The following is a 57,671-nucleotide window of genomic DNA, read 5'->3' as shown; positions in this document are numbered from 1 at the left end:
CGAACGCCGGGTACTCGGCGTCGGGAATGCTGTCTCCGCCTATTTCCGCATTCTGGCTCCGGAACAGCTGCTGAATCAGTGCCGGCTCCAGCTCAGCGAGCATTGCCTTGCCGCCCGACGCCCTGTTCGCCGGCAGCACGGTGCCCTGCCGGTCGCCCACGCGAAGGGCGCTGGTGCCTTCCACCGTCTCCAGGAACCGGACCTTGGTGCCCACCCGGATCATCAGATTCACGGTCTCGTTGAGGCGGGAGCTCAGCAGTTCCATGTGGGGCCGCGCCAGATTCCGCAGCAGCCGGGTCCAAGTGACGCCGGCCGGGCCGGCGCCCATCGCCGGTCCGGGAACATAGCGCCGGGTTTCGTCCTGCACGGCGAAGCCCCGGTACACAAGCATGGCCAGGAGGCGGTGCGCCGTGGACGGAGCCACGCCCAGCTCACTCGCGGCATCCTTCAGCCGCAGGCTGCCCCCGTCGCGCAGCAGCTGCAGGAGCTGCAGCGCGTTGTCCACCGACTCGATCGAATACGTGGGCTTCTTCCGGAGGGGCAAGTTCTGCATAACAGAATTCTATTGGAGAGCCGCTCCTTCAGCCATGAGAGTTGGTGGCATGAATCACACACCTTCCGCTGCAGTGCCGGAGCGGTTCACGCCGGAAGCGGCCCTTCCCCCGGCGCCGGCGCCCCGGTTCTCCAAACAGTCCACCCTGGCCGTGCTTGTCTGCTGGCTGTTGGTGGTCTTCGATGGCTATGACCTCATTGTTTACGGGACTGTCCAGTCCTCCCTGATCTCCGAGACCGGCTGGGGGCTGAGCAAGGCCACCGCCGGAACCATAGGATCCATGGCCTTCGTCGGCATGATGATTGGGGCGATCTTTGCCGGCCGGATGGCCGACTCCTGGGGCCGCCGCCGCACCATCCTGGGCTGCGCCGTCATTTTCTCGATCTTCACCATCCTTTGCGCCTTCGCTCCCAACGCCGCCGTCTTCGGCGCCCTGCGGCTCCTCGCCGGCATCGGGCTCGGCGGCCTGGTGCCCTCAGCGAACGCCCTCGTTGCCGAGCTGGTGCCCGCCAAATGGCGGTCCACCGTTGCCACCCTGATGATGTCCGGTGTCCCGATCGGCGGATCCATCGCCGCGCTCGTCGGCATTCAGATGATCCCTGCCTTCGGGTGGGGGTCAATGTTCCTGGTGGCCGTGCTTGCCTTGGTGGTCGTGGTGCCGCTCGGACTGAAATACCTTCCGGAGACGCTGGCGCCGCTCAGCGCCCCTACCCGCACCCCGGGCAGCGCCGCCCGCAAGGCCTCCGGCAGCGGCCGCACAGTCAAGGAACCGTCCGGCTTCAACTCCCTGCTCCGGGCCCCCTACCCGGGGATCAGCGTGCTGTTCGCCGTAGCGACGATTGCCACCCTCTTCGCCTGGTACGGGCTGGGCACCTGGCTGCCCAACCTCATGCAGCTGGCCGGCTACAACCTGGGCTCCGCCCTGACCTTCGCCCTGGCCCTCAACCTCGGGGCAGTGGCCGGCTCGGTCATCACGGCCTGGGCAGGCACGCGCTTCGGTCCGATTCCGACGGCGATCGCCGCCGCCTCGGTCGCGGCAGGCGCGCTGGTGGTCCTCGTGATCGGGCCGCCCGTCGGCGTCGTGTACTTCATGCTGGTCCTCGCCGGCGTGGGCACGCACGGCACGCAGTGCCTCATCATCGCCGCCGTCGCGAGCCACTATCCCGGACACCTGCGGGGGACCGCGCTGGGCTGGGCGCTTGGCACCGGCCGGATTGGCGCCGTTGCCGCACCCCAAATAGGTGGCCTCCTGCTGGCCGCCGGGCTGGGCGTCAATTCCAATTTCCTGGCCTTCGCCGGAGCAGCGGCTATCGCCGCGGTGCTGCTGACCGCCGTCGGCCTCAAACTCAAGTCGAAACTCTCAATTTCACCTTCACCAACAGGAGCAATCAATGTCTGAGCACGCCCCGTCCACCGATGTACCGTCCACGGATGTCCTCGTCATCGGAGGGGGAATGGCCGGACTGGCCGGAGCCCTCGCGCTGCGTGAAAACGGCGCCAACGTCACCCTCGTGGAGAGGGCGCCTGAGTTCGGCGAGGTGGGCGCGGGGCTGCAGATGGCCCCCAACGCCTCCCGCGTCCTCCGGCGCTGGGGCCTGCTGGAAAAGGCACTGGAAATCGGTGTCCAACCCAAGCACCTGGTCTTCCGCGACGCCGTCACCGGCGAGGAGCTCACCCGCCAGACGCTCGGCGGGGAATTTGCCGAACGCTACGGTGCGCCGTACGTCGTGATCCACCGCAGCGACCTGCACCGCGTCCTGCTCGAAGGCTGTGAGGCCGCGGGCGTCAAGCTTGTCAACGACGTCATGGTCGAGAGCGTTGAAACCGTAAACGGCCGCGGTGTGGCGCACACCGCAGCCGGCGTGGACTACGAGGCAGACGTCGTGATCGGCGCCGACGGACTCAAGTCCACCCTGCGCCCGCTCGTGGCCAAAGACGAGCCGGTCTCGTCAGCCTACGTCGCCTACCGCGGGACCGTGCCGATCACCGAAAATACGCCGAAGACGGACCTTGAGGACGTCATCGTCTACCTCGGACCGGACTGCCACCTGGTGCAGTATCCGCTGCGCAAGGGCGAGCTGCTGAACACTGTGGCCGTCTTCAAGTCCCCTTCCTTCGCGCGCGGCGAAGAACAGTACGGGGGAGTGGACGAGCTCGAGGCCGCGTACAAGGACTGCGTCCCAGCCGTCAAGGACGCGCTGAAAAATCTGGGCACCGGCATGCGCTGGCCCATGTACGACCGCGACCCGATCGAAAACTGGGTCGCCGGCAGGATGGTGCTGATGGGCGACGCCGCGCATCCGATGCTCCAGTACCTTGCCCAGGGCGCATGCCAGGCGCTCGAGGATGCAGCCGTGCTGCAGGACGCCAGTTACGGCACCGTGTTCACCCCGGACGGCGTAAACCCGGGCGGCTGGGACGATGCCATCCGGGAATTCAACAACGTCCGCGCCGGCCGGACGGCCCGGATCCAGCGCACCGCCCGCGTCTGGGGCGAATCCTGGCACGTCTCCGGACTGGCCCGGACGCTGCGCAACCTGCTCTTCAAGAGCCGGAAGGACAACAACTTCCAGTACAACGACTGGCTGTACGGCCAGGATGGCGACGGCGTGCCTTCCGCAGCCGTTCAGGCCACTTCGGTGGGGGAGAAGGTTCCGGCGTAGCGAACGTGTAGGGGCGGGGCCTTGCAGTGTGAAGGCATTGCCCCGCCCGGCGGGCGTTCCGTAGCGTTGGGTCCAGCGCCGGTAGCAGGCGTGGGAGGAATGCCGTGGGAAATACCGCCCCTAATAGGGACACCGCGCAGAACGGAGACTCAGGGAGCAGAGTTACCCTGTACCTCGACGTCGACGGCGTCGTCTGCCCCTTTGGCCCCGTGGGCACCACGCCCTGGGGCTCGGCCTGGCAGTATGCCTACGCCGGGATGCTGGAGGTGGCTTACGCGGCGGAGCTGGTGGCGGCCCTGAACCGGCTGACGCTGTGGCCCGGCCTCCGTTTCGTCTGGCTCACCAGCTGGGAGGAACTGGCGCCTGCGGTGCTCTGCCCGGTCACCGGACTGGAGGGAAGCTCCTGGCCGGTGCTGACCGCCAACGGGGCAGGAAGCGGTGCCGAATGGTGGAAGCTGGAAGCCATCCAGGCGGATGTGGGCAGGAACACGCCGGAGCGGATCATCTGGGTGGACGACCAGCTCGCCTTCGAGGGCAGGGCGCAGGCGTGGGCGCGGATCCTTGGCCGCCGCGCCTTGCTCGTCTCGCCGGATCCCCGGACCGGCCTGTCGCCGGGCGGACTGGCAAGGATCCGCGCGTTCGCCCGGCCCCCGGACCGGCAGGTGTGACAGGCACAGGGCATTGCAGGTTTGACCTCGTCTGCAGGACGCGTACCATCGATAAGGTTTCAAGCCCGCTCTGCAGCTCCGCTACCCCCACCCTCAGACGTTTTCTCAAACATCGGGTGAACTATGCTGTGCAGTGCAGGCAGGGGAAGTGGAACTGCTGAACGTAGACTCTGCAGATTGGGCAACAGGTGGACATCACCGTCATGGTGGCGCTGGTCATTGCGCTGGCATTATTTTTCGACTTCACGAACGGTTTCCATGACACCGCAAACGCGATGGCCACCCCCATTGCCACAGGTGCCATCAAGCCGAAGACTGCGGTTGCCCTCGCGGCGGCCCTGAACTTGGTCGGGGCGTTCCTGTCCACGGAAGTTGCCAAGACGGTCTCGGGCGGCATCATCCGCGAGGGGTCCGGCGGGGTCCAGATCACCCCGGACATCATTTTCGCCGGACTCATGGGCGCCATCTTGTGGAACATGATCACCTGGCTCAAGGGACTGCCCTCCAGTTCATCCCATGCGCTCTTCGGCGGCCTCATCGGAGCCGCGATCGTCGGCATCGGTTTCCACTCCGTCAACCTTGAGACGCTGCTTCAGAAGGTCATCCTGCCCGCCATCTTTGCCCCGGTCATCGCCGGGCTTGTGGCTTACGTTTGCACCCGCATCGCCTACGCGCTCACGTCCCGGCACGATCCGGAGACGGGCAGCAAGCTCACACAGAAGCGCGGCGGCTTCCGGACCGGCCAGATCTTCACCTCCAGCCTGGTGGCGCTGGCCCATGGCACCAACGACGCCCAGAAAACCATGGGCATCATCACCCTGGTGCTCATCTCGGCGGGAACGCAGCAGCCCGGTTCGGGCCCGCAGCTGTGGGTCATCACCGCATGCGCCCTCGCCATCGCCATCGGAACGTACGCCGGCGGCTGGCGCATCATCAGGACCATGGGCGCCGGCCTCACCGAGGTGAAGCCCGCCCAGGGCTTCGCGGCCGAGTCGAGCACCGCCTCCGCCATCCTCGCCTCCTCGCACCTGGGCTTTGCTTTGTCCACCACGCAGGTGGCTTCCGGTTCAGTGATCGGCTCCGGCATGGGGCGCAGGGGCACCACGGTGCGCTGGGGAATGGTGGGGCGCATCGCCCTCGGCTGGCTCTTCACGCTGCCCGCTGCGGGCATCGTCGGTGCATTGACCGCGCTGCTGGTCAAGACCGGGGTCGCCGGTGTGGTGATTGCGGCCGTGGCCGGCATCGGCGCGGTGGTGTACATGTTCCTGGTATCCCGCAAATCCCAGGTGGGCCACCACAACGCCGTCGAGGTCGAAGAGGCCGGTCAGGCAGTCCGCTTCGCGAAGAAGAAGGCCCTCGCCAGGGCACGCGCCGCCGAGCGCGCCAAGAACAACAACCCGAAGGGCCCGCAGCGATGAAGTGGCTGGAACTCCTCACCGTAGCCGGCGCCACACTGATCGCCGCCGTGACCGTCGTGGTCCTCTATTCCCTTGGCGTCCGGCTTACCGCCATCGCCGGTGACCGCCAGGTGGCCGCGCCGGCGTGGGTCAAGTACCTCTCCTACGCCTGCTTCGGGCTCTGCGGAATCGCCGTGCTGTTCGGGCTTTACCTGATCATTCCGTACTTCAGCGGCTAGCCTGACGCCCGTCGACGGGCGGTCCGGCTGCCGGCTGCTCGGGGGACGGACCACCGCCGGGAACCGGCATTCTCTGGGAAGAGGGAACCGGAATGGCTAGGCTGGGCGCATGCCCAGTGTCCAGTATTACGTTGCGTCCTCCCTCGACGGCTTCATCGCCACCGCCGACGACGATCTTGCCTGGCTGCTGCAGTTCGACGGCTTCGAAGGCGGCAAGGAAAGCTACGAAACCTTCATGGCCGGCGTCGGCTGCATTGTCATGGGCGGGACCACCTACGAGTGGCTGATGGAGCACGAACCCGGCAACTGGCCCTACCCCGGCACGCCCTCCTGGATCTTCACCCACCACGAGTTCAGCGCCCCGCCCGGGGCAGACGTCACGTTCGTGCGCGGCGATGTCACCGAATTCATCGACGACCTCCGGCGTGACGCGGCCGGCAAAAACATCTGGCTGGTGGGCGGCGGCGAGCTCGCCGCCCAGTTCGCCGGTGCCGGCCTTCTGGACGAACTGATCGTCTCGGTCATCCCCGTGGTGCTTGGCGCCGGAAAGCGGCTTCTTCCCCTCGCCGAGGGCCCGACGGCGCCACTTGAGTTGCAGGAGGCGCGTCCCCAGGGGCGGGGGATCGTGGAGCTCCGGTACAGCTGGCCTGCGCGCTAGTTTGGCGGCGCGCCGGTTTTTCTGCCTACGGTTTTTCTGTCTGTCGACCTGTGTCCCGGATGAGGTTGGTGATGCGCGCCGTGGACAGCCTGCGCCCCTGCTCGTCGGTCATCACGATTTCGTGAGTGGTCAGCGTGCGGCCAAGGTGGATGGCCGTACAGGTTCCGGTCACCGTGCCGGCGGAAACCGCGCGGTGGTGCGTGGCGCCGACCTCGATGCCCAGGGCCTGGCGGCCGGGACCGGCATGCATCCCGGCGGCAAACGACCCCAGGGTCTCGGCCAGCACCACGTGGGCCCCGCCGTGCAGGATGCCTGCCACCTGGGTGTTCCCCTCCACCGGCATCGTGGCCACGCACCGTTCGGGGCTCATCTCCAGGAACCGGATCCCCATCTTCACCACCAGGGCACCGATGCCGTAGTCGGCAAGCCAGTCGTGAAGGTGTTCCGGGACGCCGGCGGCAAAGAGCTCTTCCCTGAACTGTGCTTCCGCCGTGGCTTCCACGGCGGCCGGCGCTTCAACCGCGGCAGGCGTTTCGACGGCGGCACGTGCTTCCGCCGCCGGTCTGGCCTCTGTGGGGCTGGCCTCACCGGCGGGCCCGGGCGTGAAATTGTCCATCATGGCAACTAGGCTGGCACCTGTGAGTGAAACAACCAAACCGGCCCCAATTCCGTCCACAACCCAGACCCTTCAGGACATTCCGGTGTCCTCGCCTGGCGCCGCGTCGGTGTCGGCCACCGAGGCTCCCGTGGTTCCCATGACGGAGCAGCCCCGGCTTCTGGTGCTGGACGGGCACTCCATGGCCTTCCGGGCCTTCTTTGCCCTCCCGGCTGACAAGTTCTCAACCGCCCGGGGCCAGCACACCAACGCGATCCACGGCTTCACATCCATGCTCATCAACCTGATCAAGGAGCAGAAGCCGACCCACGTCGCGGTCGCTTTCGACGTCTCGGATGACACCACTCACCGCAAGGCCGAGTACAGCGAGTACAAGGGCGGCCGCAACGAGACGCCCCGGGAAATGAGCGGCCAGATCGACCTCATCGACCAGGTCATGGGCGCGTGGGGCATCAAGACCATCAAGATGCCCGGCTATGAGGCGGACGACATCCTGGCGACGCTCGCCGCCATGGGTGAAAAGGCCGGCTACGAGGTCCTGCTCGTGTCCGGCGACCGCGACGCCTTCCAGCTCATCACCGACAACGTGTTCGTGCTGTACCCGAAGAAGGGTGTCAGCGACATCCCGCGCATGGACGCCGCCGCGGTTGAGGAAAAGTACTTCGTCAGCCCCTCCCGCTATTCGGACCTCGCGGCCCTGGTGGGCGAGACCGCGGACAACCTGCCGGGCGTCCCCGGCGTCGGGCCCAAGACAGCAGCCAAGTGGATCAACCTCTACGGCGGCCTCGAAGGCGTGCTGGAACACCTCGATGCCATCGGCGGGAAGGTGGGGGACTCGCTGCGCGCCAACGTGGACGCAGTCAAGCGCAACCGCAAGCTGAACCAGCTCCACACCGACCTTGACCTCCCGGTGACGCTGGACGAACTGGCTGATCCACGGCCGGACCAGCAGGCGCTCGAGGAGCTCTTCGACGAGCTCGAATTCAAGACCATCCGCACCCGGCTCTTTGATCTTTATGCCAGCGAGGCCCCGGCACCGGAGCGCGAGCCCCTGGAGAGCAGGGACTTCGCCACGCTGACTGAGGCTGGCGCACTACGGGCCTTCCTCGAGGCCGGGGCAGGTCAGCGCTCTGCCCTCGCTGTGGACGTGCTGCCCGGCCGGATCGGCGAGGACGCGGACGCCGTCGCGATCGTGCGGGACGATGCCGCGGCCTACGTGGACCTCACCACGCTGGACGCCGAGGCGGAAAACGTGCTGGCCCAGTGGCTCCGGGACGCGGGATCCCCGAAGGTGATGCACGGCTACAAGGCGGCGCTGAAGGCACTGGCCAACCGAGGGTTCGGCCTGGAGGGCGTGGTGGATGACACGTCCATCTCCGGCTACCTCATCCAGCCCGACCGCCGCACCTATGAACTGGCCGAACTGGCCCAGTTCCACCTGAACATCCACATCACGCCCGAGGCCGCCAAAGCGGGGCAGCTCGAGTTGGCATTCGACGACGACGCCGCTGCGGCGTCCGGTGCGCTGGTCCAAGTGGCCGCCGTCGTGCATAAGCTGAGCCAGTACTTCGAATCGGAACTGAAGGACCGCAAGGCCGAAGACCTGCTGGCCACGCTGGAACTGCCGGTGGCCCGTGTCCTGGCGGACATGGAGACGGCCGGCATCGCCGTCTCCATGGAGCTGATGGACGAACAGTTGGCGGATCTGGCCAGGGTGATCGACGACGCCCAGGAACGGGCGTTCGCTGCGATCGGCCACGAGGTGAACCTCGGTTCGCCGAAGCAGCTGCAGACCGTCCTCTTCGAGGAGCTGCAACTGCCCAAGACCAAGAAGATCAAGTCCGGCTACACCACGGACGCTGCGTCGCTGAAGAACCTGCTGGAGAAGACCGGGCACGAATTCCTGGTCCAGCTCATGGCTCACCGCGAATCGGCGAAGCTGCGGCAGATGGTGGAGACGCTGAAGAAGTCGGTGGCGGAGGACGGGCGCATCCACACCACCTACGCCCAGAACGTGGCCGCCACCGGGCGCATCTCGTCCAACAACCCCAACCTGCAGAACATCCCGATCCGCAGTGAGGAAGGCCGCCGCGTGCGTGGCATCTTCGTGGTCAGCGACGGCTACGAGTGCCTGCTGTCCGCGGACTACTCGCAGATCGAAATGCGCATCATGGCGCACCTGTCCGGGGACGCCGGGCTGATCGAGGCCTACCGCGAGGGGGAGGACCTGCACCGCTTCGTCGGCTCGTCCATCTTCCACGTGCCGCCGGCCGAGGTGACCAGCGCGATGCGCTCCAAGGTCAAGGCCATGTCCTACGGCCTGGCCTACGGGCTGACCTCGTTCGGGCTGTCCAAGCAGCTTGAGATCTCGGTGGACGAGGCCAGGAACCTCATGAAGGACTACTTCGACCGGTTCGGTGCCGTGCGGGATTACCTCCGCGGAGTGGTGGACCAGGCCCGGGTGGACGGCTACACCGCCACGATCGAAGGCCGGCGGCGCTACCTGCCGGACCTCACCAGCACGGACCGTCAGCTGCGCGAGAACGCCGAGCGCATCGCCCTGAACTCGCCCATCCAGGGCTCCGCCGCGGACATCATCAAGCGCGCCATGCTGGGTGTGCATTCGGAACTGGCCGCGCAGGGACTGAAGTCACGCATGCTGCTGCAGGTCCATGACGAGCTGGTGCTGGAAGTGGCCGGGGGCGAACGTGAGGCAGTCGAAAAGCTCGTCACGGAGCAGATGGCTGCCGCCGCTGAACTCAGCGTTCCGCTGGAAGTCCAGATCGGCGTCGGCACCAGCTGGTACGACGCCGGCCACTAGCCAAGTACACGGCGCGCAGGGCACTCTACGCGGGTGCCCCGCGCGCCACTGATTCGGGTTTACATCATTCATCGGTTCAAGGGGGAGCGGGCACGTGGCGGACAAGTACGAGATCAGGCGGTTCAGGGCGGCGGACAAGGGTGCGCCCGACTATGCCCGGGGAACTGATTGGCTCCAGGCGGTGGCCTTCGGCTTCCACGACAGCCGCCGCAGCGACGAGTTCGTGGACAAGATCATGGCCATGTACCGGCGCGACGACCGCGAGCTGACCGGCGTCTACCAGACCGGCGACGTGGCACCGCATTCCCTGGCGGCGGACATTCCCGTGGCCACGTTCGGCACGCTCCGCAAGGACCTGAACGTCGGCTACGGCCGCCAGCTCCGGACACACATGGTCACGGCCGTGACAGTGCGCGGGACGCACCGGCGCCAGGGCCTCCTGCGCCGCATGATGACCGAAGACCTCACCGCGGCGAAGGCGGAGGGGCTGGCGATGGCCGCGCTGACCGCATCGGAGGGGTCGATCTACGGCCGGTTCGGTTACGGCGTCGCAACATCCGAGCGCAGCATCAAGGTGGACACCGGTCCCCGCTTCGGCCTCCGCCACGTGCCGTCGGGGACTGTGGAGATCGCCGACCGCAAGGTGCTCCTGGAGCTTGCCCCCGAAGTGTTCGAACGCGTCCACCGGGACACTCCCGGGTCGATCGTCCGGCAGGAGGCCTACCGGCAGAACGTCTCAGGGACAGTCGGACGTGACGGCAACGAAGACGAAGCCATCAAATGCGCTCTGCACTATGACGCGGACGGAACCGTGGACGGCTACGTGTCCTACAAGTTCGCCGGCTGGGACACCAAACCGTACACCGTGGAGGTGGTGGACCTCGTGGCCGCCACCGACGCCGCGTACCTTGAACTGTGGCAGTTCCTCGGCAGCATAGACCTCATCCAGCGGGTCAGCTGGTCGGACGCTCCGGTGGACGATCCGCTGGTCTGGGCCCTGTCGGACCCCCGCTGCGTCGAAGCATCCGATCACAGGGACATGCTGTGGCTCCGGATCCTGGACAGCGCCGGCGCGCTCAGCGCCAGGCGCTATCCGGTGGACGGCACGCTGGTCCTGGGCATCGAGGACCCGCTGGGCTTCGCCGGCGGCACCTTCATCCTTGACGCCAGGGGCGGCGAGGCCACCGTTTCCGCGGCGGCCATGGACACGCAGCCGGACCTGTCGATGGACGTGGCGGACCTTGCCTCCATTTACCTCGGCGCGGTCTGTCCTGTCACGCTGAAGGCTGCGGGCCGGATCCTGGAGCACACACCAGGTGCCGCACTCCAAGGGCAGCTAATGTTCGCCGTCGAACGCGCGCCGCATTGCCTGACGCATTTCTAGCGCTTTGACCCCGCTTGGCGCTTGCCACTAGAATGAACGGGCGTGGACTACGTGCACGCTTTTTCTTCAATCCACAAAATCAGGATGACCAGGCACTTCGCTGCGAAGTGCCCGCACCTGCGCCTGCGTTCCATAACGCAGGCGCGGCGGTTTGCCTGACCGACTAACTATCCACAACGGAGCCCCTACTACATGACCATCACCTCCACCGAGAAGCCCGGTACCCCCGTAGTCGCGATCAACGACATCGGTACCGCTGAGGACTTCCTCGCAGCTGTCGACGCGACCATCAAGTACTTCAACGACGGAGACCTCGTCGAAGGTACCGTCGTCAAGGTCGACCGCGACGAAGTTCTGCTCGACATCGGTTACAAGACCGAAGGTGTCATTCCCTCCCGCGAGCTTTCCATCAAGCACGACGTTGACCCCGGAGACGTCGTCTCCGTTGGCGATCAGGTCGAAGCCCTGGTGCTCACCAAGGAAGACAAAGAAGGCCGCCTGATCCTCTCCAAGAAGCGCGCTCAGTACGAGCGTGCCTGGGGCGACATCGAGAAGGTCAAGGAAGAAGACGGTGTTGTCACCGGTACCGTCATCGAGGTTGTCAAGGGTGGTCTTATCCTCGACATCGGCCTGCGCGGCTTCCTGCCCGCATCCCTCGTCGAGATGCGCCGCGTGCGCGACCTGGCTCCGTACATCGGTCAGCAGATCGAAGCCAAGATCATCGAGCTGGACAAGAACCGTAACAACGTTGTGCTGTCCCGCCGTGCATGGCTCGAGCAGACCCAGTCCGAGGTCCGCTCCACGTTCCTCAACAAGCTGGAAAAGGGCCAGGTCCGTCCCGGCGTCGTTTCCTCCATCGTCAACTTCGGTGCCTTCGTGGACCTGGGCGGCGTAGACGGCCTGGTTCACGTTTCCGAGCTGTCCTGGAAGCACATCGACCACCCGTCCGAGGTTGTCGAGGTTGGCCAGGAAGTCACCGTCGAGGTCCTCGAGGTCGATCTGGACCGCGAGCGTGTTTCCCTGTCGCTCAAGGCTACGCAGGAAGATCCGTGGCAGACCTTCGCCCGCACCCACGCCCTCGGCCAGGTTGTTCCGGGTAAGGTCACCAAGCTGGTTCCGTTCGGTGCGTTCGTTCGCGTCGAAGACGGCATCGAAGGCCTCGTTCACATCTCCGAGCTGGCTGTCCGTCACGTTGAACTGGCTGAGCAGGTTGTCTCCGTTGGCGACGAGCTGTTCGTCAAGGTCATCGACATCGACCTCGAGCGCCGCCGCATCTCCCTCTCCCTCAAGCAGGCGAACGAGGGCGTTGACGCCGACAGCACCGAGTTCGATCCCGCTCTGTACGGCATGGCCGCTGAGTACGACGAAGAGGGCAACTACAAGTACCCGGAGGGCTTCGACCCGGAGTCCAACGAGTGGCTTGAAGGCTACGAGAACCAGCGCGCCGCCTGGGAGCAGCAGTACGCTGACGCCCAGACCCGCTGGGAAGCACACAAGAAGCAGGTTGCCCAGCACGCTGCCGACGACGCTGCAGCTGCAACGTCCGGCGACAGCGATTCCGGCACCACCAGCTACTCCTCCGAGCCGGCTGCAGCCGAAACCGGTGCAGGCACGCTTGCTTCGGACGAGGCTCTTGCCGCCCTGCGCGAGAAGCTGACCGGCAACTAATTGCCCGGCACTAGCTAAATTGCCACTGAAAAGGTGGCCGTCCCCGAAAGGGGGCGGCCACCTTTTTGTTTATCGTTCTGCCTGTGGAATGTCAGGCGGTCTGGCCGGCGTGCTCGCCTTCGGCGATCTCCTCCAGCACCTTGTTGTTGAATGCGGGAAGGTCGTCCGGCTTCCTGCTGGTCACGAAGCCCTGGTCCACCACGACTTCCTGGTCGCTCCAGTTGGCGCCCGCGTTCCGCAGGTCCGTGGCCAGCGTGTGGTACGAGGTAAGGTTCCTGCCCTTGACGACGCCCGCGTCGATGAGCAGCCACGGGCCATGGCAGATCGCCGCCACGGGCTTGTGCTGTTCAAAGAAACTGCGGGCAAACGCCTGCGCGTCCTTGTCCACCCTGAGGTGGTCGGCGTTCACCACGCCGCCCGGAATCACCAGGGCATGGAAGTCCGAGGCGTTGGCGTCCTTCAGGGTCAGGTCGACGTCAAAGGTATCGCCCTTCTCGACGCCCTCAAAACCCTGGAGTTTTCCGCTCTTTGGAGCTACTAGGACGGGCTCGCCGCCGGCGTTCTTGACCGCGTCCCACGGGCTCGTCAGTTCAACCTGCTCCACGCCGTCCGTCAGCAGGAACGCGACCCTCTTGCCGGTGATGTCGTGCTCTGACATACGTCCTCCTTTTCCGAGTGATGCCTTACAGGTCCACCCTAGGAAAGCAGAAACTCATAAGCAAGCTGATTATTCGTTCGGCCTACTGTGAGTGGGGGACGTCAATCCACTCCGTGCCCTCGTGCTGGAGGGCCGCGCTTCCGGCGGTCAAGGCCGCCAGCCGGTCGGCGGCCGCCGCCAGATCATCGGCCGCATCGGGCAGGGCGAGCCGCAGCACCGCGGACTGGGCTTCATAACCGGTCTCCGCCATCGCGTAGCCCGCGCTGCGCAGGTCGTTCTCGAGCCGCCCGGCCGCGGCGTGCGGTACCCGCACGGCACAAATGCGCAGCCGCCGGCGCTGCACCATCGGAGCCAGTTCGAGCGCCGTCGAGACTGAATCGGAGTAGGCGCGGACCAGCCCGCCGGCTCCCAGCAGTATCCCGCCGAAATAGCGCACGACGACGGCGCTCACGTCGCTGAGGTCTGTCACCCCTGGGGCGGTTTCCCGCCGGAGAAGGGCCTCCAGCATGGGGATTCCGGCCGTGCCGGAGGGCTCACCGTCATCGCTGGAGCGCTGGATGTCACGGTCCGGCCCAAGCACGAAGGCCGAGCAGTGGTGCCGAGCGTCATGGAACTCGCGGCGGAGTTCGGACACCAGGGCGCGGGCGTCTTCTTCGGTCGCCGCGCGGCGCAGCACGGTGATGAACCGGGAGCGCTTGATCTCGATCTCGTGGCGGAATCCGTCCCCGGCAGCCAGGGTGGTGAAGGACGACGTCCTGCTTTGTGTCGTCTCTGCCTGTGTTGGAACTGCCTCTTCTGCCACCGGTTCAGTTTAGTCTTGGGGAGTGCTGAAGATTGGGTTGACGGGCGGCATCGCCTCGGGGAAGTCGCTGGTGGCAACACGTTTGGCGGAGCTGGGGGCTGTACTCGTCGACGCCGACGCGATCGCCCGGGAAGTCGTGGAACCGGGCACTCCGGGCCTCGCGGCCGTCGTGGACGCGTTCGGCCCGGAGATCCTCGACGGCGAGGGGCGGCTCGACCGGCCGCGCCTCGGTGCCATCGTGTTTCAGCAGCCGGAACGGCGTGAGGAGCTCAACGGCATCGTCCATCCGCTGGTCCGGGAACGCGCCGCGGCGGTGATAGCGGAGGCGCCGGGGGACGCCGTGGTGGTGCAGGACATCCCGCTCCTGGTGGAAACCGGACAGCAGAGGAGCTTCCACCTCGTTCTGGTGGTGGATGCGCCCGAGGATGTCCGGCTGCAGCGCATGACCGAGCACCGTGGAATGGCTGAAGCGGATGCGCGTTCACGGATGGCCGCCCAGGCGTCCCGGCAGGACCGGCTCGCCGCAGCGGACGTGGTCCTCACCAACTCGGGCACGCGCGAGGAGCTGCTGACGGCGGTGGACCATCTGTGGGACGGGCGCCTGCTGCCTTTCGCGCGGAACATCAGCCAGGCCACAGTGGCCGCCCGCAGCGGCGCGCCCGTCCTGGCCGCGTCGAACTCGGACTGGCCGCGCCAGGCTGCCGGCCTGGCCGAACGGCTGAAGGCCGCGGCGCCGGACGACATTCTGGCTGTGGACCACATCGGGTCGACGTCGGTTTCCGGCCTCGAGGCGAAGGACGTCATCGACCTGCAGCTCGTGGTCTCTGACCTCGCGGCGGCAGACCGGATTGCGCCCCTGCTGGGTGCCGCGGGGTTCCCGCTCTGGCCGGGCATCCTGATGGACAGCCCCCACGGGCGCAACGATCCCGCTGCCTGGTCCAAGCGCCTGCACGGCAATGCCGATCCCGGCCGCCCGGTAAATCTCCATGTCCGGGTGGCGGGTTCACCAGGCTGGCGCTTCGCCCTCTGTTTCCGCGACTGGCTGCGCGCCGACCCGGCCGCGCGGGAGAAGTATGCAGCGGAGAAGCACCGGGTGGCAGAACTGCACGCCTCCGACGCCGACACCTCCGGCTATGCCGACGACAAGGAAGCCTGGTTCCGGGACGTGGGGGCTCCCGGAATGGAGCGGTGGGCCGGAAGCAGCGGCTGGCAGCCGCCGTCGTACGTTTCCACCTCCGCCGACGGGGCCCAGGGGTGACAGGTACAGCCCAAAGCTGAATCCGGGGGTTCCTGTCAGTGGCCGGCGGTAGATTAGATGCATGAGTCTTGCGCAGGAGATCAACCGCGTCGTTGCCCCCTTCGAGGTCATTAGCGAGTTCCAGCCGGCCGGTGACCAGCCGGCGGCCATCGCCGAACTCACCGAACGCATCAAGAACGGTGAAAAGGACGTGGTCCTGCTGGGCGCCACGGGCACCGGCAAGAGCGCCACGACGGCGTGGCTGGTGGAGCAGGTGCAGCGGCCCACCCTGGTGATGGTCCAGAACAAGACCCTTGCTGCACAGCTGGCCAACGAGTTCCGCGAGCTGCTGCCCAACAACGCGGTGGAATACTTCGTCTCCTACTACGACTACTACCAGCCCGAGGCCTATGTGGCGCAGACGGACACCTTCATCGAGAAGGACTCCTCCATCAATGAGGAAGTGGAACGGCTTCGCCACTCAGCCACCAACGCCCTGCTGACCCGCCGCGACGTCATCGTGGTGGCCACGGTGTCCTGCATCTATGGCCTCGGCACACCCGAAGAGTACATCGCCGGCATGGTCACTCTCCGCAAGGGTGATGAGATGAACCGCGACGACCTCCTGCGGAAATTCGTGTCCATGCAATACGTGCGCAATGACATGGACTTCCACCGCGGTACCTTCCGGGTCCGCGGCGACACCGTGGAAATTATCCCGATGTACGAGGAACTGGCCATCCGGATCGAGTTTTTCGGCGACGAGATTGAGAACATCCACACGCTGCATCCGCTGACCGGTGAAGTGATCCGGGACGAGGAGGAAATGTACGTCTTCCCGGCCTCGCACTACGTCGCCGGACCCGAGCGCATGGCCAGGGCAATCAAGCGGATCGAAGACGAACTTGCCGACCGGCTGCAGGTCCTGGAAAGCCAGAACAAACTTGTCGAAGCCCAGCGGCTGCGGATGCGCACCACGTACGACCTCGAGATGATGCAGCAGATGGGCTTCTGTAACGGCATCGAGAACTACTCCGTACACATCGATGGCCGTGCCCCCGGTACGGCTCCGCACTGCCTCCTTGATTATTTCCCTGACGACTTCCTGCTGGTGATCGATGAATCCCACGTCACCGTCCCGCAGATCGGCGCCATGTACGAGGGCGACATGTCCCGCAAGCGGAACCTGGTGGACTTTGGGTTCCGCCTGCCCTCCGCCATGGACAACCGTCCACTCAAGTGGGACGAATTCCTCCAGCGCGTCGGCCAGACCGTCTATCTGTCCGCCACTCCCGGAAAGTATGAACTCGGCAAGGCTGACGGCTTTGTCCAGCAGATCATCCGGCCCACCGGCCTGATCGACCCTGAAGTGGTCGTCAAGCCGACCAAGGGTCAGATCGATGACCTGCTCGGTGAAATCAAGACGCGGACAGAGAAGAATGAACGTGTCCTGGTCACCACGCTCACCAAGCGGATGGCGGAGGACCTGACCGACTACCTGCTGGGCCACGGCGTGAAGGTGGAGTATCTGCATTCGGACGTGGACACCCTGCGGCGCGTGGAGCTGCTTCGCGAACTCCGGATGGGCACGTTCGACGTCCTGGTGGGCATCAACCTGCTCCGGGAAGGCCTGGACCTGCCCGAGGTCTCACTAGTGAGCATTCTGGACGCAGACAAGGAAGGCTTCCTGCGGTCGTCCACCTCGCTGATCCAGACCATCGGCCGTGCCGCCAGGAACGTCTCCGGGCAGGTGCACATGTACGCCGATCGCATCACGGATTCCATGGCGCACGCTATCGAGGAAACCAACCGCCGCCGCGCTATTCAGGTGGCGTACAACACGGAAAGAGGCATCGATCCGCAACCGCTGCGGAAGAAGATCGCCGACATCACCGACCAGTTGGCCAAGGAAGACGCCGATACCCAGGAGTTGCTCAACAACAACCGCCTCGCCAAGGGCGCCAAGCGCGGCAAGTCCGCCGCCAAGGGCGCGGCCACCGTCCGTGCCGACGGGCTGGCAGCGGCACCTGCAGAGGACCTGGTGGGCCTGATCGAGCAGCTGACCGAGCAGATGCACGGCGCGGCAGCCGAGCTGCAGTTCGAAGTGGCTGCCCGGATCCGCGACGAGGTTTCCGAACTCAAGAAGGAACTGCGCCAGATGCAGTCGGCCGGGCACGCCTAAGCTGACAGGGGTGCCCGGCCGGGCAGCCATGGAACACGACGTCACCGGGCTAAGACGTCACCGGGCCACGCCGTCAACTGGCGTGCCGGTGTCGTCTGGCGCGGCGTCATTTGGCGCGGCGGGCGCCGCCTCTAAGGTAAAGTGGAGGTCACGTAGGGGAGTATCCCAAGCGCTACGAACGTCAACACGCAGGGCACAGACGCCTTGCCGGGCGTAGCGGGCAGCCACATCAGCACCAAGTGCACAGGTTCGCCGGAGAGACTTACACCGGTTTTCTGTACCCTGCGAAAGGCATTTTTGTGGAACTTCCCGTCTGGTTTGAGGTCGGCTCGTTCGTCGTCCTCGGCATCATCCTGCTTATGGACCTGCTTCTGGTAGTGCGCCGTCCGCACGAACCCTCCATGAAGGAAGCCGGCCTTTGGGTGGCCTTCTATGTGGCATTGGCTCTCGTGTTCGCCGGTGCCATGTTCATGTTTACGGGACCCGAGTACGGCGGCCAGTTCGTGGCCGGCTGGGTGACTGAGTACAGCCTCAGCATCGACAACCTGTTTGTCTTCATCATCATCATGGCCCGCTTCTCCGTGCCGCGTAAGTACCAGCAGGAAGTGTTGATGGTGGGCATCATCATCGCGCTGATCCTGCGCGGCATCTTCATCATGCTCGGCGCCATCGTGATCGAGCAGTTCAGCTGGGTCTTCTACATCTTCGGCGCCTTCCTGCTGTGGACCGCCTGGAAGCAGGCGCAGGACGAGGGCGAGGACGAAGAGGACAAGGAGAACGCCCTCATCGGCAAGCTCCGCAAGGTCATCCCCATGTCGGAGAAGTTTGACGGCGGCAAGCTGCGCACCACGGTGGACGGCAAGAAGGTCTTCACCCCGATGCTGATCGTCTTCATCACCATCGGCATGACGGACCTGCTGTTCGCCGTCGACTCCATCCCGGCCATCTTCGGCCTCACGCAGAGCGCCTTCATCGTCTTCACGGCCAACATCTTCGCCCTGATGGGCCTGCGGCAGCTGTACTTCCTGCTCGGCGGACTGATGAACCGCCTCATCTACCTGAAGCATGCACTGTCCATCATCCTTGCGTTCATCGGCGTCAAGCTGATACTGCACGCCATGCACGTCAACGAACTCCCGTTCATCAACGGCGGACACCACATCGAATGGGCCCCCGAAATCCCGACGTACGTGTCGCTCGCGGTCATTATCGGCACCATCATCATCGCCGTCATCGCCAGCCTGGTGACCTCCGGCGCGCAGAAGGCCAAGCTGGACGCCCGCCTCGAGGAGGACGCCCGGAAGAGCCTGAGCGACGTCGACTAGGTTCCCCTGTTCCGTTCAGCAGAAAAGCAACCCCGGCCACGTGGTGGCCGGGGTTGCTTTGTCTCTTTTCAGATCTGTCTGGCGGGTTCGAAACGCGAACTGGCAGGTAATGCCCTCAAATCCACGTTTTGCGGGCATTACCTGCCAGTTCGCGCGGCGGGGGTTACGTGTTCGTTCGCGCCGGTCTCAGCGGGCGGAGCGGACCATGCCGAGCAGGCGTCCGAAGATGGCCTCGCCGTCGTCGGCGATGCCGTCGTGGTGGAACTCGCCGGTTTCCCAGGTCTTCAGTTTGCGGACGGCGGCGGCGGTCTCCAGGGAGAGCCCGTGGTCCACGTAAATATCGTCGCGGTAGACGGCGGCGGCCGCCGGCACGATGTTGGCGGCCAGCTGTGCCGTGTCGTAGAGCGGCTTCCAGTCAGCCTTGGCCGCCAGCAGTTCCGCCACGTCCTTGAGCGGACTCAGGGCGGGATCCTGCTCGAAGTACCACGGGTAGACCATCTCGCCGGTCAGGAGGATCTCGGCAGCGTCGGGGCTGAACTCGGGGAACTCTTCGAGGACCCGCCAGGCCGCCCAGCCAGTGGCGATGCCCTGGCCGTAGATGGATTCGTGCATCAGCGCGTAGAGGGGGTTGGCTGCGCGCGAGACCAGGGTACGGACCTGCTCCAGGAACGGGTCCGAGAGCCGGAGACCGCCGGGCGTCTGAATGAAGGCGTCCTCCAGCAGATTGTGCAGGTTGTCCACCCGGGTATTCCCGCCGAGGAAGGATCCCACCATCTGGAACCTTTCCACGGTGAGGGGAGAACCATCCGGGAGGTGTTCCGCCGTGCCGCGGAGGTGATTGGTGATCCGGTTTACGATTTCCCGGTCCTCGGGGTACCAGCCGAAGTACTCTGCGTTGCGGGCTGCCACCCGCTTAAAGGTCTCGCGGTAGACCCGGTCGGGGGAACCGGTCAGCGGGGCAAGCCCGCCGGTGATCAGCACCTCGCGCAGGCCGGTGGGCGCGAACGACAGGTAGGTGAGCGCGCAGAAGCCGCCATAGCTCTGCCCGTAGACGGTCCACGGCTCCGCGCCGAGAGCCTGGCGGATGAGCTCGGCGTCAGCAACGATGGAGTCGGCCCGGAAGTGCTCCAGGTACCCCGCCTGCGCGGCGGCATCCCCGCGCAGCGGCAGGGTGTTGCGGTCAATGGGGGAGGATAATCCGGTTCCCCGCTGGTCCAGCATCAGGATGCGGAAGTCCTTTGCCGCAGCCTTGCTCCAGCCGCCCAGCGACGCGAAGCGGTTGCCGCGACCGCCGGGGCCGCCCTGCAGGTACAGGAGCCAGGGCAGGTCCGCCGCCTCTGCCGCGCTGTGCTCGGCGGACACGTACTCGCGGGCGAAGACTGTGATGGTCTCTGCCGCGCCGTCCCCGTCCGGGCCCGAAAAATGGTCCAGCGGAAGCGTGAAGTAGTGCTCCGCCGTGCGCATGCCACGGAACTTGTGCCGGGCACGGACTGTATGGACGGGGTCCTTACGCACTGTGGTGTCCAGCGTTGCCTCAGCCATGGACACCGACCTCGCTGCGGCTGCCGAATTCGGCCAGCGCCGTTCCGGTCAGCCGGAACGTGGACCATTCCTCCATGGGGAACGCACCGAGCTTCCGGTAGAAGTTGATGGACGGTTCGTTCCAGTCCAGCACGCTCCATTCAACTCGTGCGTAGCCGCGTTCGACGGCGGTCGCCGCCAGATGCTGCAAGAGAGCCTTCCCGTGGCCCTCGCCGCGTGCCTCAGGGGTGACGTAGAGGTCCTCCAGGTAGATCCCGTGGACGCCCTCCCACGTTGAGTAGTTCAGGAACCAGAGTGCGAAGCCACGCACCTCGCCGTCCTCGTTCTCGGCCATGTTGGCGTACACGCGCGGGTTGCTGCCGAAGAGCACCTCGGCGAGCATCTCCGGGGTGTTGCGGACGGCCTCCGGCTCCTTTTCATAGACAGCCAGCTCGTGGATCAGCTGAAGGATTACGGGAACGTCGGCGGGGGTGGCAGGACGGATTACACTCATGGGTTCGAGCTTACTGCGTCCGGGCTTGCTGGATCAGGCCGCAGCACGCAGGACAGGATGCCACTGCGTATAGGCTGTTGATTCCAATGACCTATCAACAACGCAGCAACCCTACCGGAAGCGGCGGGGAAAGGCCGGGCGGACCGGATATCAGCCGGATCCTTCTGGCCGCCGTGAAGCTGTCCAGCGTCGACCTTCGCCAGGGCGATACTTTGGACGACGGCGAGCGTCAGCGGGCGGCGTCGTTCCGTTCCGAACTGCAGCGGGACAGGTTCCTGGCCGGACGCATAGCGCTGCGTCGCCACGCCGCCGCGGCGGCAGGGACCGGCGCCGGAGCGCTGCGGGCCGACTACATATGCCGGGAGTGCACACGGGACGACCACGTGCATGGAACCCCCCGGTACCAGTCCGGTCCGTCCGGCCTGACCGTCCTGGCGAGCCTGAGCCGGGCAGGGGACTGGTGCCTGCTGGCAGCTACAACCGACGAACAGGTGCTGGGAGTCGGCGTAGACCTTGAAGGCAGTACAGCGGCAGGCTTCGAGGGGTTCGGGCTGGTTGCCCTTTCGGAGCGCGAGCGGGAGCACCTTCAGAGGGTAGAGCCCGCACTCCGGCCGAGTGTCCAGACACTTCTGTGGACGCGCAAGGAGGCGGTCCTCAAGGCACTGGGGAGGGGGCTGGCGGCTGTCGACCCGAGTCTCGTGGACGTTGCGGGCCCCGTTCCGCTGCTGCCGGCCTTTCTGCAGGCGGCGCCGGCCGAGCCCCTGGTGACGGCCGAGCCCCTGGTGACGGCCGAGCCCCTGGTGACGGGGGTGCCCGTGGCCGGTGGCCAGGAAGACGGCCCTCATAGGTGGCTGGTCGACGCAGTTGAGCCAGATTCCGTGGGGCTGGCGGATTCCTTCACCGCGGCAGTGGCGGTGCTCATGAAGCTTCGTTCATAACCCGCACCCCCGGTTCCCGGCCTCACTCCGGGCGGGTCATCATCGCGAAGGCCGCCGTGGCGTAGCCCAGCGCGCCTGCCATTTCGTTGAGGAGCTCGGGGTTGATGTTCGCCAGGGTGTCGCAGCTCTTGTGATAGCAGGGGTCGAGATCGTCGTCCTCGACTCCTCCGAATTCCTCGACCTGGTCTGCAGTCTTCCCGTCAACGTCCCCACTGAACAGCCCGCCCGTGGGGATACCGGCCTTCAGGAAGGGCTGATAGTCCGAGCCGCCGTCGAATACGGTTGGCTCGGCCGCCAGCCCATTTTGGCCGAAGTAATCCATGAAGAGGCGTTCAATTTCGGCTGAACCGCTGGGTCCTGCGTCTCCGAAGGTGGAGCCGTCACCGTCGTGGACGAACCGTCCGCCGTTGGGCGAGGCGATCATGTCCAGATTGATATTCAACATGGTCTGGGCAATTTCGCCGTTGCCCAGGGAATCCACGTAGTGCTTGGAGCCCAGGAGATCAACCTCTTCGGCGCCCCAGAAGGCAAAACGGACCCTGTTTTTTGGCCGCACCCCGGCTTCGGCCATCCAGCGCGCTGTTTCAATCATGGCGGCCACGCCACTGCCGTTGTCGTTGATCCCGGGTCCGCGGCGCACGGAGTCAAGGTGTCCGCCTACCACGATGGTGTGTGCCGGATCGCCCGCAGTATCCGCGAGGATGTTGAAGGTCTCAACGTCCGCCTCGTCGTCCCGGTAGGTGAAGACCTGCCGGACCGGCTTGTACCCGGCGGCGCGCAGCTGCTCCTCAACGTACCGGGCGGAGGCCTCGTAGCCCGAGGTGCCCGAGGCACGGTTTCCGCCCGCGTCGTCCGCGACCTTCTGCAGGGCCTCGAGGTGCTTCATCAGATTCCTGCTGGCGAAAGCTGCATGTACCTGGCTGGCCCTGGCTTTCGGCGCGGGGGTGACCGTTCCCGGCGCCGGGGTGACGCTGTCCGGCACCGTGGGCACCGGCCGGGCCGACTGCGGCGATTCCTGCGCCGGCAAAGTAACAGCCGGCGGCGGCTCGGCCGGGGCCTTTCCGGATGGGGACGAACACGCCGCCAGCAGTACAGCGACCGCAGCGATGACGGCTCCTGTTGCGGTTTTTCGCGGTCTGCGCATCGAGCGGGACGCGTCCATATTTGAAAGCTAACGCCTGTTTTGGGAGTCAAGGAAGGCCTCTGGGAAGAGTCAGGTAGAGCTCCGCACAAAAGGCCATGTGTGCGAGTAAGCAGGTACTGGGAGTGATGATTATGCAGGTACTCCAAGTGGTTGCGCCGGGCCACGAAATCTGCCTACTGTCAAACAAGCAGGTTTGAAGGCTCTTCCCGGAGTACTCGCGGCAGGGAAGCCAGATATTCGCTGCTGGGGAAAATATCTGTGTGGCCGCAGTGTTCCACATATGCCGCTCCGTGCGGCTCTTCTTGAAAAGTGAGTTGGGTCGGGACGCCGAAGTCCGCCGCCGTTCACACACAAGCTGGCAGGAACACCACCCCATGATGGATATTTTTGAATCCCTGGAATCCGAAGTCCGTTGCTATTGCCGTACCTGGGACACCGTTTTTGAGCGCGCGGCCGGCAGTACGATCTACAGCGAGGACGGGCGCGAGTTTATCGATTTCTTTGCCGGCGCCGGAGCCCTGAACTACGGGCATAACCATCCGGTGCTCCTTCAACCTCTCGTCGACTACCTGCTTTCCGGAGCTGTAATCCACTCCCTTGACATGAAGACGGCCGCGAAGAGGCGTTTCCTGGAGACCCTTCACGAGGTGATCCTGAAGCCACGGGATCTCGACTACAAGGTCATGTTCTCCGGGCCAACCGGGACAAACTGTGTAGAGGCCGCCCTGAAGCTGGCCAGAAAGGTGACCGGGCGTCCCCATGTGCTTGGTTTCACCAATGCCTTCCATGGGATGACCCTTGGCTCGCTGGCTGTGACGGGCAACTCCATGAAGCGGCACGGTGCCGGCGTACCCCTGACCAACGCATCCAGCATCCCCTACGACGGATTCCTGGACGGCGGTGCCCCCGACTTTCAGTGGCTCCGCATGGCCCTGGACGACCGCGGCTCAGGACTGGAAAAGCCGGCAGCGATCATTGTTGAAACCGTTCAGGGCGAAGGCGGCCTCAGGGCAGCACGGGCCGCCTGGCTTCGGCAGCTTTCAGACATCTGCCATCAGTACGGGATCCTGCTCATCGTCGACGACGTGCAGGCCGGATGTGGGCGGACCGGGACCTTCTTCAGCTTCGAGGAGTCAGGCATCGTCCCGGACATCGTGTGCCTCTCGAAATCCATTTCCGGCTTCGGACTGCCCCTGGCCCTCACTTTGTTCAAGCGCGAACTGGACATCTGGAAGCCGGGGGAGCACAACGGAACCTTCCGCGGCCATAATCTGGCGTTTGTCACTGGCGCTGCAGCGTTGGAACACTTCTGGCAGGACAAAAACTTTGAGGCCCGGATAGCCGCCCGTACACAACAGCTGCATGCCGGGCTGACCCGGATCGCGGAGGCAACTGAGGGGGCTACCGTCCGTGGCCGGGGCCTGCTGGCGGGAATCCATTATTCCGATGCCAAGGCCGCGGGGAAGATTGCGTCCGAGTCATTCGCCCGCGGGCTCCTGGTAGAGACCTCGGGCCCGGAAGATGAAGTCCTCAAGACCATGCCGGCGCTGACCATCAGCGCCGGGGACATGGACCGTGGCCTGGCAATCCTCGCCGGAGCGGCCGAATCAGTCACCGGCCGCAGAACCGTCCTGAAAACTGTTGCCTGACTCCGCCGGTGTCTCCCGGCCGAAGCCACCAGATAGAGCCTGAACAGGAAAAACCGCCGTACAACGACGTAAAGAATGCGGGAAGTCCCATGATCATGCCATTCATACCTCCAACTGAGCGGGATCAGGGGCAGAGTCTGGCCACGGCCCCCCTCTGGACTGAGTGGACCCGCCCCCTGCAAGAAGATTCAGGTCCCACAGTTCCCAGAGGATCGCTGATAGTGCAAAAGTTTGGCGGGTCATCGGTAGCCGACGCCGCCGGCATTTGCCGTGCCGCCCGGAGAATAGCCAAGACGCGTGAGGCCGGGTACCAGGTGGTCGCCGTGGTGTCCGCCATGGGGGATACCACCGACCAGCTGTGTGACCTTGCGGCCGGTGTTTCCCGGAAACCGAATCCCGGGGCACTGGATGCCCTGCTCAGTATGGGGGAGGCGGTCTCGTCGTCCCTGTTGGCGATTGCCCTGGTGGACTGCGGCCAGGCGGCACGGACGTTCACAGGCAGCCAGGCCGGGCTAATAACGGACAGCGTCCACGGCAAAGCACGCATCACCGATGTCCGGCCCGGGCGGATCCGAACCTGCCTTGACCATGACACCGTGCCGATTGTGGCGGGCTTTCAAGGCAGGACTCAGAAAGGCCGGCGCGTGACGACGCTCGGACGGGGCGGGTCCGACCTGACAGCGGTGGCCCTCGCCGCTGCCCTCGGGGCAGGCATCTGCGAAATCTATACCGATGTTGACGGTGTCTATACCGCGGATCCCCGCATTGTGCCCACGGCGCGGAAGATCGCCGCCCTGTCGAGCGAGGAAATGCTTGAATTCGCTGCCTGCGGGAGCAAGGTCATGCACCTGCGCAGCGTTGAGTATGCCCGCCGGTTCGGTCTTCCCATCCATGTCCGGTCGTCGTTCACCGACGAAATGGGAACACTGATACTGCCCGGCCTAGACCGGAGCCCCTTCCAAAGGCCCGCGCCGGAGCAGGCAGTGATCACCGAGGTGTCAGGGTGCGAGGCACTCGCGGAAATCACCGTTAGCGGGCTTCCCGATGACGCCGGCACCATGTCGGCACTTTTCCGCAGCCTTTCCCGGCCCGGAATCAGCGTCCAGTCGATCGTCGAGAAAAGGCCGGGGACGGCCCGGCGGGCCGACGTCGCATTTTCACTCCCTGCCGCCCAGGCTGCAGCTGCGCTGTCCGTGCTGCGCACCCGGCAGGCGGATCTCGACTTTGAGGGTCTGCAGCACAACGGGCTCGCGGGCAAGGTGATGCTGTCCGGCCTCGGCATGAGGTCGTCTCCTGCGGTCTTCTCCACGTTTTATAGCGCACTGTCAAAGGCCCGGGTGGACCTGGACCTCATCGAAATCTCGGAGACCGGCCTCGGTGCACTGACCAGGGCAGATCAACTGGAGCGTGCAGTCCGGGCAGTCCGGTCAGCCTTCGGCCTCAGCACGGAAGGAGCGGCGAAAACATCAGGGGGCGCCCGGCTGGCAGCTGCCCGCGGTCCCCGCCCCGGCCTTGCCGGCCACCCCCACCCTTCACGGAGCGCCCCGGCCAAGCTGACACGGCGAACGTAGAGCCGCGCGCCGGCTGAGTATCAATTCCAATGAAGGAATCAGCACAATGACCAAAAGCTTAAAGACCCGGAGCCGCGGCGGACTCCGCCCCGCCGAGCTGCGCGGAATCCTGACAAAAGGCCAGAACGGGGAAGGGCCGGTCCTGACATCGGCCTTTCCCGACCATGTGGCGCGATGGAGCAGTGGCGAACGGCTGAACCAGCTGTTTGAGGACCGCTGCGACACCTACGCCGAGCAGGGCCGCGCGGACCAGCTCGCGGTAGACGCCGAGGACACCATCCTTACCTACACGGAACTGGACCGGCGGGCCAACCAGCTGGCACGCTATTTGCTCGACTCCGGTGCGCGGCCAGGGGACCGCATAGCGCTGCTGTTCGATCAGCCCTCCTTCGCTTACGTCGCAATGCTTGGCGTACTTAAGATCCACGCGGCCTATATCCCCCTGGATGCCGGCTTCCCGCCGGACCGCCTCAAGTACATAGTCGAAGACGCCGACGTGACGACCGTCCTCTCCCTGTCGCATCTGCGGGACCTGCTGCCGGAAGTGGCCGCGCTGACAATCTGCCTGGACGACGTCCGCGACCACGTTGACGCCCAGAACCCCACCCGCCTCGATGAGGAATCCCTGCCGGGCGGGACGAAGGACGAGCTGGCCTACATTATTTACACGTCAGGATCGACGGGCAGGCCGAAAGGCGTTGCTATCGAACACGCGAGTATTTGCAACTTCGTGCGGGTCGCCTCTGCCCTCTACGGGATCGAGTCCACCGACCGCGTGTACCAAGGGATGACCATCGCCTTCGATTTCTCGGTTGAAGAAATCTGGGTTTCCTGGCTTGCCGGAGCCACCCTGGTGCCCAAGCCCGCCGGCTCCACCCTCCTGGGTGCCGATCTGGCCGCTTATCTGGTTGCCAAGCGGATCAGCGCACTGTGCTGCGTGCCCACCCTGCTGGCCACCATCGACGAGGACTTGCCCGAACTGCGCTTCCTGCTGGTCTCCGGCGAGGCGTGCCCGCGGGACCTGGTGACCCGCTGGCATATTCCCGGCCGCCGCTTCCTCAACGTCTACGGCCCGACGGAGGCGACCGTCACAGCCACTTGGGCGCTTGTGGACCCGGACGGCCCCGTCTCCCTGGGAGTCCCGCTTCCCACCTACTCCGCTGTCATCCTGGATCCTGCCGAAAGCCGCACTCGGCCGCAGGGGGAGTCCGGGGAGATCGGGCTGGCCGGCGTTGGCCTGGCGCGGGGATACGTCAACCGCCCGGACCTGACGGAGAAGGCCTTTGTTCCGGACTTCCTGGACATCAGCAACAACCCGTCGGGCAGGATCTACCGCACCGGTGATCTGGGCAGGATCAACAAGGACGGGGAGATCGAATACCTGGGCCGCATTGACACCCAGGTCAAGATCCGCGGCTACCGTATTGAACTCGCGGAGATCGAGACGTTCCTTTTACAGTTCCCAGGTATCGCCCAGGCAGTGGTGGACACTTTTGAACCGGAACCCGGGCTGGTAGAACTGGCCGCCTATTTCACACCGCGCCACGACGCCGGGAACATCAAAGCCCACGAGATTCATCAGATGCTCCGCACCAGGCTGCCCGGCTACATGGTGCCGGCCTACTACGAGCAACTCGACTCCATTCCGACGATGGCCAGCGGAAAGGCGGACCGGAAGCGGCTGCCGCGGCCGTCCGAGCGCTTCAGCCTGGCAGCCTCCGGAACGTACACAGCCCCGTCAACTCCGGCAGAACTCTCGCTGGCCGAGCACCTGGGCGCGATCCTCGGGCTTGAGCGGGTGTCCACCGAGGCGCACTTCTTCAACGACCTGGGGGCCAACTCCCTGCTGATGGCGCACTTTTGCGCCCGCGTCAGAAACACCACGGATCTCACACCCCCGGCCATGCAGGACGTCTACCAGAACCCCACTGTCCGCCAGCTTGCCGGTGTGCTCACCGCCACGGCACCCGCGGCGGAAAGCACCCCGCAGACGCCGGGGTACCCCACAGCAACAGAACCTGATCCTCCGCTACCCGGCACGTTCCAGTACGTCCTGTGCGGTGCCATCCAGCTGGCCATCTTCCTGGGCTACACCATGTACGCCTCGTGGCTGCTGGTCATCGGGTTCAGCTGGTCCACCACGGGAACAGACCTCCTCGACACGTGGCTGCGCTCTGTCGGCCTCGCCGGGACCATGTTCGTCGTGCTTTCCCTGACCCCCGTGGTCCTTAAATGGGTCCTGATCGGCCGCTGGAAGCCCCGGAAAATCCGGCTCTGGAGCCTGGATTACATCCGCTTCTGGATGGTGAAGACGCTGACACGGGCGAATCCGATGGTGTTCTTTGCCGGCTCACCGCTTTATACGCTGTACCTGCGCATGCTCGGGGCAAAGATCGGGAAGGGTGTGGTGATCTTCTCCAGGAACGTGCCGGCGTGCCCTGATTTGCTGACGGTAGGCGACCATACGGTCATCCACAAGAACTCCTTCTTCCTCTGCTACCAGGCCCGCCCGGGCGTCATCGAGACCGGACGCGTGACGCTGGGCAGCAACGTCCTGCTATCGGAGAACACCACACTCGACATCTGGACCGGGATGGGGAACGATACCCAGCTTGGCCACGCCTCGGCACTGCAGACGTCCATGTCCATCCCCGATGGCGAGGTGTGGCACGGATCCCCTCCGGTCCGGGCGAACGCCAACTACAGGCGCGTTCCCGACACGGAGTGCACCACCCGCCGAAAAATCATCTTCAGCCTGTTCCAATTGGTGAGCCGATTCGTCGTGGTGCTTCCGGCCGCTGTCCTTGGATTGAGCAATTTGCTGCCCCCATACCTTGACCCCGCAAACCTGCGGCTGGCGGACCCGAAATTTTTCCTCGACTTTGTGGCCGCCACGATGGTGCTGTTTCTTGCCGGCGTCATCGGCGGGATGATCTTCGTGCTCACTGTTCCGCGGTTCCTCAATCTCTTCCTCAAGCCAGACAAGGTTTACCCGCTCTACGGGATGCATTTTTCCATCCAGCGGATGGTCTCCCGAATTTCCAACGCCTCGCTGTATCTGAACATCTTCGGTGACAGCTCCTACATCGTGCACTACCTGCAGGCCCTGGGCTACGACCTGTGCAAAGTCGAGCAGACGGGATCGAACTTTGGCCCCGCCGTCGCCCACGAATCCCCGTTCCTGACCACCGTGGGAACCGGAACCATGGTTTCCGACGGCCTCAACATCATGAACGCCGACTTTTCCAGCACTTCGTTCCGCGTCTCCCGGGTGCGGATCGCTGGCCGCAACTTCCTGGGAAACCACCTCACGTTTCCGATCGGCGCGCGGGTGGGCGAGAACTGCCTTCTGGCCACGAAAGTGATGGTTCCCATCGACGGGCCGGTGCGGACCGACGTCGGGCTTTTGGGTTCACCCGCGTTCGAGATTCCCCGGTCCGTCCGGCGCGACGCCGAGTTCGACGAGCTCAAAACCGAGGAGGCCAAGAACAGGCTGCTCCCGGCCAAGAACCGGCACAACATCATGACGATGGTGCTGTTCCTGGCCGAGAACTGGTTCTGGGTGTTTGCCGCCACGCTTAGCGGCGCCGTCGCGGTGACCGCCCACGGGGTGATCGGCGTGCTGGCAGTCGCACTGTCCATGGTGGGCTTCCTGCTGTTCCGTGTACTGTTTTCCGCGCTGATTGAACATGCCGTCCTGGGGTTTCGGCCCCTGAAGCCAGAGTACTGTTCCATCTACGACCGCTACTTCTGGCACCACGAACGGCTATGGAAGCTGATGACCGCGGCACCTTTCAACGGGACGCCGTTCAAGTCAATGGTCTGGCGGCTGCTGGGCGTCAAGGTCGGCAAACGCGTTTACGACGCCGGCACCGGCATCCCGGAGAAATCACTCGTGACCATCGGCGATGATTGCGCCTTCAACGAGGGCTCCATCATGCAGGGGCATTCCCTCGAGGACGGAACCTTCAAGTCCGGCTACATCGTCCTGGGCGACAGGTGTTGCCTCGGTGTCGAAGCATTTGTCCACTACGGGGTGACGATGCGCAACGGCTCAACCGTAGGGGCCGACGCCTTCCTGATGAAAGGTGCCGAGGTCCCGGAGGACGCCGTGTTCGTGGGCAACCCGGCCCGGGACGTTACCCAGCCGCGGGGGACCGCGGTGCCCTTGCCGGCCTTGGCCGGCGGGCCCCGGCACAGGGCCGGTTCAGACAGGGCCGGTTCAGAACGGGCGCAAGGATCAGACAGGGTGCCGGCAGACCCGGCACACGCCGAGGGGCGCCGTGATCTTTCAGGATCCGTGCACCCCCGCCACCGGGGAAAGGCCGACGGATGGAGCGGCGCTGCGGCAGCCATGCGGGAAGACGGGCACCGGAGGTCACACGCCCGGTCTCATCGGCACCGCAGGACGGTGTCACGGTGACGGAAGTGTCAGTCCCATGGAAGCGCCGTCTTCCATCGCCGCAACCCGCCCGCCGCTGAGCCCGGCCACCGCCAAGCATCAGGAACCGGTACCGACGGTGGTTAGTCAGATGTATGAGACGACAACCGGCAGCATCATGCCGCCCCCGGGTCAGACGGATCCCGCAGCGAAGGTGCGGGCGGTTGTCACTGTCTATTTCCCGGGCGGTGAGCAGAACCTGCTCTACGTTGAGGTCGACGGGCAGTGGGTGGAATACGTAAAGTCCGCCCCGCCGTCGGGGTTTCCGACGCCGGAGCCTCCGGCGTCCTTCACCCCACCAAGCACGCCAGCCCAAACCCGCCAGGTCAGCGCTGACACCCGGTTCAACCCCGGCGACCAATCCGGCCCCGTCCACTGGGCCGGCTACACCTGCCACAGCCCCGAAGAAATTACCCGGGAACGCAAGCGCCGGGTCTATTACGACCCCGCCTCCAGGCCGGACCTGTTGATGACCGGGAACGGGGAGGCACCGGCCCTGCCCTTGCCGGTCCTGGAGCTTGCCGGGCACCTGGAGGACCCCGAACCGTGGCTCGATCCCGAGTCGGGGGACCGGTTCTCTTCCCTTCAGGCCAGTCATACCCTGAAGCTGCTCAGGTACGCCCCGCGAAAGCCGTTTACGGCTCCAGCTGTTTGGTAATACACTGCTCGTTCACACGGAGGTTTCAGTTTGGCGAATTAGCCTGAACGGGTCAGCCATCCTCAGCTTAGGAGATCGCAATGGCCGATGACGCAAGCACCATGGAGTTCGTCGGACGGGTCGCCATGAAGTGGCTCGAAGATTTTGCGGACAATCCCAAGCACGGAAGCTATATGGAAGCCGTGGCCGATCTGACCACCCTCATCCTCGGCGGCGCCGTTGAAGCGGCCGGACTCATGGGTGAGGAAGGCACCGGAATCCTTGGCTCCGGCATCACTGGCCGCCAGGACGAGCTGGAAGAAGAGGCCGGCTAGCAGCCCGAATGGCCGGATACAGCGCCGGTCCCGATCCGAACAGCCCCGTCAGAGCCGGTTCGCTCCGGTCACCCGCACCACCGCGGTGCCGGTCTCGTCCGAGGCGGCCAGATCCACCTCGGCGGAGATCCCCCAGTCATGGTTGCCGGCCGGATCATCGAAGATCTGCCGGACCTTCCAGACGCCCGGCTCCTCGGTAATGATGAGCAGGCCGGGCCCACGCGCGTCAGGGCCGGTGCCGATGTCCTCATGCTCGTCGAAGTAGTCGTCCAGGACCTCTTCCCAGCGGTCCGCATCCCAGCCGGCGTCGCCGTCGAGCTCGCCCAGCGCGGTGGCGTCCTCGTCGGCAAAAAGCTCGACGCGCCGGAACATTTCGTTCCGGACCATGACCCGGAACGCCCGGATGTTGGACGTGAGCGACGGCGGCGGGGGAGGGGGTGCGTCGTGGGGCGTCGGGGCGGCACCTGAGGTCAGTTCCTCCCACTCGTCCAACAGGCTCGAGTCCACCTGGCGCACCAGCTCGCCGAGCCAGGCGATCAGATCCTCGAGGTCCTCCCGAAGCGCATCCTGCGGCACGGTCTGCCGCAGTGCCTTGAAGCCGTCCGCCAGGTACCGCAGCACGATGCCCTCGGAACGGGCAAGGCCGTAGAACTGCACGAACTCGCCGAAGTTCATCGCGCGCTCGTACATGTCCCGGATGACCGACTTGGGAGCCAGTTCAAAATCCCCCACCCATGGGGCTGCCTTGCGGTACACCTCGAAGGCCTCGCCCAGGATTTCCGCGAGCGGCTGGGGATAGGTGACTTCGTCGAGCATGGCCATCCGCTGCTCATACTCGATGCCGTCGGCCTTCATGGCGGCCACGGCCTCGCCGCGTGCCTTCTTCTGCTGCGCAGAGAGGATCTGCCGCGGCTTCTCCAGCGTGGCTTCAATGACGGAGACGATGTCGACGGCGTAGGACGGCGATTCCGGATCCATCAGGTCCAGCGCGGCCAGGGCAAACGGGGAAAGCGGCTGGTTCAGGGCGAAGTTCGGCTGCAGGTGGACGGTCAGGCGCACCGTACGGCCATCTGCCCCCTGTTCGGCAGCCGGGATGCGCTCCACCACCTCGGCCGCGAGCAGTTCCCGGTAGATCCCCACGGCCTTCTTCATGAGCCGCAGCTGCGAAGGCCGGGTTTCGTGGTTCTCGGTGAGGAGCCGGCGCGCCGCGGCGAACGGGTCGCCCGGACGCTCCATGAGGTTCATGAGCATCGCGTGGGTCACGGTGAAGCTGGAGTTCAGCGGCTCGGGCACCGACTCCACCAGCCGGTTGTAGGTGGGCTGGCCCCAGGACACGAACCCCTCCGGCGGCTTCTTCTTCACCACCTGGCGCAGCTTACGCTGGTCATCACCGAACTTGGCCGTGGCCTTGGCCATCGCCTTGACGTTCTCCACCACGTGGTCGGGGGCCTGCACCACCACGGTGCCGGCCGTATCGTAGCCGGCCCGGCCGGCCCTTCCGGCAATCTGGTGGAACTCACGGGAGTTGAGCAGGCGGGTGCGTACGCCGTCGTACTTGCTCAGGGCGGTGAGCACGACGGTGCGTATGGGTACGTTGATTCCCACGCCCAGCGTGTCAGTGCCGCAGATGACCTTGAGCAGGCCGGCCTGGGCCAGCTGCTCCACGAGCCGGCGGTACTTGGGCAGCATGCCGGCGTGGTGCACGCCGATGCCGTGCCGGACCAGGCGGTTCAGGGTCTTGCCGAAGCCCGCCGCGAAGCGGAAGTTCGCAATGAGCTCGGCGATTTTGTCCTTCTCGTCGCGGGTGCACACGTTGATGCTCATGAGCGTCTGGGCACGCTCGATGGCTTCCGCCTGGCTGAAATGCACCACATAGACCGGCACCTCCTTGGTGCCCAGCAGTTCTTCGAGGGTCTCGTGGACCGGCGTCTCGCGGTAGTAGTAATGCAGCGGAATGGGGCGTTCGGCCGAGCTGACGGTGGTGGTCGGCCGTCCCGTGAGTTCGGTCATGCCTGCTTCGAATCGGCTGACGTCGCCCAGCGTTGCGGACATCAGGAGGAACTGTGCCTGCGGAAGTTCCAGCAGCGGAACCTGCCACGCCCAGCCGCGCTGCGGATCGGAGTAGAAGTGGAATTCGTCCATGATGACGGTGCCCAGGTCTGCGGCCGCTCCTTCGCGCAGGGCGGCGTTGGCCAGGATCTCGGCGGTGCAGCAGATGATCGGGGCGTCCTGGTTCACGCCGGAGTCGCCAGTGATCATGCCGACGTTCTCCGCCCCGAAGATCTCGCAGAGAGCGAAGAACTTCTCGGACACCAGGGCCTTGATGGGGGCCGTGTAGTAGCTACGCTCACCGCGCGCCATCGCCTGGAAGTGGGCGGCAACGGCAACGAGGGACTTGCCTGATCCTGTGGGCGTCGCGAGGATCACGTTGGCGCCGGAAGCCAGCTCCATGATGGCCTCGTCCTGGGCCGGGTAGAGCTGCAGGCCGCGGCTTTCGGTCCACTCCACGAAGCGCTCGTACAGCGTGTCCGGGTCCGCGCCGGTTCCGGTGGTGATCCGTGCGGACGGGGCGGGGAGCTGTTCAACGAGTTTCATTGCCTTCCAGCTTAGTGCCAGCGCGTCCCTGAACGGTTTCAGTCCGCCCGGCGCTAGGCTCGCTCTGCCAGGATAAAACTTCTGCGACCACGCTTCGACGAACAACCGGAGGCCATGTGTGGGATCCCGCCAAATACGTCCAGTTCGGGGACTACCGGCAGCGTCCGTTCTTTGACCTGACCGGCCGCGTCCTCGCCGACGCCCCGCGGCAGGTGGTGGACCTGGGCTGCGGTCCCGGCAACCTGACCGCCACGCTCGCGGCCCGCTGGCCTGACGCGCGGGTGGTGGGCCTGGACTCCTCCGCCGAGATGCTGGCCACGGCCGAACAGCACCGGCAGTCCGCGCCGGGACTGGAGTTCAGCCTCGGGGACATCGCCTCCTGGGCGCCCTCCGCGGACACCGACGTGGTGGTGAGCAACGCGGCGCTGCAATGGGTCCCCGGGCACACCGAACTGCTGGCCGGCTGGCTGAAGGCGCTGAAGCCGGGCGCGTGGTTCGCCCTCCAGGTGCCGGGCAACTTCACCTCCGCGTCCCATACCCTGATGCGCGACGTCGCCGATTCGCCGAAGTGGGCCGGGAAGCTTGCCGGCGTGCTGCGCCACGATGAGGCGGTGGCGAACCCCGCGCGCTACCTGGAGATCATGCTTGACGCCGGGTGCGCGGCCGACGCCTGGGAGACCACCTACCAGCAGGTGCTCACGGGCGAAAACGCGGTGCTGGATTGGGTGCGCGGCGCTGGCCTGCGGCCCGTGCTGGCTGCCCTGTCGCCCGACGATGCCGCCGGGTTCGAGGCCGAATACGGCGACCGGCTGGCCGAGGCCTATCCGGCCACGCCCCACGGCACGGTGTATCCGTTCCGCAGGATCTTCGCGGTGGCCCGCAAGCTTTAGGGCAGCCGCACCCGCCACGCGGGCAATGCCCTGCGCGGTCCCATGTGATCTGGCTTACAATGGCCAAGCGGTCATTGGGGGCCTGCCCGGGCTCCCGTACGCCTTGGCTGTGGAGGAGGCGCGGTGCTGATTCGCTTAATGCTCCGCCTCCTTGGCGAGCACCGGGCCACTGTCTGGGCGATCATCCTGCTGCAGGTGGTGCAGACGGCAGGAAACCTGCTGCTGCCGACGCTGAATGCCAGCATCATCGACGACGGGATCCTCGCCAACCAGCCCGGGGTGATCCTGGGGCTTGGCGGCTGGATGCTGGTGCTCACCGCCGTGCAGGCGGCGGCCGCCCTGGGTGCCGGGTTCCTCGGGGCCGACGTCGCCATGAAAATCGGCCACCGCCTCAGACGGGAGCTGTTCTCCCAGGTCCAGGCGATGTCGTCGCAGGAGGTCGGGACGTTCGGCACCGCCAGCCTCGTCACCAGGGCCACCAACGACGTCCAGCAAATCCAGACCTTCGCGGTCCTGGTCTTCACCATGCTCGCCGCCGCGCCCGTCATGGGAATCGGGGGAATCATCCTGGCCGTCCAGCAAAATGCGGCCCTGTCCTCCGTCGTGATCTTCATAGTCCCGGTGCTGGTGCTCATCATGTACCTGATCGTGCGCCGCCTCATCCCGCTCTACCGGCAGGGGCAGGCCCTCATCGACGGCATCACCCGGATCCTCCGCGAACAGATCATTGGCGCCAACGTCATCCGGGGCTTTGTCCGGCAGAAGCATGAGGTTGCCCGTTTCTCGGAAGCGAACCGGCGGCTCACCAGTAACAACCTCCAGTCCGCGCTCCTGGTTGCGGGCATGCTTCCGATGATCATGATCGTGGTGAACCTCTCCTCGGTGGCGGTGGTCTGGTTCGGTGGGCAACTGATCGCCAGCGGCAGCATGGAGGTGGGTGCCCTCACGGCCCTCATCGCCTACATCCTGCAGATCCTGCTGGCCATCATGATGGCCATGTACGTGTTCAGCACGGCACCGCGCGCGGCCGTCTGCGCCGAGCGGATCCAGGACGTGCTGGACGTGACCCCGGCACTGGCTGTGCCTCCTGCGCAGGAGCCCGCGGTGCGGGCCGCTGCGCCGGCAACCCGGGAATCAGCAGCCCGGGAACCGGCAACCCCGGACGGCGGGGGCGTGGAGTTCAGCCATGTCTGGTTCGCGTATCCCGGAGCCGAGTCCCCGGTCCTGGCCGATATTTCTTTTACTGCCGGGCCGGGCACCACCACGGCCATCATTGGTGCCACCGGCAGCGGCAAGACCACGCTCCTGAACCTCCTGCCGCGGTTCCTGAACGCCACGTCGGGTGAAATCCGGTTCGGGGGAGCCGACATTCGGAGTCTGCCCGCTGAACGGCTTCGGGAACGGATTTCGGTGGTGCCGCAGCACTCCTATCTCTTCTCAGGAACTGTGGCAGGAAACCTGCGGATGGCCGCGCCGGCGGCCACTGAGGACGATCTGTGGAAGGCACTGCGGTTGGCGCAGGCTGACGACTTCGTCCGCTTGCTCCCGGACGGCCTTCATGCCGCCGTCGCCCAGGGCGGGGCCGGGCTGTCGGGCGGGCAGCGGCAGCGCCTCTGCATTGCCCGCGCGATGCTCCGCACCGCGGACCTTTACCTCTTCGACGACAGTTTTTCCGCCCTCGACTATGCCACCGAGGCCGCCGTCACACGGGCGCTGGAGCCGGTGTTGGCAGCAGCAACGGTGCTCATGGTGGCTGAACGCATCCCGACCATCATGGGTGCGGACCAGATCCTGGTCCTCGAGGAAGGCCGGCTGGTGGCCCACGGAACCCACGCAGAACTGCTGGGCTCATCGCGCACCTACCGGGAGATCGCCGAGTCGCAGCTGGCCCTCGATGAGCAGCCATGAGAACCGGGCAGCCATGAGAGTCCCGCAGCCATGAAGGGCACGCACGCCGCCGAACGCAAAACCGGCAGTTTCCTGCCGGCGGCCACACGCCTCCTGGGCCTGCTGCGCCCGTTCAAGGGCAGGATGGCCCTGGCCGTCGCCGCGACCTGCGGCTTCGCCGCCCTCAATGTGGCGGCTCCGAAGCTCCTTGGTGACGCCACCGACGTCATCGTCGACGGGTTCATGCATGGCACGTTCGACGTCGGGAGGCTATCCGCGCTGCTCGCCACGGTGTCGCTGATGTACGTCGGCACCTCCATCTTCAATTGGATCCAGGGCGCCCTGACCGCCCAGACAGTGCAGAGGCTTGTTTTTGGCCTTCGCGCCGCCGTCGAGGACAAACTGCACCGGCTGCCGTCCGCGCACTTCCATGAGCAGGCCAGGGGCGATGTCCTCAGCAGGGCCACCAACGACGTCGACAACATCTCGCAGTCGCTCAATCAGCTGCTCACGCAGCTGATCATGTCCGTTCTGATGCTGTGCGGTTCGCTGGCCATGATGCTGTGGATCTCCCCGCTGCTGGCGGCCATCGCCCTGGTGTCCGTGCCCGTGTCCACGCTTATAACGGTGTTCATGGCGCGCCAGTCCCAGGCCTATTTCTCCGCCCAATGGGCATCCACGGGGGAGCTGAACGCCCACATCGAGGAATTCATCACCGGACACGAGGTGATCAAGGCGTTTGGGCAGCAGGACACGGTGGCGGCCGTCTTCGGCCGCGGCAACGACCGGCTGGCCCGCAGCAGCGCGCGCGCCCAATTCGTCTCCGGAGCCGTGCAGCCGCTCATGGTCTTCGTCGCCAACCTCAACTACGTGGCGGTGGCCATCGTGGGCGCCCTGCAGGTGGCGGCTGGCGCCATGACGATCGGCGGCATCCAGGCGTTCATCCAGTTCAGCCGACTCTTCACCCAGCCGATGGGCCAGATTGGCGGCATGCTTACCCTCATGCAATCCTGCGCGGCCTCGGCGGAACGGGTCTTCGCCCTCCTGGACGAGCCGGAGATTCCCCGCGAGGACGGGGTTCCGGCCAGCCAGGAATCCCTGCGCGGCCGGATCGAATTCGAGGACGTCACCTTCGCGTACACCCCGGGGGCCCCGGCCGTCAGCGGGCTGACCTTTTCCGTCCTCCCGGGCCAGACCGTGGCCATCGTGGGCCACACGGGTGCGGGCAAGACGACGGTGGTGAACCTCCTTATGCGCTTCTACGAACTGGATTCGGGCCGCATCACGATCGAAGGCACGGATATCGCCACAGTGCCCACCGACTCACTCCGGTCCAACTTCGCGGTGGTTATGCAGGACGTCTGGCTGTTCAACGGCACCATCCGCGACAACATCGAATACGGATCTCCGGGGGCGGACGATGCCCGGATCCTGGATGCGGCGGAGGCCAGCCACGTGGACCACTTCGTGCGGTCGCTGCCCGCCGGCTATGGCACGGTCCTGGGAGACGAGGGTGATTCGCTGAGCCAGGGCCAGCGGCAACTGATCACCATTGCGCGGGCCCGGCTCGCCGACCGCAGCGTCCTGATCCTGGACGAGGCAACAAGTTCCGTTGACACCCGCACGGAGGTCCAGATCAAGCTCGCAATGAACAAGCTGCGCCAGGGCAAGACGAGCTTCATCATTGCCCACAGGTTGTCCACGGTGCGCGACGCTGATCTAATTCTCGTCATGGATCACGGACGCATTGTTGAACAGGGGACGCACAGCAGCCTGCTGTCCGTGGACGGCCATTACCGGCGCTTGTATGAGGCCCAGTTCCGCGGGGTGGACCGCGAACTCGGCGCCATCCGCCGGCACCGCGGCAGGCACGCCGCCGGCCAGCAGCGCTACCGGGAGTCCGGCCTGTGACCGCCGGCGATGCCTTTCCGGGGCGGTGGAAGCCGAACACCGGCAGCTCCGTGGCCCTCTTTGAGCAGCTGCGGCTCCACGTGATCGAACAGGCGGACCAGGGAAAGCTTGCCCCGGGCACGCGGCTGCCGGCAGTGCGGGCGCTCGCCGGAACCCTCGGGGTGGCACCCCACACGGTGGCACGGGCGTACAAGGAACTCGAGGCTGCGGGCGTCGTCGCCACCAAGGGCCGCAACGGGACCGTGATTTGCGCCCGTGACGAGCGTTGGGGGGCTTTGTCCGAGGCCGCCGCCGATTATGCCGCAGCAGCCAAATCGCAGGGCGCCACGTTCGCCCAGGCGGTCCACCTCCTGGCAGCTGCCTACGACGCTGAGTAGCGAAGGTGGCGTAGCACACTCGCGTGGATATTCGAAGAAGTTTTCGACTAGCATTAGTGGGTGCCTAAAGCCGTAGCTGAAGAAACCGCTGTTGCCCCCTCCGCCGTCGTCCCCCTGAGCCCCGCCAAACCGGCGCGCCCGGACCTGTCCCGGCTGGTGGTCAAGGGCGCCCGCGAGCACAACCTCCGCAACGTCGACCTCGACCTGCCGCGCGACGCCATGATCGTCTTCACGGGCCTGTCCGGCTCCGGAAAATCGTCCCTGGCCTTCGACACCATCTTCGCCGAAGGCCAGCGCCGCTACGTCGAGTCGCTCTCCGCCTACGCCCGGCAGTTCCTGGGCCAGGTGGACAAGCCCGACGTCGACTTCATCGAGGGCCTGTCGCCCGCGGTCTCGATCGACCAGAAGTCCACGAGCAAGAATCCGCGCTCCACCGTGGGCACCATCACCGAAATTTACGACTACATGCGTCTCCTGTGGGCGCGCGTGGGCCGTCCGCACTGCCCCGTCTGCGGTGAACCCGTCATCAAGCAGACGCCGCAGCAGATCGTGGACCAACTGCTCGAACTGGAGGACGGCACCCGTTTCCAGATCCTCGCTCCGGTGGTGCGCGGGCGCAAGGGTGAGTTCGTCGACCTCTTCAAGGAATTGACGGCGAAGGGCTATTCCCGCGCCCGGGTCGACGGCGACCTCGTCCAGCTGAGCGATCCGCCCAAGCTGGGCAAACAGTTCAAGCACACCATTGAGGTGGTGGTAGACCGGCTCGTGGTCAAGGAAGGCATCCGGCAGCGCCTGACGGACTCCATCGAGACTGCGCTTGGCCTCGCTGAGGGGCGCGTCCTGGCCGACTTCGTCGACCTGGAATCCGACGACCCCCACCGCACGCGTGCCTTCTCGGAAAACCTCGCCTGCCCCAACGAGCATCCGCTGGCCATCGATGAGATTGAGCCCAGGTCCTTCTCGTTCAACAACCCCTTCGGCGCCTGCTCGGCCTGCAGCGGCATCGGCACCCGGCTGGAAGTCGACGAGGACCTGATCATTCCCAACCCGGAGCTCGCGCTGGAGGACGGAGCCATCGCGCCGTGGTCCCTGGGCACCGCCACCACCGAGTACTGGAACCGTTTGCTCGGCGGGCTCGCCAAGGAGCTCGGGTTCTCCATGACCACGCCGTGGCAGGACCTCCCGTCCGACGTCCGGCAGACCGTCCTGCACGGCAAGGACCACAAGGTTGTGGTCCAGTACCGCAACCGGTTCGGCAGGGAGCGCAAGTACAGCACCGGCTTCGAAGGCGTGGTGCAGTACGTGCACCGCAAGCACACCGAAACCGAGTCTGACTACGCCAGGGACCGCTACGAGGAATACATGCGGCAGATCCCCTGCCCGGCCTGCGACGGCGCGCGGCTGAACCCGGCGTCGCTCTCGGTTCTCATCAACGGCAAGTCCATTGCCGACGTCGCGCGGCTGCCCATGCGCGAATGCGCAGCATTCCTGGACAACCTCGTGCTGACCGGCCGTGAGGCGCAGATCGCCCACCAGGTCCTCAAGGAGATCCAGGCCCGACTGACCTTCCTGCTGGACGTGGGCCTGGAATACCTGAACCTGGAGCGCCCTTCCGGAACCCTCTCCGGCGGCGAGGCGCAGCGCATCAGGCTGGCCACCCAGATCGGCTCCGGCCTCGTGGGCGTCCTGTACGTCCTGGACGAGCCCTCCATCGGGCTGCACCAGCGGGACAACCGGCGCCTGATTGAGACCCTGACCCGGCTGCGGGACCTCGGCAACACCCTCATTGTGGTCGAGCACGACGAGGACACCATCCATGAGGCGGACTGGATCGTGGATATCGGCCCGGGAGCCGGCGAGCACGGCGGGCAGGTGGTCCACTCGGGGTCCTACCAGGAACTCCTGGAGAACACGAAGTCCCTGACCGGGGACTACCTCTCCGGCCGGAAGAGCATCGACGTCCCCAAGAAGCGGCGCAAGTACGACAAGAAGCGCGAACTCAAGGTGGTCGGCGCCCGCGAGAACAATCTCGTCAACGTTGATGCCGCCTTCCCCCTGGGCCTGTTCACGGCCGTGACCGGCGTCAGCGGCTCCGGCAAGTCCACCCTGGTCAACGAGATCCTGTACAAGGTGCTGGCCAACAAGCTCAACGGCGCCAAGCAGGTGGCCGGACGCCACCGCACTGTCCAGGGCCTCGAGCACCTGGACAAGGTGGTGCACGTGGACCAGAGCCCCATCGGCCGTACCCCGCGGTCCAACCCGGCAACGTACACCGGCGTGTTCGACCACATCCGGAAGCTCTTCGCCGAGACCACCGAAGCCAAGGTCCGCGGTTACATGCCCGGCCGGTTCTCCTTCAATGTCAAGGGCGGCCGGTGCGAGGCCTGCTCCGGTGACGGCACGCTCAAGATCGAGATGAACTTCCTGCCGGACGTCTACGTTCCGTGCGAGGTCTGCCACGGCGCGCGGTACAACCGCGAGACCCTCGAGGTGCACTACAAGGGCAAGACCATCGCCGACGTCCTGAACATGCCCATCGAGGAGGGAGCCGAGTTCTTCGCGGCGTTCTCCCCGATTGCGCGCCACCTCAAGACGCTCGTGGACGTGGGCCTCGGATACGTCCGGCTGGGCCAGCCCGCCACCACGCTGTCCGGCGGCGAGGCGCAGCGCGTCAAGCTGGCGGCCGAGCTCCAGAAGCGGTCCAACGGCCGCAGCGTCTACGTCCTCGACGAGCCCACCACGGGGCTTCACTTCGAGGACATCCGGAAGCTGCTCATGGTGCTGCAGGGCCTCGTGGAGAAGGGCAACACGGTTATCACCATCGAGCACAACCTCGACGTCATCAAGAGCGCCGACTGGATCGTGGACCTGGGCCCTGACGGAGGCTCCGGCGGCGGCCGGATCGTGGCCTCCGGCACCCCCGAACAGGTCTCCAAGTCCTCGGAAAGCCACACCGCAAAGTTCCTGGCCGAGATCCTCGGCTAGCCGCCCACGCCACGACGCCAAGCTCGAACGCAACCACTACGACGCCAAACCACCACGAGCACAAACCAGCACCGCGGCCCGCCAGACGAAACTGGCGGGCCGCCGTCGTCCTCCCTCCGGCTGGAGTTTTTGTACAGATAATGGGCGCTAAACGCCTGGGAAGTCACGATACGTGTACAAAAACTCCTCTCGGGGGGCGGAAGTATTCCTCGGAAGGCATGCGAGTTTGAGCAGGCGTTGCATCATGAGAAACTAAGCCGGTGACTTCAACAACAGTGCCCGTGATCTTCGACCTGGACGGCACTCTTGTCGATCCGGCCGGCGGGATAACAGACGGAATTGCCGCGGCCCTCACGGAACATGGCCTGGCTGTCCCAAGCCAGGACCTTCTGGACGCGATGGTGGGCCCCAAGCTCAGCGACTCCCTGCTGAACGTCGCGGCCGTTCCACCGGCCATGCTTAAGGCGGTCATCCGGACCTACCGCATGCATTACCTTGACGTCGGCATTTCCCAGAGCCGCCTGTACCCGGGCATCGTTGACCTGCTGGACGGCTATGTCGCGGCGGGGCGGCCCGTAGCGGTGGCGACGCAAAAGCCGCAAGCCCTTGCGCACATCGTGCTTGAACACCACAAAATCGCCCGCCGCTTCCTCACCATCAAGGGGTCAGCCGCGGACGAGACCGCATCTGCGGCGGGTCCGGTCGGCAAGGCCGGCATCATCGCCGCTGCCATGACAGGCCTCGGCACGCAGCATGCTGTGATGGTGGGTGACCGTGCGCAGGACGTGGCCGGGGCATTGGCCAACGGACTCGACTGCATCGGCGTCAGCTGGGGTTTTGCGCCCGACGGCGAACTCGAGGCCGCTGGAGCTGTGGCGGTGGTGCACGACACCGCCGGCCTGCGCGCCAAGGTCGAGGAGCTGGAGAACGTCCGTGCCGCAGCCCTGAGCGAGGTGCGCAACGATGGAGCTGTTTGACGGCGTCCGCTGGACGACGCGGACCCTAATCTCCGGTACCTGCAGGCCAACCGTCATCGGGCTGGAGAACGTGCCCAAGGACGGTCCCTTCATTGTGGCGCCCAACCACCTTTCCTTTCTGGACAGCGTGATTGTCCAGGCACTCATGCCGCGTCCCGTCGCTTTCTTTGCCAAGGCGGAGTACTTCACCACCAAGGGCATCAAGGGCCGCGTGATGAAGTCCTTCTTCGAGGCAGTCGGCTCCATTCCGGTCGAACGCGGGGAACAGGCTGCGAGCGTGCAGGCCCTCAGGACACTCCTGGACATCCTCGAGGACGGCAGGGGCATCGGCATCTACCCCGAGGGCACCCGGTCCCGCGACGGAATCCTGTACCGCGGCAGGACCGGCGTCGGCTGGCTGGCCCTCACCACAGGCGCCCCGGTCATCCCGGTGGGACTCATCGGCACGGAGAAGCTGCAGCCCGCTGGCCGCAATGCAGTCAAGCCCCAGCACTTCATCATGAAGGTGGGGGAGCCGATCTACTTCGACAAGACCGGGCCGGACCATTCCCTCCCCGCCCGGCGCCAGGTGACCGACAAGATCATGGACGCCATCGCCGAGCTCAGCGGCCAGGAGCGGTCCACCAGCTACAACCAGAGCAAGGTCATCGAGTAGGCACCTCCCTCGCAGCGGCCGGCAGCTCCTTCAACATGGCCGGCGGCATTCGGCAGCCCCTTAGCTCAGTAGACTGGAAGCGTGGCAGATCCATCGAGTTATAGACCCCAGACGGGTGAGATTCCGACCAATCCGGGTGTTTACAGGTTCAGGGATCCCCACGGGCGGGTCATCTACGTCGGCAAGGCCAAGAACCTCCGGTCGCGCCTGAACTCGTACTTCGCGAACCCGGCCGGGCTGCTGCCCAAGACGCACGCCATGGTGTACGCGGCCAGCAGTGTCGAGTGGACCGTGGTGGGCAGCGAGCTGGAATCCCTGCAGCTGGAATACACCTGGATCAAGGAATTCAAGCCGCGCTTTAACGTGGTTTTCCGGGACGACAAGACGTATCCGTACCTCGCCGTCACCATGGGCGAGAAGCTGCCCCGTGTGCAGGTCATGCGCGGCGAGCGGCGGAAGGGCACCCGGTACTTCGGGCCCTACACGGCCGGTGCCATCCGGGAAACCATGGACACCCTGCTGCGGGTCTTTCCGGTGCGGAGCTGCAGCGCGGGTGTGCTGAAGCGGGCCCAGGCCAGCGGCCGGCCCTGCCTGCTGGGCTACATCGACAAATGCTCGGCCCCCTGCGTCGGCCGCGTCACCCCTGAGGAACACCGCGCCCTGGCTGAGGACTTCTGCGCCTTCATGGGAGGCGAGGCCAAGCGGTTCATCGCCCGGCTCGAAAAGGAGATGGGGGCCGCCGTCGCCATCCTCGACTACGAACGCGCCGCCCGGCTGCGCGACGACATCACCGCTCTCCGGAAGGTCTTCGAGCGGAACGCCGTGGTGCTCGCTGAAGACACTGACGCCGACGTTTTCGCCCTGCACGAGGATGAGCTGGAGGCGGCCGTCCAGGTCTTCCATGTCCGGGGCGGACGGGTCCGCGGCCAGCGCGGCTGGGTGGTCGAAAAGGTGGAGGACTTCACCACCCCCGACCTCGTCGAACATCTCCTCCAGCAGGTCTACGGCGAGGACGCCGAGGTCCAGGGCAGGCTTCCCCGCGAGGTGCTGGTGCCTGTTGAGCCGAGCAATGCGCAGGACCTGGCCGTGTGGCTGGCGGGCATCCGCGGAGCCAAGGTGGACATCCGCGTTCCGCAGCGCGGTGACAAAGCCGCCCTCATGTCCACGGTCCGCGAAAATGCCGAGCACGCGCTCCGGCTCCACAAGACCCGGCGGGCCGGCGACCTGACCGTCCGCTCCCAGGCGCTGCAGGAACTACAGGAAGCACTGGAGCTCCCCGTCCCGCTGCTGCGCATCGAGTGCTACGACGTCTCCCACGTCCAGGGCACCAACGTGGTGGCCTCCATGGTGGTAGTGGAGGACGGGCTGCCCAAGAAGTCCGACTACCGCAAGTTCTCCATCACCGGGGCCGCGGCCACGGACGACACCGCTGCGATGCACGACGTCCTGACGCGGCGCTTCCGGCACTACCTCGTGGACAAAACGGCCCAGGTTGAAGCCGCCGAACTGGTCGCCGCGCCGGCGGCCGCGACTGCCGGCTCCAACGGGGCGGCGCTGGCCAACGAAGCGGGCCCGGCCAATGGGACGGAACCAGGAGCCGCCGGGACAGGAGCCGCCGCGCTGTCCGACACCACCACGCCGGGCCCGCGGGCAAAATTCGCCTACCCGCCCAACCTTGTTGTGGTGGACGGCGGCAAGCCCCAGGTCAACGCGGCTGCCCGCGCCCTTGAAGCGCTGGGCATCGACGACGTCTACGTCGTCGGGCTCGCCAAGCGGCTCGAGGAGGTCTGGCTGCCGGACAGCGACTTTCCGGTCATCCTGCCCCGCTCCTCGCAGGGCCTCTACATGCTGCAGCGCATCCGCGACGAGGCCCACCGGTTCGCCATCTCCTTCCACCGGCAAAAGCGCGGCAAGGCGATGACCGTCTCAGCCCTCGACGGCGTACCCGGGCTGGGCGATTCCAAGCGGAAGGCCTTGCTCGCCCACTTTGGCTCCGTCAAGAAGATCAAGGCGGCATCGGCGGAGGAACTGACCGCTGCCAAGGGTGTTGGGCCGGCGCTGGCCGCGGCCATCGTCACGCACTTCAGTCCGGGCGGCGCCGGCGGCGACTCGGACGACACCGTTCCGGCGATCAACATGACCACCGGGGAAGTGCTGGAAACTTAGCCCGCGCCCGGAAACTTGGTTAGGGTAAGTACGGGAAATCGGCGTGTGCCGCAAACAGCAACCGCGCAGAAACTGCGCGCGGGAAGCAACAGCAGGAATGAGGCTGGAATCAATGGCAGAGTCGACGGCGGAGTCCAGCACGGAAGAGGACGGCCTGACACCGGTCAAGCCCGCCGAAGCGGAACTGCTCATCGTGACCGGAATGTCCGGGGCAGGCCGCAGCACCGCCTCCGATGCGCTGGAGGACCACGGCTGGTACGTCGTCGAGAACCTGCCGCCGCAGATGCTGGGGACGCTCGCCGAACTCGTGTCCCACGCCCCGCAATCCATCCCCAAGCTTGCCGTGGTGATGGACGTGCGCAGCAAGGCGCTGTTCGCCGATATCCGCGCGGCACTGCGGGCCCTCGAGGCCAGCGGCGTCACCTTCCGGGTGCTGTTCCTCGACGCCAGCGATGACGTCCTGGTCCGCCGCTTCGAACAGGGACGGCGTCCGCACCCGCTGCAGGGCGGAGGCCGGATCCTGGACGGCATCGCCGCCGAGCGTGAACTCCTCAAGGAGCTGCGCGACTCCTCGGACCTCGTCCTGGACACCTCGTCCCTGAACGTCCACGGGCTCGCCACCGCGATCACCGAACTGTTCACCGAGACCGGCCCCATCGCGATCCGCCTGAACATCATGAGCTTCGGCTTCAAGTACGGCCTGCCCGTGGACGCCAACTACGTGGCTGACGTCAGGTTCATCCCGAACCCGCACTGGGTGCCCGCGCTGCGGCCGCACACCGGCCTGGACCAGGACGTCAGCGAGTATGTCCTCGGTGCCGAGGGCGTGCCGAACTTCGTGGAACGGTACGTTCTTGCCCTGGAACCTGTCCTGGACGGCTACCGCCGGGAGAACAAGCACTACGCCACCATCGCCGTCGGATGCACGGGCGGAAAGCACCGCTCGGTGGCAGTCGCCATGGAGCTCTCCAAACGCCTCGCACAATATCCCCGCGTAACTGTGACCACGACGCACCGGGACCTGGGCCGCGAGTAATGGGTGTTCTTACCGGCCCGCTGCCCCTGATTCCGCCGGCCGGCCTGACCGGTTCCCAACAGGCCAAGGGACCTACCGTCGTCGCGCTCGGCGGCGGCCACGGCCTTTCGGCCTCCCTCTCGGCACTGCGCCTGCTTACTTCCGAACTGACAGCGGTAGTCACCGTGGCGGACGACGGCGGGTCCTCCGGACGTCTCCGCGAGGAGTACGGCGTCCTTCCGCCCGGTGATCTCCGGATGGCGCTGTCTGCCCTGTGCGATGACACCGACTGGGGCCGGACCTGGCGCGACGTCATGCAGCACCGGTTCCGGTCCGCCCGCGGCGGGGCCTCCCTGGACGAGCACGCCATGGGCAACCTGCTGATCGTCACCCTCTGGGAGCTGCTCGGTGACGCGGTGGCCGGCCTGAAATGGGCCGGGGCCCTGCTCGGCGCCCGCGGACAGGTCCTGCCCATGTCCACGGTTCCCCTTACCATCGAAGGCGACGTGCGCGTCACGGCACCGGACGGCAGCAGCACGGTCACCACCATCACGGGCCAGGCGCGCTGCGCGGTTGCGGGCTCGCTGGAGAGTGTCCGGCTGCTTCCCGAGCAGGCTCCGGCCTGCGTTGAGGCCCTGACCGCGATCGAGCTTGCCGACTGGGTGGTGCTGGGCCCGGGCTCCTGGTACACGTCCGTGCTGCCGCACCTGCTGCTGCCGGAAATGCGGCAGGCGCTCTGCGATACGCCGGCCAAGCGCTGCCTCACCATGAACCTCGCCATGGACACCAAGGAAACGTCCGGCATGTCCGCCGCGGACCACCTTCACGTCCTGCGCGACTATGCGCCGGAGTTCAGCGCGGACGTGGTGCTCGCGGACCCGGCCTCGGTTTCGGACCTGGCCGAGTTTGAGCGGGCAGCGGGGATGATCGGTGCCGAGGTTGTCTTGGGTAGAGTAGGGGCTTCGGGTCGGCGACCGGTCCACGACCCCTTGCGGCTGGCTACGGCCTACCAGGATATTTTCGGGAATAGTTAGGAAAGGTGCCATGGCACTGACAGCATCAGTCAAGGAAGAACTCTCCCGCCTGGATATCAAGAAATCATCAGTCCGCAAGGCTGAGGTCTCGGCCATGCTCCGCTTCGCCGGGGGACTGCACATCATTTCGGGCCGGATCGTCATCGAGGCCGAGGTGGATCTTGCCTCCACCGCGCGGCGCCTTCGTGCCGCAATCGCCGAGGTCTACGGGCACCAGAGCGAAATCATCGTCGTCTCCGGCAGCGGACTGCGCCGCGGCAGCCGCTACGTCGTCCGCGTCGTCCGCGACGGTGAAGCGCTGGCCCGGCAGACCGGCCTCCTGGACGGCCGGGGACGGCCGGTGCGGGGGCTGCCGTCCGTCGTCGTCAACGGTTCTGCCGCCGACGCCGAAGCGGTGTGGCGCGGCGCGTTCCTGGCGCACGGCTCACTCACGGAACCTGGCCGGTCCTCATCCATGGAGGTCACCTGCCCCGGCCCGGAATCCGCCCTCGCGCTGGTCGGCGCGGCGCGCCGCCTGGGGATCCAGGCCAAGGCCCGGGAGGTCAGGGGAGTGGACCGCGTGGTAATTCGCGACGGCGACACCATCGCCGCGCTGCTCACCCGGATGGGCGCCCATGACGCGCTGATGGTCTGGGAAGAGCGGCGCATGCGCAAGGAAGTGCGGGCGACGGCGAATCGGCTCGCTAACTTTGACGACGCCAACCTCCGCCGCTCCGCGCAGGCCGCCGTGGCAGCCGGCGCCCGGGTGGACCGGGCCCTGGAGATCCTCGGCGACGACGTCCCCGACCACCTCAAGTACGCGGGTGAACTCCGGGTGGCCCACAAGCAGGCCAGCCTCGACGAACTTGGCCGGCTTGCCGATCCGCCCATGACGAAGGACGCCATCGCCGGGCGCATCCGCCGGCTGCTGGCCATGGCGGACAAACGCGCCACGGATCTTGGCATCCCGGGCACGGATGCCAATGTGACGCCGGAAATGCTGGACGAGTAAACGGCGCCCATAGAATCAAGACCAGGTGGCGGCTGCTGCCGCCATCGGAGTTTTCCGGATGACCCCGTCATCCGGGATGCACAATCCGAGAGTTAGCACAACCGGACAAACTGTCCACGACATTGGAGGATTTTGTGACCGAGTACGTTCTGCCCGAACTCAGCTACGACTACGCAGCGCTCGAGCCCCACATCTCTGCGCGGATCATGGAGCTGCACCACAGCAAGCACCACGCCGCGTACGTGACGGGCGCCAACAACGCGCTGGCCCAGCTGGCTGAGGCGCGCGAAAAGGGCGACTTCGCCAACATCAACCGGCTTTCCAAGGACCTGGCCTTCCACACCGGCGGCCACATCAACCACTCCGTGTTCTGGAACAACCTCTCCCCGGACGGAGGCGACAAGCCTGAAGGTGAGCTCGCCGCGGCCATCGACGACGCCTTCGGCTCGTTCGATGCCTTCCGTGCCCAGTTCTCCGCAGCTGCCCTCGGCCTGCAGGGTTCGGGCTGGGGCTTCCTGGCCTACGAGCCCATCGGTGGCAACCTCGTCATCGAGCAGCTCTACGACCAGCAGGGCAACGTCGCGCTGGGCACCACCCCGCTGCTGATGCTGGACATGTGGGAGCACGCCTTCTACCTGGACTACGTCAACGTCAAGGCCGACTACGTCAAGGCGTTCTGGAACATCGTCAATTGGGCTGACGTGTCCGCCCGCTTCGCCGCGGCCCGCGCCAACGCGACGGGTCTCATCACCCTCTAAGTGTGACCCGGCGTACACAAAGCAGTAACAAACTTCACATTCGGCGGTTTTAGGGCCGAATTATGGACGGTCCGCCCCCGCACTTGCGGGGGCGGACCTACTTAAACGTAAGATGGATCACGGAAGGCGGTTAGCCTTCAGCAATGAGGCTGGTCGCCCTCCGATCTGAAAAATATCTCTGCCCAAAGGCGTGCGGGATCTGTTAGTTGGCTTGAACGCCCGCTTACTAGTTGTGCTTCCAAGGCACAAAGGAGACTAAAAGTGACCACCCGTATTGGTATCAACGGCTTCGGCCGCATCGGCCGCAACTACTTCCGCGCAGCACTTGCTCAGGGTGCGGACCTTGAGATCGTTGCCGTCAACGACCTCACTAGCCCCGAGGCGCTGGCCCACCTGCTCAAGTACGACTCCGTCGGTGGGCGCCTGGCCGAAACCATCGAGGTCAAGGAAGGCAACCTCGTCGTCAACGGCAACGCCATCAAGGTCCTGGCCGAGCGCGACCCCGCCAACCTCCCCTGGAAGGACCTGGGCGTTGACATCGTCATCGAGTCCACCGGATTCTTCACCAAGGCGGCTGCCGCCAAGAAGCACATCGAAGCCGGCGCCAAGAAGGTCCTGATCTCCGCCCCCGCCTCGGACGAGGACATCACCATCGTGATGGGCGTCAACGACGACCTGTACGACCCCGAGAACCACCACATCATCTCCAACGCTTCCTGCACCACCAACTGCCTCGGCCCGCTGGCCAAGGTTATTAACGACGCCTTCGGCATCGAGCGTGGCCTGATGACCACCGTCCACGCGTACACCGCAGACCAGAACCTGCAGGACGGCCCGCACAACGACCTCCGCCGTGCCCGCGCCGCCGCCATCAACATGGTCCCCACCTCCACCGGTGCCGCCAAGGCCATCGGCCTGGTCCTGCCGGAGCTCAAGGGCAAGCTGGACGGCTACGCCATCCGCGTTCCGGTCCCCACCGGCTCCGCCACCGACCTCACGGTCACGGTTTCCCGCGAGACCACCGTCGAGGAAGTCAACGCCACGCTCAAGAAGGCCGCAGAGTCCGATGAATGGCAGGGCATCCTGACCTACACCGACGCTCCGATCGTCTCCTCAGACATCGTCGGCGACCCCGCCTCGTCCATCTTTGACTCCGGTTTGACCAAGGTCATCGGCAACCAGGTCAAGGTTGTTTCGTGGTATGACAACGAATGGGGCTACTCAAACCGCCTTGTCGACCTCACGGAGCTCGTAGCCGAAAAGCTGGGCTAGGGTTAGCTACATGACATCTCACACCCTCAACGAACTGATCGCTGAAGGTGTCCGCGGGCGGTACATTCTGGTTCGAAGTGACCTGAATGTGCCGCTCGACGGCTCTACAGTGACTGACGACGGCCGCATCCGGGCCTCACTGCCAGTGCTGGGAAAGCTCACGGACGCCGGTGCCCGCGTGCTGGTAACAGCCCACCTCGGCCGCCCCAAGGGCGCCCCTGAAGACAAGTACTCGCTCAAGCCGGCGGTTGCCCGCCTGGCCGAGCTGGCTTCCTTCCCTGTCTCCCTCGCGGAGGACGCGGTGGGACCCTCGGCCAAGGAGAAGGCGGCTGCGCTGCAGGACGGCCAGGTCCTGGTTCTCGAGAACGTGCGGTTCGACGCACGCGAGACCAGCAAGGACGAGGCCGAGCGCGGCGCTTTTGCCGACGAACTGGTCGGACTCACCGGTGAAAACGGCGCCTTCGTGAACGACGCCTTCGGCGCTGTGCACCGCAAGCACGCCAGCGTTTACGACGTCGCCACCCGGCTCCCGTCGTACCTCGGCGACCTTGTGGCCACCGAGGTGGAAGTCCTCCGGAAGCTCACCGCAGACACCCAGCGTCCCTACGTAGTGGTGCTGGGCGGTTCCAAGGTTTCGGACAAGCTCGCGGTCATCGACAACCTGCTCGGCAAGGCTGACACCATCCTGGTGGGCGGCGGCATGCTGTTCACGTTCCTGGCAGCCGAGGGCCACAAGGTGGCCGGCAGCCTGCTGGAAGAGGACCAGATCCCGGTCGTCCAGGACTACCTCAAGCGCGCAGCCGACGCCGGCACGGAATTCGTGATCCCCACTGACGTCGTGGTTGCAGCCAAGTTCGCAGCCGACGCCGACCACGAGACGGTCAGCGCCGACGCCATCGAAGGCAGCAGCTTCGGGGCGCAGGGCATCGGCCTGGACATCGGACCCGAGTCCGCCCGTGCGTTCGCCGAGCAGATCAAGGGTGCCAAGACGGTGTTCTGGAACGGACCCATGGGCGTCTTCGAGTTCGAGGCGTTCTCCGCTGGGACCCGGGCCATCGCCCAGGCGCTGACGGAGACGGACGCGTTCACGGTGGTCGGCGGCGGCGACTCCGCGGCTGCCGTGCGCACCCTCGGCTTCGCCGATGACCAGTTTGGACACATTTCCACCGGCGGCGGCGCCAGCCTGGAATACCTTGAAGGCAAGGAACTTCCCGGCCTGAGCGTTCTGGACCGCTAAAGACACACCAGCCGGCAGGGCACCTTCCGCACCGCGAAGGCGCCCTGCCGGCTGTTCACATGATCAGCACATTTGACCGGCAGTTTTGGAGAACACGTGACTACGTCAACCAACGGCACCTTTGACCGCACGCCTTTGATCGCAGGCAACTGGAAGATGAACATGGACCACGTCCAGGGCATCACCCTCCTGCAGAAGCTGGCCTGGACACTGTCCGACGCCAAGCACGATTACAGCCGCGTGGAAGTCGCTGTCTTCCCGCCCTTCACCGACCTCCGCGGTGTGCAGACCCTCGTCCAGGGCGACGAACTGGACATCGCCTACGGCGGCCAGGACCTGTCCCAGTTCGACTCCGGCGCCTACACCGGGGACATCTCGGGCCAGTTCCTGAACAAGCTCGGATGCAAGTACGTCCTCGTCGGCCACAGCGAACGCCGGACCGTCCACGCTGAGTCGGACGAAGTCCTTAACGCCAAGGTCAAGGCGGCCTTCCGCCACAACCTCATCCCCGTCCTGTGCGTCGGGGAAGGCCTTGAGATCCGCCAGGCCGGAACCCACGTCCAGCACACGCTGGACCAGCTCCGCGCCGACGTCGAAGGCCTCACCGCCGAGCAGGCGGCCGAGCTCGTCGTCGCTTACGAGCCCGTCTGGGCCATCGGCACCGGTGAGGTTGCAGGTCCGGAAGACGCCCAGGAAATGTGCGCCGCGATCCGTGCCGAACTCACCGAACTGTTCGGCGCCGACGTGGCAGCGAAGGTCCGCCTGCTGTACGGCGGTTCGGTCAAGGCCAGCAACGCAGCCGCCATCCTCAAGGAACGCGACGTCGACGGCGTGCTGGTGGGCGGTGCCAGCCTTGATCCCGCTGAGTTTGCTAATATTGTCAGGTTCGAGAGCCACCTCGTAACGGACTAGTCCGTTCATCTGGCGCGCTCCCGCATCCACCAACTTTGGAAAGGCCGTCGTGGACGTTCTTCATGTGATTCTGCAGATCCTGCTGGGCATTACCAGCCTTCTGCTGACCCTGCTCATCCTGCTCCACAAGGGACGCGGCGGCGGCCTGTCAGACATGTTCGGCGGCGGAATGAGTTCGGGGTTGTCCTCCTCCGGCGTTGCTGAGCGCAACCTGAACAGGTTTACCATCATCCTCGGCGTCACCTGGGGCGTCGTGATCATCGCCCTAGGCCTCCTCATGCGCTTCACGGGTGTGGCTGACTCCTAACCCTGTCGCAGCCATCCGGCACGAAAAAGCCCGGCCAATCAGGACCCGTTCCTGCTTGGCCGGGCTTTTTCCTGCCGCTTTCCTGCCGTCAGGGGGAACTGCGGACTAAACTGTCGCTATCGGATCTAACGGCAGCGCCGCCATTAGCAGCGAGGGAGTTCCCATGGTGCATTCCTCTTCAGGATTCCGCGGCACCCGCGTGGGTGTCATTCAAGGGGGCGGATTGAAGAACCAGGGGGATGATCCTCTCGGGGAACCCCTGCCGCGTATTTGTGTGTCCTATTGGTGCGCCATGGGACATGAGACGCGGCCTGTTTTTCTTAAGCTGCCGGACGACCAGATTCCGGACGTCTGGGACTGCCGCCAGTGCGGCCGGCCGGCGTCGCGCAATCCCGGTGCCGGGGTTCCCGGCGAAGCCCCGGAAGAGGGCTTCAAGACCCATCTGGAATACGTTAAAGAAAGACGCTCCAGCCAGGACGCCGAAGACGTTCTGGCTGGAGCGTTGCAGCGGCTAAGAGCCAGCCGGCGCCTTCCTGACTAGCTGTTCAGGAACGCGCGAGGCCGCGTTTTCGTCGATCAGCCACAGCGTCCGGGACCGGCCGGCGGGACCGGACGCGGGCACCTGCACGGGGTTGGCCCCGGCCAGGGCCAGGCCCACCGCACCGGCCTTGTCTTCGCCTGCCACCACCATCCACACCTCCGCAGCGGTGTTGATCGCCGGCAGGGTCAAGGAAATGCGCTCGGGCGGCGGCTTGGGGGAGTTGCGGACCCCCACCACGGTCAGCTGCTTCTCGCGGATGCCGCCCTGCTCCGGGAACAGGGATGCTACGTGCGCGTCAGGACCCACACCGAGCAGGACGACGTCGAACCGGGGAAGCCTGCCCGGTTCCTCCGGACGGTCGTCCGAAGCGTCCGCGGCGTGCTCGGCCGCTGCCGCCTCGCCGAGGCGGCGCGCGTAGTCCTCGGCGGCCTGTTCCGGTGATTCAAAGTCATCCGTCGACCCGGGCACATGGACGCGCGCAGGATCAACATCGATGTGCTTCAGAAGCGCCTCCTGGGCCTGGAACGCATTGCGGTCCGGGTCCTGGGAGCCGACGAAGCGTTCATCACCCCACCAGAAGTTCACCTTGGCCCAGTCCACAGCGGGCGCGGCCGGCGAATCCGCCACGGCCTTCAGCGTTCCGATGCCCACCGTACCTCCGGTAAGCACCACCGTGGCTTCACCGAATCGGTCCTGCACATCCACGAGCTTGGTGATCAGGCGGGCCGCGATGGCGGCCATGAGTACGGAAGAGTCAGGATGGATGCTTACTCTGGGCTCAGCGCTCACTGGGACGGACACTCCTTAGATTGGTACGTGGCAGTCCAATAGTAATCACTTCGCCGAATACTTCGTCGGGGTCCAGGCGGCGCAGTTCTTCGGCGAGGCAGTCCCGGAGGCTGCGCCGCGGGAGCGAGATCCGTTGTGCGGGCTGGCCTGGCTGGGTGAGTTCGGCGATGGAAAGCCCGGGACGGAAGAGCTGGACGTCCCCGCCGGGGCGGGTCAGCCGGACCCGGCGGATCCCGGTGCCTGCGGGGTCCGCGACGATCGTGACCGGGGCGTCCAGGGACAGGGTCAGCCAGGCCGCGAGCAGGATGGTGCTGGGCGAGTCCGAGGCGCCTTCGACCGCGACGGCGGTGACGGGCGAGGAGTCGGCCTGGTCCAGGACCGCGGCGAGCTGGATGCGCCAGTTCGTCAGCCGGGTCCAGGCGAGGTCGGTGTCGCCGGCCTTGTAGGTGTTCCGGATGTTCTCCAGCGCCACCTGGGGCTCGGCTTCGTTCGCCGAGTCCGTGATCCGGCGGTGCGCGATCCGCCCGATCGAGGTTTCGGACGCGTTCTTCGGTGCCCCGTGCGGCCACCAGGCCACGATCGGGGCGTCGGGCAGCAGCAGCGCGGCGACGAGGGATTCGCTTTCCTCGGCGAGTTCACCGAAGCCGCGCAGCACGATGACCTCCGACGCGCCGGCGTCCCCGCCGACCCGGATCTGCGCGTCGAGTCGGTTCGGCGCGGACGAGCCGGCGTCGGCGAGCACGATGATCCGGCAGGGGTGTTCGCGGCTTGCCTCGTTGGCCGCCTCGATCGCTTCTTCCTCGAGCCCGGATTTGGTGACCACCACGAGGGTGAGGACCCGGCCCAGGGCGATCACGCCGCCCTGCTCGCGCAGGGACTGGATCTTCTTGGAAACGTTCGAGGTGGTGGTGTTCGGCAGGTCTACGATCATGGCCTTCTCCAGGTGCGTCCGTCACGGGCCAACAGCTCGTCAGCGGAGGCAGGGCCCCAGCTGCCGGGCGCGTACGGCTCGGGCTGTTCGCCCAGGCCGGCCCAGTACTCTTCGAAGGGGTCCAGGATCTTCCAGGACAGCTCCACTTCCTCGTGCCGCGGGAACAGCGGCGGCTCGCCCAGCAGCACGTCCAGGATCAGCCGCTCATACGCTTCGGGGCTGGACTCGGTGAACGAGTGCCCGTAGCCGAAGTCCATGGTCACGTCCCGGACTTCCATCTGGGTGCCGGGGACCTTGGACCCGAACCGGATCGTGGCGCCTTCGTCGGGCTGGACCCGGATCACCACGGCGTTCTGGCCGAAGTCGTCGTCGCCGTGGTCACGGAAGAGCAGGTTCGGTGCCCGCTTGAACACCACCGCGATTTCGGTGACCCGGCGTCCGAGCCGCTTGCCCGCGCGCAGATAGAACGGCACCCCGTTCCAGCGCCGGGTGTTGATGTCCACCCGGATCGCCGCGTAGGTTTCGGTGGTCGAGTCGGCCGGGATGCCCTCTTCCTCCAGGTAGCCCTGGACCTGCTCCCCGCCCTGCCAGCCGCCGGCGAACTGCCCGCGGGCCGAATGCGTGGATAGGTCCTCCGGTAGCCGGACCGCGGCGAGGACCTTCTCCTTCTCCGCGCGCAGGTCGTCCGCGTTGAAGGAGATGGGTTCTTCCATTGCCGTCAGGGCGAGCAGCTGCAGGAGGTGGTTCTGGATCACGTCGCGGGCGGCGCCCACGCCGTCGTAATACCCTGCCCGGCCGCCGGTGCCGATGTCCTCGGCCATGGTGATCTGCACATGGTCCACGTAGTTCGCGTTCCACAACGGCTCGAACAGCTGGTTCGCGAAGCGCAGCGCCAGGATGTTCTGGACCGTCTCCTTGCCCAGGTAATGGTCGATCCGGAACACCGCGTCCTGTGGGAACACGGACTCCACGATGTCGTTGAGCTGACGGGCGGATTCGAGGTCGTGCCCGAACGGCTTTTCGATCACCACCCGCCGCCACTTCTCGCCCTCGGCCTGCGCCAGGCCGTGCTTGGACAGCTGCCGGCAGACCTGCTCGAAGGCCTTCGGCGGGATCGAGAGGTAGAACGCGTGGTTGCCGCGGGTGCCGCGGTTCTCGTCGAGTTCCTTGATCGTCTCGCCGAGCCGCTCAAACGCCGAATCGTCGTCGAACGCGCCCTGCACGAACCGGATGCCCTCGGAGAGCTGGTTCCAGACCGCCTCATCAAACGGGGTCCGTGCGTAGGACTTCACGGCGTCCTTCACCTCCGCGGCGAAGTTCTCGTTGTCCCAGTCCCGCCGGCCGAAACCGACCAGCGCGAAGCTGGGCGGCAGCAGGCCACGGTTGGCGAGGTCATACACGGCAGGCATGAGCTTCTTACGGGCAAGGTCCCCGGTGACTCCGAAGAGCACAAGCGAGGACGGTCCGGCAATCCGGTTCAGCCGCCGGTCCCGCGGATCCCGCAAAGGGTTCCCGGACCGGGCCGCTGACCTCTTGCCGTTCAAGGTATCTGGCATGGTTTATTCGGTGCCTTAGCTCTCAGTGGCGGATGCTGCCTGGCTGGCCAGCGACGAAACGATCTCCTGCAGCTGGGCGACGCCCGCTGCGCGGTCGGTGAGGTGCAGGCGCAGCACGGGCCGGCCGTGCTCGCCGAGGACCTGGGCGTCGCCGGCGGCCTGGGCCGCGATCAGCTCGCCGAAGGTGAAGGGACGCTCCGGAATGGCGAGGTCCTGAGCGGACGCCGCGGTGACCTGCAGGAAGACACCGATGGCGGGGCCGCC

General features: G+C 65.8%; 47 protein-coding genes (2 of these 47 cut by a window edge). 35 read left to right on the top strand and 12 right to left on the bottom strand.

Annotated features, from left to right (window positions below; translation table 11 throughout):
- A protein-coding gene (locus AC57BR_RS07775) for an IclR family transcriptional regulator (RefSeq protein ID WP_496359191.1) crosses the window boundary here: on the bottom strand, positions 1–553 show its 5' portion. It extends 245 nt beyond the left edge of the window; only the first 553 of its 798 coding nucleotides appear in the window; the start codon lies at positions 551–553; its stop codon lies beyond the left edge, outside the window.
- 49 nt (positions 554–602) lie between these two features.
- Between AC57BR_RS07775 and AC57BR_RS07770 the strand changes: the two genes are divergently transcribed.
- The 6 genes from AC57BR_RS07770 (at position 603) to AC57BR_RS07745 (ending at position 6,178) form a co-directional block, all read left to right on the top strand.
- Positions 603–1,952 (top strand): MFS transporter, encoded by a 1,350-nt coding sequence (locus AC57BR_RS07770; RefSeq protein WP_496359190.1) that lies wholly within the window; start codon positions 603–605, stop codon positions 1,950–1,952.
- Positions 1,945–3,216 (top strand): FAD-dependent oxidoreductase, encoded by a 1,272-nt coding sequence (locus AC57BR_RS07765; protein WP_496359189.1) that lies wholly within the window; start codon positions 1,945–1,947, stop codon positions 3,214–3,216. The genes AC57BR_RS07770 and AC57BR_RS07765 overlap by 8 nt, the downstream gene beginning before the upstream one ends.
- Positions 3,217–3,320: 104 nt before the next feature.
- A complete protein-coding gene (locus AC57BR_RS07760) occupies positions 3,321–3,884 on the top strand; it encodes an HAD domain-containing protein (RefSeq protein WP_496359188.1) in 564 nt (187 codons plus the stop codon).
- A 188-nt stretch (positions 3,885–4,072) separates the two neighbouring features.
- The gene (locus tag AC57BR_RS07755; protein WP_496359187.1) at positions 4,073–5,302 is read left to right on the top strand and encodes an inorganic phosphate transporter; all 1,230 of its coding nucleotides are present in this window, start codon (positions 4,073–4,075) and stop codon (positions 5,300–5,302) included.
- A complete protein-coding gene (locus AC57BR_RS07750; RefSeq protein WP_496359186.1) occupies positions 5,299–5,520 on the top strand; it encodes a hypothetical protein in 222 nt (73 codons plus the stop codon). Before AC57BR_RS07755 ends, AC57BR_RS07750 begins: the two co-directional genes overlap by 4 nt.
- Positions 5,521–5,629: 109 nt before the next feature.
- Positions 5,630–6,178, top strand: a complete 549-nt coding sequence (locus tag AC57BR_RS07745; protein ID WP_496359185.1) for a dihydrofolate reductase family protein — start codon at positions 5,630–5,632, stop codon at positions 6,176–6,178.
- 25 nt (positions 6,179–6,203) lie between these two features.
- Here the strand turns inward: AC57BR_RS07745 and AC57BR_RS07740 are convergent, their stop codons facing one another.
- Positions 6,204–6,797 carry a hotdog fold thioesterase gene (locus AC57BR_RS07740; protein WP_496359184.1) on the bottom strand — a complete coding sequence of 198 codons (594 nt, stop codon included), beginning with the start codon at positions 6,795–6,797 and terminating at the stop codon, positions 6,204–6,206.
- A gap of 178 nt (positions 6,798–6,975) precedes the next feature.
- Between AC57BR_RS07740 and polA the strand changes: the two genes are divergently transcribed.
- The 3 genes from polA (at position 6,976) to rpsA (ending at position 12,667) form a co-directional block, all read left to right on the top strand.
- On the top strand, positions 6,976–9,615 hold the full coding sequence (polA, locus tag AC57BR_RS07735) for a DNA polymerase I (RefSeq protein ID WP_496359614.1): 2,640 nt from the start codon (positions 6,976–6,978) through the stop codon (positions 9,613–9,615).
- Positions 9,616–9,709: 94 nt separating this feature from the next.
- Positions 9,710–10,999, top strand: a complete 1,290-nt coding sequence (locus tag AC57BR_RS07730; protein WP_496359183.1) for a GNAT family N-acetyltransferase — start codon at positions 9,710–9,712, stop codon at positions 10,997–10,999.
- Positions 11,000–11,191: 192 nt separating this feature from the next.
- Positions 11,192–12,667: a 30S ribosomal protein S1 gene (gene rpsA, locus AC57BR_RS07725; protein ID WP_011691911.1), complete on the top strand. Its 1,476-nt coding sequence runs from the start codon at positions 11,192–11,194 to the stop codon at positions 12,665–12,667.
- Between the two features lie 91 nt (positions 12,668–12,758).
- Here the strand turns inward: rpsA and AC57BR_RS07720 are convergent, their stop codons facing one another.
- Positions 12,759–13,325 (bottom strand): type 1 glutamine amidotransferase domain-containing protein, encoded by a 567-nt coding sequence (locus tag AC57BR_RS07720; RefSeq protein ID WP_496359182.1) that lies wholly within the window; start codon positions 13,323–13,325, stop codon positions 12,759–12,761.
- 82 nt (positions 13,326–13,407) lie between these two features.
- Positions 13,408–14,061: a YigZ family protein gene (locus AC57BR_RS07715; protein ID WP_496359612.1), complete on the bottom strand. Its 654-nt coding sequence runs from the start codon at positions 14,059–14,061 to the stop codon at positions 13,408–13,410.
- 88 nt (positions 14,062–14,149) lie between these two features.
- On the opposite strand from AC57BR_RS07715, the gene coaE reads away from it, so the two are divergent.
- The 3 genes from coaE (at position 14,150) to AC57BR_RS07700 (ending at position 18,871) form a co-directional block, all read left to right on the top strand.
- A complete protein-coding gene (coaE, locus tag AC57BR_RS07710) occupies positions 14,150–15,385 on the top strand; it encodes a dephospho-CoA kinase (protein WP_496359181.1) in 1,236 nt (411 codons plus the stop codon).
- A 61-nt stretch (positions 15,386–15,446) separates the two neighbouring features.
- Complete coding sequence (gene uvrB / locus AC57BR_RS07705; protein ID WP_496359180.1) at positions 15,447–17,546, top strand: excinuclease ABC subunit UvrB; 2,100 nt, start codon at positions 15,447–15,449, stop codon at positions 17,544–17,546.
- A gap of 299 nt (positions 17,547–17,845) precedes the next feature.
- On the top strand, positions 17,846–18,871 hold the full coding sequence (locus AC57BR_RS07700) for a TerC family protein (protein ID WP_496359179.1): 1,026 nt from the start codon (positions 17,846–17,848) through the stop codon (positions 18,869–18,871).
- Positions 18,872–19,057: 186 nt separating this feature from the next.
- Here AC57BR_RS07700 and AC57BR_RS07695 read toward each other — a convergent pair whose 3' ends face one another.
- Together AC57BR_RS07695 and AC57BR_RS07690 are read right to left on the bottom strand one after the other, a co-directional pair.
- On the bottom strand, positions 19,058–20,413 hold the full coding sequence (locus AC57BR_RS07695; RefSeq protein WP_496359178.1) for an alpha/beta fold hydrolase: 1,356 nt from the start codon (positions 20,411–20,413) through the stop codon (positions 19,058–19,060).
- Entirely contained in the window at positions 20,406–20,906 is a 501-nt protein-coding gene (locus AC57BR_RS07690; protein ID WP_496359177.1) for a GNAT family N-acetyltransferase, read from the bottom strand. The genes AC57BR_RS07695 and AC57BR_RS07690 overlap by 8 nt, the downstream gene beginning before the upstream one ends.
- Before the next feature lie 86 nt (positions 20,907–20,992).
- On the opposite strand from AC57BR_RS07690, the gene AC57BR_RS07685 reads away from it, so the two are divergent.
- Entirely contained in the window at positions 20,993–21,844 is an 852-nt protein-coding gene (locus AC57BR_RS07685) for a 4'-phosphopantetheinyl transferase family protein (RefSeq protein ID WP_496359176.1), read from the top strand.
- A gap of 22 nt (positions 21,845–21,866) precedes the next feature.
- Here the strand turns inward: AC57BR_RS07685 and AC57BR_RS07680 are convergent, their stop codons facing one another.
- A complete protein-coding gene (locus AC57BR_RS07680) occupies positions 21,867–23,006 on the bottom strand; it encodes a M20/M25/M40 family metallo-hydrolase (RefSeq protein WP_496359175.1) in 1,140 nt (379 codons plus the stop codon).
- Between the two features lie 359 nt (positions 23,007–23,365).
- Here AC57BR_RS07680 and ectB point away from each other — a divergent pair, with 359 nt between their 5' ends.
- The 5 genes from ectB to AC57BR_RS07655 all read left to right on the top strand — a co-directional run bounded on the left by ectB (position 23,366) and on the right by AC57BR_RS07655 (position 31,621).
- Positions 23,366–24,637: a diaminobutyrate--2-oxoglutarate transaminase gene (ectB, locus tag AC57BR_RS07675; RefSeq protein WP_496359610.1), complete on the top strand. Its 1,272-nt coding sequence runs from the start codon at positions 23,366–23,368 to the stop codon at positions 24,635–24,637.
- A gap of 221 nt (positions 24,638–24,858) precedes the next feature.
- On the top strand, positions 24,859–26,208 hold the full coding sequence (locus tag AC57BR_RS07670; RefSeq protein ID WP_496359174.1) for an aspartate kinase: 1,350 nt from the start codon (positions 24,859–24,861) through the stop codon (positions 26,206–26,208).
- Between the two features lie 46 nt (positions 26,209–26,254).
- Positions 26,255–30,631, top strand: a complete 4,377-nt coding sequence (locus AC57BR_RS07665) for a Pls/PosA family non-ribosomal peptide synthetase (protein ID WP_496359173.1) — start codon at positions 26,255–26,257, stop codon at positions 30,629–30,631.
- A 16-nt stretch (positions 30,632–30,647) separates the two neighbouring features.
- The gene (locus tag AC57BR_RS07660; protein ID WP_496359172.1) at positions 30,648–31,307 is read left to right on the top strand and encodes a hypothetical protein; all 660 of its coding nucleotides are present in this window, start codon (positions 30,648–30,650) and stop codon (positions 31,305–31,307) included.
- Between the two features lie 80 nt (positions 31,308–31,387).
- Positions 31,388–31,621, top strand: coding sequence for a hypothetical protein (locus tag AC57BR_RS07655; protein WP_496359171.1), 234 nt, complete (start codon positions 31,388–31,390; stop codon positions 31,619–31,621).
- Positions 31,622–31,669: 48 nt separating this feature from the next.
- Here the strand turns inward: AC57BR_RS07655 and AC57BR_RS07650 are convergent, their stop codons facing one another.
- Complete coding sequence (locus AC57BR_RS07650) at positions 31,670–34,216, bottom strand: DEAD/DEAH box helicase (RefSeq protein ID WP_496359170.1); 2,547 nt, start codon at positions 34,214–34,216, stop codon at positions 31,670–31,672.
- A gap of 116 nt (positions 34,217–34,332) precedes the next feature.
- Here AC57BR_RS07650 and AC57BR_RS07645 point away from each other — a divergent pair, with 116 nt between their 5' ends.
- The 17 genes from AC57BR_RS07645 (at position 34,333) to AC57BR_RS07565 (ending at position 54,131) form a co-directional block, all read left to right on the top strand.
- Positions 34,333–35,106, top strand: coding sequence for a trans-aconitate 2-methyltransferase (locus tag AC57BR_RS07645; RefSeq protein WP_496359169.1), 774 nt, complete (start codon positions 34,333–34,335; stop codon positions 35,104–35,106).
- A 123-nt stretch (positions 35,107–35,229) separates the two neighbouring features.
- Positions 35,230–37,014, top strand: a complete 1,785-nt coding sequence (locus tag AC57BR_RS07640; protein WP_496359168.1) for an ABC transporter ATP-binding protein — start codon at positions 35,230–35,232, stop codon at positions 37,012–37,014.
- A 30-nt stretch (positions 37,015–37,044) separates the two neighbouring features.
- Positions 37,045–38,904, top strand: a complete 1,860-nt coding sequence (locus tag AC57BR_RS07635) for an ABC transporter ATP-binding protein (RefSeq protein WP_496359167.1) — start codon at positions 37,045–37,047, stop codon at positions 38,902–38,904.
- Entirely contained in the window at positions 38,901–39,281 is a 381-nt protein-coding gene (locus AC57BR_RS07630) for a GntR family transcriptional regulator (protein WP_496359166.1), read from the top strand. Before AC57BR_RS07635 ends, AC57BR_RS07630 begins: the two co-directional genes overlap by 4 nt.
- A gap of 60 nt (positions 39,282–39,341) precedes the next feature.
- Positions 39,342–42,266, top strand: a complete 2,925-nt coding sequence (uvrA, locus tag AC57BR_RS07625) for an excinuclease ABC subunit UvrA (RefSeq protein ID WP_496359165.1) — start codon at positions 39,342–39,344, stop codon at positions 42,264–42,266.
- A 260-nt stretch (positions 42,267–42,526) separates the two neighbouring features.
- Positions 42,527–43,243 carry an HAD hydrolase-like protein gene (locus AC57BR_RS07620; RefSeq protein ID WP_496359164.1) on the top strand — a complete coding sequence of 239 codons (717 nt, stop codon included), beginning with the start codon at positions 42,527–42,529 and terminating at the stop codon, positions 43,241–43,243.
- Positions 43,230–43,898, top strand: a complete 669-nt coding sequence (locus tag AC57BR_RS07615) for a lysophospholipid acyltransferase family protein (RefSeq protein ID WP_496359163.1) — start codon at positions 43,230–43,232, stop codon at positions 43,896–43,898. The genes AC57BR_RS07620 and AC57BR_RS07615 overlap by 14 nt, the downstream gene beginning before the upstream one ends.
- A gap of 81 nt (positions 43,899–43,979) precedes the next feature.
- The gene (gene uvrC, locus AC57BR_RS07610) at positions 43,980–46,064 is read left to right on the top strand and encodes an excinuclease ABC subunit UvrC (protein WP_496359162.1); all 2,085 of its coding nucleotides are present in this window, start codon (positions 43,980–43,982) and stop codon (positions 46,062–46,064) included.
- Between the two features lie 112 nt (positions 46,065–46,176).
- Complete coding sequence (gene rapZ, locus AC57BR_RS07605) at positions 46,177–47,100, top strand: RNase adapter RapZ (protein ID WP_496359161.1); 924 nt, start codon at positions 46,177–46,179, stop codon at positions 47,098–47,100.
- Positions 47,100–48,113 (top strand): gluconeogenesis factor YvcK family protein, encoded by a 1,014-nt coding sequence (locus tag AC57BR_RS07600; protein ID WP_377950947.1) that lies wholly within the window; start codon positions 47,100–47,102, stop codon positions 48,111–48,113. The genes rapZ and AC57BR_RS07600 overlap by 1 nt, the downstream gene beginning before the upstream one ends.
- 10 nt (positions 48,114–48,123) lie before the next feature.
- Positions 48,124–49,104 (top strand): DNA-binding protein WhiA, encoded by a 981-nt coding sequence (whiA, locus tag AC57BR_RS07595; protein ID WP_102974294.1) that lies wholly within the window; start codon positions 48,124–48,126, stop codon positions 49,102–49,104.
- A gap of 134 nt (positions 49,105–49,238) precedes the next feature.
- Positions 49,239–49,862: a superoxide dismutase gene (locus AC57BR_RS07590; protein WP_003805561.1), complete on the top strand. Its 624-nt coding sequence runs from the start codon at positions 49,239–49,241 to the stop codon at positions 49,860–49,862.
- Between the two features lie 261 nt (positions 49,863–50,123).
- The gene (gene gap / locus AC57BR_RS07585) at positions 50,124–51,134 is read left to right on the top strand and encodes a type I glyceraldehyde-3-phosphate dehydrogenase (RefSeq protein WP_496359160.1); all 1,011 of its coding nucleotides are present in this window, start codon (positions 50,124–50,126) and stop codon (positions 51,132–51,134) included.
- A gap of 10 nt (positions 51,135–51,144) precedes the next feature.
- Positions 51,145–52,371: a phosphoglycerate kinase gene (locus AC57BR_RS07580; RefSeq protein WP_496359159.1), complete on the top strand. Its 1,227-nt coding sequence runs from the start codon at positions 51,145–51,147 to the stop codon at positions 52,369–52,371.
- 96 nt (positions 52,372–52,467) lie between these two features.
- A complete protein-coding gene (gene tpiA / locus AC57BR_RS07575; RefSeq protein ID WP_496359158.1) occupies positions 52,468–53,283 on the top strand; it encodes a triose-phosphate isomerase in 816 nt (271 codons plus the stop codon).
- 49 nt (positions 53,284–53,332) lie between these two features.
- Positions 53,333–53,590 carry a preprotein translocase subunit SecG gene (gene secG / locus AC57BR_RS07570; protein WP_003805565.1) on the top strand — a complete coding sequence of 86 codons (258 nt, stop codon included), beginning with the start codon at positions 53,333–53,335 and terminating at the stop codon, positions 53,588–53,590.
- A gap of 163 nt (positions 53,591–53,753) precedes the next feature.
- Entirely contained in the window at positions 53,754–54,131 is a 378-nt protein-coding gene (locus tag AC57BR_RS07565; protein WP_496359157.1) for an RNA polymerase-binding protein RbpA, read from the top strand.
- Here AC57BR_RS07565 and pgl read toward each other — a convergent pair.
- The 4 genes in view from pgl to AC57BR_RS07545 are tightly spaced (at most 15 nt apart) and all read right to left on the bottom strand, a layout consistent with a single transcriptional unit that may run on beyond the window.
- Positions 54,102–54,920 (bottom strand): 6-phosphogluconolactonase, encoded by an 819-nt coding sequence (gene pgl, locus AC57BR_RS07560; protein WP_496359156.1) that lies wholly within the window; start codon positions 54,918–54,920, stop codon positions 54,102–54,104. The two genes, AC57BR_RS07565 and pgl, sit on opposite strands and share 30 nt — an antisense overlap.
- Positions 54,910–55,851 carry a glucose-6-phosphate dehydrogenase assembly protein OpcA gene (locus tag AC57BR_RS07555; protein WP_307102693.1) on the bottom strand — a complete coding sequence of 314 codons (942 nt, stop codon included), beginning with the start codon at positions 55,849–55,851 and terminating at the stop codon, positions 54,910–54,912. Before AC57BR_RS07555 ends, pgl begins: the two co-directional genes overlap by 11 nt.
- Positions 55,848–57,407: a glucose-6-phosphate dehydrogenase gene (gene zwf / locus AC57BR_RS07550; RefSeq protein WP_496359155.1), complete on the bottom strand. Its 1,560-nt coding sequence runs from the start codon at positions 57,405–57,407 to the stop codon at positions 55,848–55,850. Before zwf ends, AC57BR_RS07555 begins: the two co-directional genes overlap by 4 nt.
- Before the next feature lie 15 nt (positions 57,408–57,422).
- Positions 57,423–57,671, bottom strand: partial view of a phosphoglucose isomerase-related protein gene (locus AC57BR_RS07545; RefSeq protein WP_496359154.1) — the end only. 1,386 nt of this gene lie beyond the right edge of the window; the window shows 249 of its 1,635 coding nt (coding positions 1,387–1,635); its start codon lies off the right edge, out of view; it ends in the stop codon at positions 57,423–57,425.

This window comes from Arthrobacter sp. BGA-UO-ETr-C19, from assembly GCF_059568005.1.
This window is presented reverse-complemented; position numbering and strand designations above follow the sequence as displayed.

Coding starts and splice junctions, on each gene's coding strand:
- AC57BR_RS07770 (WP_496359190.1), top strand. CDS start 603: ATGAATCACACACCTTCCGCTGCAGTGCCGGAGCGGTTCACGCCGGAA.
- AC57BR_RS07555 (WP_307102693.1), bottom strand. CDS start 55,851: ATGATCGTAGACCTGCCGAACACCACCACCTCGAACGTTTCCAAGAAG.
- AC57BR_RS07685 (WP_496359176.1), top strand. CDS start 20,993: ATGACCTATCAACAACGCAGCAACCCTACCGGAAGCGGCGGGGAAAGG.
- AC57BR_RS07660 (WP_496359172.1), top strand. CDS start 30,648: ATGGAAGCGCCGTCTTCCATCGCCGCAACCCGCCCGCCGCTGAGCCCG.
- ectB (WP_496359610.1), top strand. CDS start 23,366: ATGGATATTTTTGAATCCCTGGAATCCGAAGTCCGTTGCTATTGCCGT.
- AC57BR_RS07655 (WP_496359171.1), top strand. CDS start 31,388: ATGGCCGATGACGCAAGCACCATGGAGTTCGTCGGACGGGTCGCCATG.
- AC57BR_RS07580 (WP_496359159.1), top strand. CDS start 51,145: ATGACATCTCACACCCTCAACGAACTGATCGCTGAAGGTGTCCGCGGG.
- zwf (WP_496359155.1), bottom strand. CDS start 57,407: ATGCCAGATACCTTGAACGGCAAGAGGTCAGCGGCCCGGTCCGGGAAC.
- AC57BR_RS07695 (WP_496359178.1), bottom strand. CDS start 20,413: ATGGCTGAGGCAACGCTGGACACCACAGTGCGTAAGGACCCCGTCCAT.
- AC57BR_RS07690 (WP_496359177.1), bottom strand. CDS start 20,906: ATGAGTGTAATCCGTCCTGCCACCCCCGCCGACGTTCCCGTAATCCTT.
- AC57BR_RS07650 (WP_496359170.1), bottom strand. CDS start 34,216: ATGAAACTCGTTGAACAGCTCCCCGCCCCGTCCGCACGGATCACCACC.
- AC57BR_RS07665 (WP_496359173.1), top strand. CDS start 26,255: ATGACCAAAAGCTTAAAGACCCGGAGCCGCGGCGGACTCCGCCCCGCC.
- AC57BR_RS07600 (WP_377950947.1), top strand. CDS start 47,100: ATGGGTGTTCTTACCGGCCCGCTGCCCCTGATTCCGCCGGCCGGCCTG.
- rapZ (WP_496359161.1), top strand. CDS start 46,177: ATGGCAGAGTCGACGGCGGAGTCCAGCACGGAAGAGGACGGCCTGACA.
- uvrB (WP_496359180.1), top strand. CDS start 15,447: ATGAGTCTTGCGCAGGAGATCAACCGCGTCGTTGCCCCCTTCGAGGTC.
- AC57BR_RS07680 (WP_496359175.1), bottom strand. CDS start 23,006: ATGGACGCGTCCCGCTCGATGCGCAGACCGCGAAAAACCGCAACAGGA.
- AC57BR_RS07750 (WP_496359186.1), top strand. CDS start 5,299: ATGAAGTGGCTGGAACTCCTCACCGTAGCCGGCGCCACACTGATCGCC.
- AC57BR_RS07615 (WP_496359163.1), top strand. CDS start 43,230: ATGGAGCTGTTTGACGGCGTCCGCTGGACGACGCGGACCCTAATCTCC.
- AC57BR_RS07740 (WP_496359184.1), bottom strand. CDS start 6,797: ATGATGGACAATTTCACGCCCGGGCCCGCCGGTGAGGCCAGCCCCACA.
- polA (WP_496359614.1), top strand. CDS start 6,976: ATGGCCTTCCGGGCCTTCTTTGCCCTCCCGGCTGACAAGTTCTCAACC.
- AC57BR_RS07720 (WP_496359182.1), bottom strand. CDS start 13,325: ATGTCAGAGCACGACATCACCGGCAAGAGGGTCGCGTTCCTGCTGACG.
- AC57BR_RS07745 (WP_496359185.1), top strand. CDS start 5,630: ATGCCCAGTGTCCAGTATTACGTTGCGTCCTCCCTCGACGGCTTCATC.
- AC57BR_RS07635 (WP_496359167.1), top strand. CDS start 37,045: ATGAAGGGCACGCACGCCGCCGAACGCAAAACCGGCAGTTTCCTGCCG.
- AC57BR_RS07565 (WP_496359157.1), top strand. CDS start 53,754: ATGGTGCATTCCTCTTCAGGATTCCGCGGCACCCGCGTGGGTGTCATT.
- rpsA (WP_011691911.1), top strand. CDS start 11,192: ATGACCATCACCTCCACCGAGAAGCCCGGTACCCCCGTAGTCGCGATC.
- whiA (WP_102974294.1), top strand. CDS start 48,124: ATGGCACTGACAGCATCAGTCAAGGAAGAACTCTCCCGCCTGGATATC.
- AC57BR_RS07765 (WP_496359189.1), top strand. CDS start 1,945: ATGTCTGAGCACGCCCCGTCCACCGATGTACCGTCCACGGATGTCCTC.